The 57,671-nt window shown below is 69.8% G+C and carries 47 protein-coding genes and 2 pseudogenes (1 of these 49 running past the window's edge); 19 read left to right on the top strand and 30 right to left on the bottom strand.

Annotated elements, in window-relative coordinates:
- A protein-coding gene (locus AB0903_RS25245; protein WP_366706444.1) for an ECF subfamily RNA polymerase sigma factor, BldN family crosses the window boundary here: on the bottom strand, positions 1-844 show its 5' portion. Its footprint begins 2 nt before the window's first position; only the first 844 of its 846 coding nucleotides appear in the window; its start codon is at positions 842-844; its stop codon straddles the left edge of the window (only 1 of its three bases is visible, at position 1).
- Between the two features lie 426 nt (positions 845-1,270).
- Positions 1,271-2,212 (bottom strand): HAD-IB family hydrolase, encoded by a 942-nt coding sequence (locus AB0903_RS25240; protein WP_366706442.1) that lies wholly within the window; start codon positions 2,210-2,212, stop codon positions 1,271-1,273.
- Positions 2,213-2,484: 272 nt separating this feature from the next.
- On the opposite strand from AB0903_RS25240, the gene AB0903_RS25235 reads away from it, so the two are divergent.
- The 7 genes from AB0903_RS25235 (at position 2,485) to hemB (ending at position 10,779) form a co-directional block, all read left to right on the top strand.
- The gene (locus AB0903_RS25235) at positions 2,485-2,769 is read left to right on the top strand and encodes a glutaredoxin family protein (RefSeq protein ID WP_366706440.1); all 285 of its coding nucleotides are present in this window, start codon (positions 2,485-2,487) and stop codon (positions 2,767-2,769) included.
- 310 nt (positions 2,770-3,079) lie between these two features.
- Positions 3,080-3,805, top strand: a complete 726-nt coding sequence (locus AB0903_RS25230; RefSeq protein WP_366706438.1) for a redox-sensing transcriptional repressor Rex — start codon at positions 3,080-3,082, stop codon at positions 3,803-3,805.
- Positions 3,802-5,601 carry a glutamyl-tRNA reductase gene (locus AB0903_RS25225; protein WP_366706436.1) on the top strand — a complete coding sequence of 600 codons (1,800 nt, stop codon included), beginning with the start codon at positions 3,802-3,804 and terminating at the stop codon, positions 5,599-5,601. Before AB0903_RS25230 ends, AB0903_RS25225 begins: the two co-directional genes overlap by 4 nt.
- Complete coding sequence (hemC, locus tag AB0903_RS25220; RefSeq protein ID WP_366706435.1) at positions 5,598-6,557, top strand: hydroxymethylbilane synthase; 960 nt, start codon at positions 5,598-5,600, stop codon at positions 6,555-6,557. The genes AB0903_RS25225 and hemC overlap by 4 nt, the downstream gene beginning before the upstream one ends.
- Positions 6,554-8,221: a uroporphyrinogen-III synthase gene (locus AB0903_RS25215; RefSeq protein WP_366706433.1), complete on the top strand. Its 1,668-nt coding sequence runs from the start codon at positions 6,554-6,556 to the stop codon at positions 8,219-8,221. Before hemC ends, AB0903_RS25215 begins: the two co-directional genes overlap by 4 nt.
- 626 nt (positions 8,222-8,847) lie before the next feature.
- A complete protein-coding gene (locus AB0903_RS25210; protein ID WP_366706431.1) occupies positions 8,848-9,702 on the top strand; it encodes a class I SAM-dependent methyltransferase in 855 nt (284 codons plus the stop codon).
- A 75-nt stretch (positions 9,703-9,777) separates the two neighbouring features.
- A complete protein-coding gene (gene hemB / locus AB0903_RS25205) occupies positions 9,778-10,779 on the top strand; it encodes a porphobilinogen synthase (RefSeq protein WP_366706429.1) in 1,002 nt (333 codons plus the stop codon).
- On the opposite strand, the gene AB0903_RS25200 is transcribed toward hemB, so the two are convergent.
- Both AB0903_RS25200 and AB0903_RS25195 read right to left on the bottom strand, forming a co-directional pair.
- Positions 10,763-10,999 (bottom strand): DUF397 domain-containing protein, encoded by a 237-nt coding sequence (locus AB0903_RS25200; protein ID WP_366706427.1) that lies wholly within the window; start codon positions 10,997-10,999, stop codon positions 10,763-10,765. The genes hemB and AB0903_RS25200 overlap by 17 nt on opposite strands.
- Positions 10,996-11,820 (bottom strand): helix-turn-helix transcriptional regulator, encoded by an 825-nt coding sequence (locus AB0903_RS25195; RefSeq protein WP_366706425.1) that lies wholly within the window; start codon positions 11,818-11,820, stop codon positions 10,996-10,998. Before AB0903_RS25195 ends, AB0903_RS25200 begins: the two co-directional genes overlap by 4 nt.
- 113 nt (positions 11,821-11,933) lie before the next feature.
- On the opposite strand from AB0903_RS25195, the gene AB0903_RS25190 reads away from it, so the two are divergent.
- A complete protein-coding gene (locus tag AB0903_RS25190) occupies positions 11,934-12,335 on the top strand; it encodes an ATP-binding protein (protein ID WP_366706423.1) in 402 nt (133 codons plus the stop codon).
- A 10-nt stretch (positions 12,336-12,345) separates the two neighbouring features.
- Here AB0903_RS25190 and AB0903_RS25185 read toward each other — a convergent pair whose 3' ends face one another.
- Together AB0903_RS25185 and AB0903_RS25180 are read right to left on the bottom strand one after the other, a co-directional pair.
- A complete protein-coding gene (locus tag AB0903_RS25185; RefSeq protein ID WP_366706421.1) occupies positions 12,346-15,132 on the bottom strand; it encodes a hypothetical protein in 2,787 nt (928 codons plus the stop codon).
- 236 nt (positions 15,133-15,368) lie between these two features.
- Positions 15,369-16,259, bottom strand: a complete 891-nt coding sequence (locus AB0903_RS25180) for a glycoside hydrolase family 19 protein (protein ID WP_366706460.1) — start codon at positions 16,257-16,259, stop codon at positions 15,369-15,371.
- A gap of 497 nt (positions 16,260-16,756) precedes the next feature.
- Between AB0903_RS25180 and AB0903_RS25175 the strand changes: the two genes are divergently transcribed.
- On the top strand, positions 16,757-17,029 hold the full coding sequence (locus tag AB0903_RS25175) for a DUF1876 domain-containing protein (protein ID WP_366706419.1): 273 nt from the start codon (positions 16,757-16,759) through the stop codon (positions 17,027-17,029).
- Positions 17,030-17,170: 141 nt separating this feature from the next.
- On the opposite strand, the gene argS is transcribed toward AB0903_RS25175, so the two are convergent.
- Positions 17,171-18,949: an arginine--tRNA ligase gene (gene argS / locus AB0903_RS25170; RefSeq protein ID WP_366706417.1), complete on the bottom strand. Its 1,779-nt coding sequence runs from the start codon at positions 18,947-18,949 to the stop codon at positions 17,171-17,173.
- Between the two features lie 172 nt (positions 18,950-19,121).
- Here argS and lysS point away from each other — a divergent pair, with 172 nt between their 5' ends.
- Positions 19,122-20,855: a lysine--tRNA ligase gene (gene lysS, locus AB0903_RS25165; protein ID WP_366706415.1), complete on the top strand. Its 1,734-nt coding sequence runs from the start codon at positions 19,122-19,124 to the stop codon at positions 20,853-20,855.
- Positions 20,856-21,331: 476 nt separating this feature from the next.
- On the opposite strand, the gene AB0903_RS25160 is transcribed toward lysS, so the two are convergent.
- From AB0903_RS25160 to AB0903_RS25150, 3 genes are all read right to left on the bottom strand, one after another.
- Complete coding sequence (locus AB0903_RS25160) at positions 21,332-22,801, bottom strand: DUF2637 domain-containing protein (protein WP_366706413.1); 1,470 nt, start codon at positions 22,799-22,801, stop codon at positions 21,332-21,334.
- A gap of 176 nt (positions 22,802-22,977) precedes the next feature.
- A complete protein-coding gene (locus tag AB0903_RS25155) occupies positions 22,978-23,694 on the bottom strand; it encodes a DUF3558 domain-containing protein (protein WP_366706411.1) in 717 nt (238 codons plus the stop codon).
- Between the two features lie 227 nt (positions 23,695-23,921).
- Positions 23,922-24,809, bottom strand: coding sequence for a DUF3558 domain-containing protein (locus AB0903_RS25150; RefSeq protein WP_366706409.1), 888 nt, complete (start codon positions 24,807-24,809; stop codon positions 23,922-23,924).
- Positions 24,810-24,993: 184 nt separating this feature from the next.
- Between AB0903_RS25150 and AB0903_RS25145 the strand changes: the two genes are divergently transcribed.
- Positions 24,994-26,187: an RtcB family protein gene (locus AB0903_RS25145; protein WP_366706407.1), complete on the top strand. Its 1,194-nt coding sequence runs from the start codon at positions 24,994-24,996 to the stop codon at positions 26,185-26,187.
- Between the two features lie 158 nt (positions 26,188-26,345).
- Here the strand turns inward: AB0903_RS25145 and AB0903_RS25140 are convergent, their stop codons facing one another.
- From AB0903_RS25140 to AB0903_RS25085, 12 genes are all read right to left on the bottom strand, one after another.
- Entirely contained in the window at positions 26,346-26,585 is a 240-nt protein-coding gene (locus AB0903_RS25140) for a hypothetical protein (RefSeq protein WP_366706405.1), read from the bottom strand.
- A gap of 42 nt (positions 26,586-26,627) precedes the next feature.
- Positions 26,628-27,206, bottom strand: a complete 579-nt coding sequence (locus AB0903_RS25135; RefSeq protein WP_366706403.1) for a suppressor of fused domain protein — start codon at positions 27,204-27,206, stop codon at positions 26,628-26,630.
- 307 nt (positions 27,207-27,513) lie between these two features.
- The gene (locus tag AB0903_RS25130; protein WP_366706401.1) at positions 27,514-27,663 is read right to left on the bottom strand and encodes a hypothetical protein; all 150 of its coding nucleotides are present in this window, start codon (positions 27,661-27,663) and stop codon (positions 27,514-27,516) included.
- A 432-nt stretch (positions 27,664-28,095) separates the two neighbouring features.
- Positions 28,096-28,401, bottom strand: a complete 306-nt coding sequence (locus tag AB0903_RS25125) for a NucA/NucB deoxyribonuclease domain-containing protein (RefSeq protein WP_366706399.1) — start codon at positions 28,399-28,401, stop codon at positions 28,096-28,098.
- A 272-nt stretch (positions 28,402-28,673) separates the two neighbouring features.
- Entirely contained in the window at positions 28,674-29,186 is a 513-nt protein-coding gene (locus AB0903_RS25120) for a DUF4265 domain-containing protein (protein ID WP_366706397.1), read from the bottom strand.
- Between the two features lie 150 nt (positions 29,187-29,336).
- Complete coding sequence (locus AB0903_RS25115; RefSeq protein ID WP_366706395.1) at positions 29,337-29,765, bottom strand: SUKH-3 domain-containing protein; 429 nt, start codon at positions 29,763-29,765, stop codon at positions 29,337-29,339.
- Positions 29,762-30,409: a hypothetical protein gene (locus tag AB0903_RS25110; protein ID WP_366706393.1), complete on the bottom strand. Its 648-nt coding sequence runs from the start codon at positions 30,407-30,409 to the stop codon at positions 29,762-29,764. Before AB0903_RS25110 ends, AB0903_RS25115 begins: the two co-directional genes overlap by 4 nt.
- A 1,177-nt stretch (positions 30,410-31,586) precedes the next feature.
- On the bottom strand, positions 31,587-32,033 hold the full coding sequence (locus AB0903_RS25105) for a hypothetical protein (protein ID WP_366706391.1): 447 nt from the start codon (positions 32,031-32,033) through the stop codon (positions 31,587-31,589).
- Between the two features lie 56 nt (positions 32,034-32,089).
- Positions 32,090-42,634 carry a LamG-like jellyroll fold domain-containing protein gene (locus AB0903_RS25100; RefSeq protein WP_366706389.1) on the bottom strand — a complete coding sequence of 3,515 codons (10,545 nt, stop codon included), beginning with the start codon at positions 42,632-42,634 and terminating at the stop codon, positions 32,090-32,092.
- Positions 42,635-42,924: 290 nt separating this feature from the next.
- On the bottom strand, positions 42,925-43,413 hold the full coding sequence (locus tag AB0903_RS25095; RefSeq protein WP_366706387.1) for a BMP family ABC transporter substrate-binding protein: 489 nt from the start codon (positions 43,411-43,413) through the stop codon (positions 42,925-42,927).
- A 125-nt stretch (positions 43,414-43,538) separates the two neighbouring features.
- A complete protein-coding gene (locus AB0903_RS25090) occupies positions 43,539-43,919 on the bottom strand; it encodes a hypothetical protein (RefSeq protein ID WP_366706385.1) in 381 nt (126 codons plus the stop codon).
- A 388-nt stretch (positions 43,920-44,307) separates the two neighbouring features.
- Positions 44,308-44,562 (bottom strand): helix-turn-helix domain-containing protein, encoded by a 255-nt coding sequence (locus tag AB0903_RS25085; protein ID WP_366706383.1) that lies wholly within the window; start codon positions 44,560-44,562, stop codon positions 44,308-44,310.
- A gap of 219 nt (positions 44,563-44,781) precedes the next feature.
- On the opposite strand from AB0903_RS25085, the gene AB0903_RS25080 reads away from it, so the two are divergent.
- Together AB0903_RS25080 and AB0903_RS25075 are read left to right on the top strand one after the other, a co-directional pair.
- Positions 44,782-45,108 (top strand): hypothetical protein, encoded by a 327-nt coding sequence (locus AB0903_RS25080; RefSeq protein ID WP_366706381.1) that lies wholly within the window; start codon positions 44,782-44,784, stop codon positions 45,106-45,108.
- A gap of 106 nt (positions 45,109-45,214) precedes the next feature.
- Positions 45,215-45,541, top strand: a complete 327-nt coding sequence (locus AB0903_RS25075) for a hypothetical protein (RefSeq protein ID WP_366706379.1) — start codon at positions 45,215-45,217, stop codon at positions 45,539-45,541.
- Positions 45,542-45,603: 62 nt separating this feature from the next.
- On the opposite strand, the gene AB0903_RS25070 is transcribed toward AB0903_RS25075, so the two are convergent.
- Both AB0903_RS25070 and AB0903_RS25065 read right to left on the bottom strand, forming a co-directional pair.
- A complete protein-coding gene (locus AB0903_RS25070) occupies positions 45,604-46,152 on the bottom strand; it encodes a GNAT family N-acetyltransferase (RefSeq protein WP_366706377.1) in 549 nt (182 codons plus the stop codon).
- A complete protein-coding gene (locus AB0903_RS25065; RefSeq protein ID WP_366706376.1) occupies positions 46,152-46,934 on the bottom strand; it encodes an SDR family NAD(P)-dependent oxidoreductase in 783 nt (260 codons plus the stop codon). Before AB0903_RS25065 ends, AB0903_RS25070 begins: the two co-directional genes overlap by 1 nt.
- Before the next feature lie 121 nt (positions 46,935-47,055).
- On the opposite strand from AB0903_RS25065, the gene AB0903_RS25060 reads away from it, so the two are divergent.
- The gene (locus AB0903_RS25060) at positions 47,056-47,538 is read left to right on the top strand and encodes a hypothetical protein (RefSeq protein ID WP_366706374.1); all 483 of its coding nucleotides are present in this window, start codon (positions 47,056-47,058) and stop codon (positions 47,536-47,538) included.
- Positions 47,539-47,620: 82 nt separating this feature from the next.
- Here AB0903_RS25060 and AB0903_RS25055 read toward each other — a convergent pair whose 3' ends face one another.
- On the bottom strand, positions 47,621-49,093 hold the full coding sequence (locus AB0903_RS25055) for an FAD-dependent monooxygenase (RefSeq protein WP_366706372.1): 1,473 nt from the start codon (positions 49,091-49,093) through the stop codon (positions 47,621-47,623).
- Positions 49,094-49,233: 140 nt separating this feature from the next.
- Between AB0903_RS25055 and AB0903_RS25050 the strand changes: the two genes are divergently transcribed.
- On the top strand, positions 49,234-49,827 hold the full coding sequence (locus tag AB0903_RS25050) for a TetR family transcriptional regulator (RefSeq protein ID WP_366706370.1): 594 nt from the start codon (positions 49,234-49,236) through the stop codon (positions 49,825-49,827).
- A gap of 283 nt (positions 49,828-50,110) precedes the next feature.
- Here AB0903_RS25050 and AB0903_RS25045 read toward each other — a convergent pair whose 3' ends face one another.
- The 4 genes and pseudogenes from AB0903_RS25045 to AB0903_RS25030 all read right to left on the bottom strand — a co-directional run.
- The gene (locus AB0903_RS25045; RefSeq protein ID WP_366706368.1) at positions 50,111-50,836 is read right to left on the bottom strand and encodes a Mut7-C RNAse domain-containing protein; all 726 of its coding nucleotides are present in this window, start codon (positions 50,834-50,836) and stop codon (positions 50,111-50,113) included.
- 605 nt (positions 50,837-51,441) lie between these two features.
- The gene (locus AB0903_RS25040) at positions 51,442-51,993 is read right to left on the bottom strand and encodes a GNAT family N-acetyltransferase (RefSeq protein WP_366706366.1); all 552 of its coding nucleotides are present in this window, start codon (positions 51,991-51,993) and stop codon (positions 51,442-51,444) included.
- A 45-nt stretch (positions 51,994-52,038) separates the two neighbouring features.
- A pseudogene (locus AB0903_RS25035) lies at positions 52,039-52,326 on the bottom strand (helix-turn-helix domain-containing protein); the annotation flags it as partial.
- 59 nt (positions 52,327-52,385) lie between these two features.
- A pseudogene (locus tag AB0903_RS25030) lies at positions 52,386-52,766 on the bottom strand (transposase); the annotation flags it as partial.
- A gap of 262 nt (positions 52,767-53,028) precedes the next feature.
- On the opposite strand from AB0903_RS25030, the gene AB0903_RS25025 reads away from it, so the two are divergent.
- The 3 genes from AB0903_RS25025 to AB0903_RS25015 all read left to right on the top strand — a co-directional run bounded on the left by AB0903_RS25025 (position 53,029) and on the right by AB0903_RS25015 (position 55,317).
- Positions 53,029-53,193 (top strand): hypothetical protein, encoded by a 165-nt coding sequence (locus tag AB0903_RS25025; protein ID WP_366706364.1) that lies wholly within the window; start codon positions 53,029-53,031, stop codon positions 53,191-53,193.
- Between the two features lie 298 nt (positions 53,194-53,491).
- Positions 53,492-54,367: a glycosyltransferase family 2 protein gene (locus AB0903_RS25020; protein WP_366706362.1), complete on the top strand. Its 876-nt coding sequence runs from the start codon at positions 53,492-53,494 to the stop codon at positions 54,365-54,367.
- A gap of 353 nt (positions 54,368-54,720) precedes the next feature.
- Entirely contained in the window at positions 54,721-55,317 is a 597-nt protein-coding gene (locus tag AB0903_RS25015) for a DM13 domain-containing protein (protein ID WP_366706360.1), read from the top strand.
- A 281-nt stretch (positions 55,318-55,598) separates the two neighbouring features.
- Here AB0903_RS25015 and AB0903_RS25010 read toward each other — a convergent pair whose 3' ends face one another.
- Positions 55,599-56,153, bottom strand: a complete 555-nt coding sequence (locus AB0903_RS25010; protein ID WP_182327717.1) for a hypothetical protein — start codon at positions 56,151-56,153, stop codon at positions 55,599-55,601.
- Positions 56,154-56,270: 117 nt separating this feature from the next.
- Here AB0903_RS25010 and hemL point away from each other — a divergent pair, with 117 nt between their 5' ends.
- Positions 56,271-57,587 carry a glutamate-1-semialdehyde 2,1-aminomutase gene (hemL, locus tag AB0903_RS25005; RefSeq protein WP_366706358.1) on the top strand — a complete coding sequence of 439 codons (1,317 nt, stop codon included), beginning with the start codon at positions 56,271-56,273 and terminating at the stop codon, positions 57,585-57,587.
- Positions 57,588-57,671: the final 84 nt, after the last annotated feature.

Below are 57,671 nucleotides of genomic sequence, written 5' to 3'. Positions count from 1 at the left end.
AGCGTGCGTCGTCCGGGAGCAGCCGGGCGAGGGTGCGCACGGCCCGGTACTGCAGGGTCTTGATGGCGCCTTCGTTCTTCCCCATCGCCCTGGCGGTCTCGGCGACCGACAGGCCCTGGAGGAAGCGCAGGGTGACGCACTCCTGCTGCTGGGGATTGAGTTTGCGGACGGCCTCGAGCAGCGCGGCGTTGGAGAGGGACTCCAGGACGGAGTCCTCGGGGCTGCGCTCCACCTCGTTGGCGTCGAGCATCTCTCCGGTGGTCACTTCCAGCCGGAAGCGGCTCGACTTGAAGTGGTCGGCGACCAGGTTGCGGGCGATCGTCACCAGCCAGGCGCCGAAGTCGCGGCCCTGCCAGGTGAAGGTGGAGATGCGGCGCAGTGCGCGCAGGAAGGTCTCACTGGTGAGGTCCTCCGCCGTCGCCTTCCCGCCGACGCGGTAGTAGATGTAGCGGTAGACGGTGTCGCTGTACTGGTCGTAGAGGCGGCCGAAGGCATCGGCCTCGCCCGCTTGCGCGCGCTCGACCAGGTCCATCATGCGGGCGCTGTCGCTGTCGGCGGTGGGTCGGCGGGTGGCGGCCTGGGCGCCGGAGCCGCGGGCGGCTCTTCTGCCGGCGGTCCGTCCTTCGGCCGGCCGTTGCCCCTCGTCGACCGCGCTGCGCGTCGGCCCCTTGTGCAGGCCGTCGGTCAGGGCGTAGCAGGGTGCGGCCGGGCCGTCGGCGGCAAGGCGGGGCATGGCGAAGGCGGGCACGGCGTACGCGGCGGGGACAAGGCCGCGCAAGTGGTCGAGGACCGCTGCGCGCAGCGTAGCCAGGCCCGAGGTGTCAACCCCGACGTGTGGGTACACGGGACTCCCAGAGGCAGAGCTTCCATCACGAGCAGTGCGGGACCGTTCACCCGTCGTGGGGACTGGTGGGGTCCGTCATGCGTCTGAGGAGAATAACGCTTCGTACAGGCAGTGCTACACCCAGTTGCTCAAATCGCCGTTTCCGACACTTCTGTTGCGTCTACGCGATGGTTCTGGTCGCACATCGTGAGCAGTTGTTGATCGATTTTGGTCATCATCTGTCGTCCCGGGCGGTGCCTTCTGGCCGGGACGGGACAAGAGGACTGGCCGGGGGCCTACCCGTACAACGCCGGGGATTGGCCGACGACACGCGGGGGAGCGCATGTTCGGGAGCGGAGGGCCGGGAGCGGGCGGGGAGCCCGTCCGCCGGGCGTGCCGGGGCGGGGTGGAGCCCGGGCCGGCGGTGGTCCGGGGTGGGGCCGCGGTTCAGCGGCGGCGCCGGTGGAGGGCGACCGCGGCGGCGGTGCCGCCCGCCAGCGCGCCCACGCCGGCCGCGGCCGGGATGCCCACCTTGGCCGCCTTGCGGCCGGTCCGGTAGTCGCGCAGCCGCCAGTCCCGCTGCCGCGCGTGCTTGCGCAGCTTGGTGTCCGGGTTGACCGCGTACGGGTGTCCGACGAGCGAGAGCATCGGGATGTCGTTGTGGCTGTCGCTGTACGCGGCGCAGCGGGAGAGGTCCAGGCCCTCGGCGGCCGCCAGGGCGCGTACCGCCTCCGCCTTGGCCGGGCCGTGGAGCGGTTCGCCGACCAGCTTGCCCGTGTAGACGCCGTCGACGGACTCGGCGACGGTGCCGAGCGCGCCGGTCAGGCCGAGGCGGCGGGCGATGATCGTCGCGGTCTCGACGGGGGCGGCGGTCACCAGCCAGACCTTCTGGCCGGCGTCGAGGTGAGCCTGCGCCAGGGCGCGGGTGCCGGGCCAGATGCGGTCGGCCATGTACTCGTCGTAGATCTCCTCGCCGATGCTCATCAGCTCGGAGACGCGGTGGCCCCGGACGATGGACAGAGCGCTCTCGCGGGCGTCCTGCATGTGCTCCGGGTCCTCGACCCCGGCGAGCCTGAACCACGCCTGCTGCCAGGCGAACCGGGCCAGCTCGCGGCGCTGGAAGAATTTCCGCTTGTAGAGGCCCCGGCCGAAGTGGAAGATCGCGGCGCCCTGCATGACCGTGTTGTCGAGGTCGAAGAAGGCGGCGGCGCGTTCGTCTCCGGCGACGGGGAACTCGGGTTCGGTGGGAGGGGCGGTGACCTGCTGCGCCTCGAGTGCCTCGATCGTCTGCGAGGACTTCCGTGCTGCCTCTGCTGCGGCTTCGCCCGCGAGTACGCTGCGTGCCGTGGCGGAGCGCCTACGCGGAGTGAGCCATCCCGGTGCGGCCATGTCGTGAGCATAGCCAGTCTGTTCGGCACTTCCCGACCCGCCCGGGATGCGGCGGCGTGAACTCTCCGCGCCCCCGCCGTTACGTCGTATCCGCCGCTGCTCCGTCCGCGGCGGGTGGTGGGCCGGAATCGGCGGCAGCTCGCCGGTGTTCTCGTACGCGCAGAGCGTCTCGATGCGGCCGCTGTTTCGCCCTTGCCGTTGACCTCTCCTTGTCGCTGATCCTCTTGCTGTTGATCCGGTCCTCGCCGGGCGGACCGGCGAGAATGGAACGTATGAGCTTTCTGCTGCGGCGCAAGAAGAAGCACTCCTCCGAGCATGTGGTCACCCTGGTCGGCAAGCCCGGCTGTCATCTCTGTGACGAGGCGCGCGCGGTCGTCCGGACGGTGTGCGCCGAGGCGGGCGCCACCTGGGAGGAGAAGGACATCAACAAGGACGAGGAGCTGCACCGCGCCTACTGGGAGCAGATCCCGGTGGTGCTGATCGACGGGGAGCAGCACACCTTCTGGAAGGTGGACGCCGACCGGCTCCGGCGGGCGCTCGGGGTCCCGGCGGTCTGAGCGGTCCGGCTCCTGCCCGTCGTGGCTCTATCGGGAGGCGGACGCGACAGGGCACAGTGGACGGGATCAGCGGGTCTCGGGGGCGTGCGCGAGAGGAGTGTGTCCGGCTTTGCGCCCTTCGGTGCCCCAACGGTCACGGACGGTTTGCGGTTCCGTAATTCGCCCGTCGAATCGCGTGACCCCGATCACTTTGGACGGACAAAGCGGACACCATCTTTGTGCACGCGTTCACAAAGACATAGCCTGCTGTCGACGGGGCGGTCCTGCGACACACGGCCGCCTGCAGCCTCGCTCATCCCCCAGGAGCACCGTGGCAACTGGCCGAAATCACCGACCGGCGACCCGTAGCCGAGGAATCCCCGAGGCCACCGTCGCCCGACTCCCGCTGTACCTGCGGGCTCTGACCGCGCTGTCCGAGCGGTCCGTCCCCACGGTCTCCTCCGAGGAACTCGCGGCGGCGGCAGGCGTCAACTCCGCGAAGCTGCGCAAGGACTTCTCCTACCTCGGCTCCTACGGGACCCGTGGCGTCGGCTACGACGTGGAGTATCTCGTCTACCAGATCTCCCGTGAACTGGGTCTGACCCAGGACTGGCCGGTTGTGATCGTAGGAATCGGTAATCTCGGTGCCGCGCTCGCCAACTACGGCGGCTTCGCGTCCCGTGGTTTCCGGGTGGCCGCACTGATCGACGCCGACCCGGCAATGGCCGGAAAGCCCGTCGCCGGTATCCCGGTCCAGCACACGGACGAGCTCGAGAAGATCATCAGCGACAACGGGGTCTCCATCGGCGTCATCTCCACGCCCGCCGGTGCCGCGCAGCAGGTGTGCGAGCGCCTGATCGCCGCCGGCGTCACCTCGATCCTGAACTTCGCGCCGACCGTCCTGTCCGTGCCCGACGGGGTCGACGTACGCAAGGTCGATCTCTCGATCGAGCTCCAGATCCTCGCCTTCCACGAGCAGCGCAAGGCCGGTGAAGAGGCCGAGGGCGCGAACCGCAGGGGCCCCGACGGCGGCATGACCGCGGTGATGCCGGCATGAGCATCCTGGTCGTAGGGCTGAGCCACCGCAGTGCGCCCGTGAGCGTGCTGGAGCGGGCGTCGCTGCCCGCCGACGCCCGGAGCAAGCTGCTCCAGGACACCCTCGCCGCCGAACCCGCCACCGAGGCGACCGTGCTGGCCACGTGCAACCGCATCGAGCTGTACGCGGACGTGGACAAGTTCCACGCCGGCGTCGCCGAGCTGTCGACGCTGCTCGCCCAGCACAGCGGGGTCGGCCTCGAAGAACTCACTCCTTATCTCTATGTGCACTACGAGGACCGGGCCGTCCACCACCTCTTCTCGGTGGCCTGCGGTCTGGACTCGATGGTCGTCGGCGAGGGCCAGATCCTCGGGCAGATCAAGGACGCGCTGGCGCTCGGGCAGGAACGGCACACCGCCGGACGGCTGATCAACGACCTCTTCCAGCAGGCGCTGCGGGTCGGCAAGCGCGCCCACAGCGAGACCGGGATCGACCGGGCCGGGCAGTCGCTCGTCACCTTCGGCCTCGAGCAGCTCGCCGACGGCGTGCCGGTCGAGAAGTGGGCCGAGGGCAAGCGGGCGCTGGTCATCGGCGCCGGTTCGATGTCCTCGCTCGCCGCCACGACCCTGGCACGCCTCGGCGTGCGGGAACTCGTCGTCGCCAACCGGACCACGGAGCGCGCGGAGCGACTGGCCGCGGTGCTCTCCGAGCCGGGCACGGTCGAGGCCCGCGCCGCCGGCATGTCCGACGTGCCCGCCGAACTGGCGCTGGCCGACGTGGTCGTGTCGTGCACCGGTGCGACCGGGCTCGTACTGACCGCGGAGGCGGTCGCGGCGGCGCTCACCGAGCACGTCGTACCCGAGGCGCCCGCCCCGGCGGACCTGCGCGCCCCCGAGGGCAGCGTCGTCGCCCGCCTGGCCGCGCTCGCGGCCCGGGCCGGCCGCGTGACCGAACTTCCCGGCGGCGCCGACGACCTGGCGGGCCTGCCGGGCGTGGACCGGGCCGGCGGCCCGGGTGCGCCGGACGCGGACCCGACGGGACCGGCCGCGGAGGCCGCCTTCGTCGGCGACGCCGCGACACGGCCCGCTTCCGCGGATGCCCCCGGCGGGGACGCGACGAGGCCGGCTGCCGGTTCCGCGGGTGCGAACGCCGCCTCGACGAGGCCGGCCGCCGCGCCCGCCGACGGGTGCCCCGTCGGCCTCGACGACTCCCTGGCGCAGCACGGCGCCTGGGTCGACAACGGCTCGCGCGCCCGCGACGCCCACGCCGGCGCGGTCACCGCGCATGGCACCGGCACCGGGCCCGTGCGCCTCGCGCTGCTCGACCTGGCCATGCCCCGTGACATCGACGCCGCCGTCCACCGCCTCGCGGGCGTACGGCTCGTCGACATCGAGTCCCTCGCGGAGGCTTCGGCCGACGCGCCGATGGCGGCCGATGTGGACCAGGTCCGCTCGATCGTCTCCGACGAGGTCGCCGCGTTCGGCGCCGCCCAGCGGGCCGCGCACATCACCCCGACCGTGGTCGCGCTGCGCACCATGGCCGCCGATGTGGTCGCCGGGGAAATGGCGCGCCTCGAGGGCCGGTTGACCGGACTCGACGAGAAGCAGCGCGCCGAGATCACCCAGACGGTGCGCCGCGTGGTGGACAAGCTCCTGCACGCGCCCACCGTGCGGGTCAAGCAGCTGGCCGGAGAACCCGGCGGCGCCGGGTACGCGGACGCGCTGCGGACCCTCTTCGACCTCGACCCGGAGACGGTCGCCTCCGTCAGCCGGGCCGACCTGAATGACGCAGACGTCAAGAACCGAGGGCGAGTATGACCGAGAGGGCACTGAGGCTCGGAACCCGGCGGAGCAAGCTGGCCATGGCCCAGTCCGGGCAAGTGGCAGAGGCGGTGCGCCGACTCACCGGCCGCGACGTCGAGCTCGTCGAGATCACCACGTACGGAGACGTGTCCCGCGAGCATCTCGCGCAGATCGGCGGCACGGGTGTGTTCGTCGCCGCGCTCCGTGAGGCGCTGGCGCGCGGGGAGGTCGACTTCGCCGTTCACTCGCTGAAGGACCTGCCGACGACACAGCCCGACGAGCTGGCGCTCGCGGCCGTGCCGAAGCGCGAGGACCCGCGGGACGTGCTGATCGCACGCGACGGTCTGACCTTCGAGCAGTTGCCGAACGGCGCGCGGATCGGGACCGGTTCGCCGCGCCGGATGGCGCAGCTGAACGCGTACGCCCGCACCCACGGCCTGACCGTGGAGACGGTGCCGATCCGCGGCAACGTCGACACCCGCATCGGATTTGTACGGAACGGGGAGCTCGACGCCGTCGTGCTCGCCGCGGCCGGACTCAACCGCATCGGCAGGACCGACGAGGTCACCGACTTCCTGTCGGTGGACTTCGTCCTGCCCGCCCCCGGCCAGGGGGCACTGGCGATCGAGTGTTCCGCGTCCGACGCGGACCTCGCCGCCGCGCTCGCCGAGCTCGACGACCCGCGCACGCGGGCCGCCGTGACCGCCGAGCGTGCCCTGCTCGCCGCCCTGGAGGCCGGCTGCTCCGCACCCGTGGGTGCGCTGGCCGACCTGTTGGGCGACGGCCAGGCCGTCACCGAAATGCGCCTGCGCGGCGTCGTCGGCACGACCGACGGCTCCTCGCTGGTGCAGCTGTCCACCACCGGTCCCGTACCCACGTCGCACGACGACGCGGCGGCGCTCGGACGCGAACTCGCGGACGAGATGCTCGCCAAGGGTGCGGCCGGTCTTATGGGGGAGCGAGCACTTTGAGCCCCACCACCTCGAACCGTCCACCCCTTCCGGCACACGGACACGGGCACGTCACCTTCCTGGGCGCCGGTCCCGGCGATCCCGGTCTGCTGACTCTGCGCGCAGTCGACGCGCTGGCCGCCGCCGACGTGCTGATCGCCGAGCCGCAAGTGCTCGAGGTCGTTCGCGGCCATGCGCGGGCGAGCGTAAGCACGCCTGAGCTGACGGTTGTTGACGGCGCGTCAACAACCGCCGGAGTCCCCGTACTCAGGGGTGCGGCCAATCTTGTCATGGAGGCCGCGCGGGGCGGCAAGCGGGTCGTCCGTGCGGTGACAGGCGACCCCGGTCTGGACACCGACGCAGGTCAGGAGATGCTCGCCTGCGCCGCGGAAGGCATTCCCTTCGAGGTCGTGCCCGGCGTGGCCGCCGCGGTGGGCGTGCCCGCGTACGCGGGTGTCCCGCTCCGCGACGAGCACGGCACCGACGTCCGGTTCGTCGACGCGCGGACGGCCTCCGACCGGTGCTGGACCGAGGTCGGCACGAGCGACGGCACGGTCGTCGTCTCCACCACCCTCGAGACGGTGGCCGCGGCGGCCGGCGAGCTGGTCGCGGCCGGCCGCAAGCCCGACACCCCGCTGACCGTCACCGTGGCCGGTACGACCACCCGGCAGCGGACGTGGACGGCGACGCTCGGCACGATCGCGCAGATCCTGAAGCAGGCGAAGGTGCTGCCCTCCTCCGAGGGACACCAACCGGTCATAGCCGTGGTCGGTGAGCGCAGCGCAGCCGCCCAGCGCGATCAGCTCGCGTGGTTCGAGTCCAAGCCGCTGTTCGGCTGGAAGGTGCTCGTACCGCGTACGAAGGAGCAGGCCGCCTCGCTCTCCGACCAGCTCCGCTCCTACGGCGCGGTGCCGCACGAGGTCCCGACCATCGCCGTGGAACCGCCGCGCACGCCGCAGCAGATGGAGCGGGCGGTCAAGGGCCTCGTCACCGGCCGCTACGAGTGGATCGCCTTCACGTCGGTCAACGCGGTGAAGGCGGTGCGCGAGAAGTTCGAGGAGTACGGGCTCGACGCGCGCGCGTTCGCCGGGATCAAGGTCGCGGCGGTCGGCGAGCAGACCGCGGCCGCGCTCGTGGACTTCGGCGTCAAGCCGGACCTGGTTCCGAGCGGCGAGCAGTCCGCGGCCGGCCTCCTGGAGGACTGGCCGCCGTACGACCCGGTCTTCGACCCGATCGACCGCGTCTTCCTGCCGCGTGCCGACATCGCGACCGAGACGCTGGTCGCCGGGCTCATCGAGCTGGGCTGGGAGGTCGACGACGTCACGGCCTACCGGACCGTACGGGCGTCGCCGCCGCCGGCGGAGACGCGCGAGGCGATCAAGGGCGGCGGGTTCGACGCGGTGCTGTTCACCTCGTCGTCGACGGTGCGGAACCTGGTCGGTATCGCGGGCAAGCCGCACAACGTGACCGTGATCGCGTGCATCGGTCCGGCGACCGCGAAGACCGCGGAGGAGCACGGGCTGCGCGTGGACGTCCTCTCCCCGGAGCCGTCCGTCCACCGCCTGACCGAGGCCCTCGCCGACTTCGGCGCGGCACGCCGCGCGGCGGCGGTCGAGGCGGGCGAGCACGTGACGCGCCCCTCGGAACGGCGTCCCGGCGGACGGCGGCGTCGTACGACGACGTGACGGCGCGCTGACGCGTGGCGGGGCGGGTGGGGTTTCCCCCACCCGCCCCTTCCCGTATCCGGGGGCTCCGCCCCCGGATACGGTCCAGGCTTCGCCCCGGGACCCGTTCCCCCCGGGCAGGGCCCGGGCCCGTAGCGGAGTCGGGTCCTGCCCCGGCCCCGACCGGGCTCCGCCCCGGCCCGGTACCGCGCTTCGCGCGGTGGCCTCAATCTCCCCCTACGGCCTGGCGGCCGTGGGAGGTGCCCCCAGGCCGGGCTGGATGCGCCCGGCCACTCCAGCTTCGCCGGACGCCCTCACCGGCCGGGCCGGACGTGCCGGGAACACCCGGCCTCGGCGGTGTTCGAGGGGCGGGGTTCGGGGCGGAGCGCCGACATGATGGGCGGGCCCGGCCTCGGCGGTGTTCGAGGCGCGGGGGCCCGGGGGCCCGGGGGCGGAGCCTCGACATGGCCGGTCGACCCGGCCCCGCCGGCGTTTGAGGGGCGGGTCTGGGCGGAGCCCGGTTTCGGGAAGGGGCGGGGTGGGGGAACGGCCCCGCGCAGCGGCCACCCGGCCCGCGAACGTTGGCGGGCGCGCAGCCCGAGGCGTACACCGGAAACAGAGCCGCGCGAACGGAACGGGTGACCGCCATGACCTCCAAGACACTTCACATCGACCCGTCCAACGCCGAGCAGGCCCGCGCCTGGGACGGTGACGAGGGCTCGTACTGGGCGGAGCACGCCGACCGGTTCGACCGGGCGGTCCACGCCTACCAGGGGCCGTTCCTCGACGCCGCCGCCCTCCACCGCGGCGAGCGTGTGCTCGACATCGGCTGCGGCAACGGGCTGGAGTCGCGCGCAGCCGCCCGGCTGACCGTCGGCGGGCCCGTGCTCGGTGTCGACCTGTCGGGGCCGATGCTCCGCGTCGCCCGGCGGGAGGCCCAGCGCGAGGGGCTCGACAGCATCCGCTACGAGCAGGCGGACGCCCAGACGTACCCGTTCCCCGAGGCGTCCTTCGACGCCGCCATCAGCCGCACCGGCGCCATGTTCTTCGCCGAGCCGGTGACCGCGTTCCGCAACATCGCCCGCGCGCTGCGGCCCGGCGGCCGCCTGGTGCTGCTGGTGTGGCAGGACATGACTCGCAACGAGTGGTTCCGGTCCTTCACGACCGCCCTCGCGGCGGGCCGCGACCTCCCCGTCCCCCCGCCCGGCGCGCCCGGCCCGTTCGCCATGGCCGACCCGGAGGTCGTACGGAGCACGCTCACCGCCGCCGGATTCGAGGAGCCGGAGCTGACCGGCCTGGAGCGGCCCATGTACTTCGGCCGGACCGCCGACCACGCCTTCGACTTCGTCTCCGGGATGCTGGCCTGGTTGATCGAGGACCTGGACGAAGCCGGCCGTGCGCATGCCCTCGGCGACCTGCGCGCGGACATCGAGGCGCACACGACGGACGGCGGAGTGTTCTACGAGTCGGCGACCTGGATCGTCAAGACCGCCCGCCCGTAGAGGGCGCCCCGTGACGTCCTGCCGCCGACGCGGTGTCGGTAATCGGGGGGGCCGGGCGGGCGTAGCGTGGCAGGTATGACTGCGTACGGATCCTTCCCCGGTGCCCGCCCCCGGCGGCTCCGGACCACTCCCGCCATGCGGCGCATGGTCGCCGAGACCCGGCTGCACCCGGCCGATCTGATCCTGCCCGCCTTCGTGCGCGAGGGGATCGGCGAGCCCGTCCCGATCCGGGCCATGCCGGGCGTCGTGCAGCACACCCGCGACACGCTCCGGAAGGCCGCCGTCGAGGCGCGCGAGGCCGGGGTCGCCGGGATCATGCTCTTCGGCGTGCCCGAGGACGCCAAGAAGGACGCGGCCGGTACGGCGGGCACGGACCCGGACGGGATCCTCCAGGTCGCCATCCGGGACGTGAAGGCGGAGGTCGGCGACGAGCTCGTCATCATGTCGGACCTGTGCCTCGACGAGTACACGGACCACGGCCACTGCGGCGTCCTGACGGCGGACGGCCGCGTCGACAACGACGCCACGCTGGAACGTTACGCCGAGATGGCCCAGGTCCAGGCCGACGCCGGCGTCCACGTCGTCGGCCCCAGCGGCATGATGGACGGCCAGGTCGGTGTCGTCCGTGACGCGCTCGACACCATCGGCAAGGAGGACGTGTCGATCCTCGCGTACACCGCGAAGTACTCCTCCGCCTTCTACGGCCCCTTCCGCGAGGCCGTCGGCTCGTCGCTCAAGGGCGACCGCAAGACCTACCAGCAGGACCCGGCGAATGTGCGGGAGTCCATGCGGGAGCTGGCGCTCGACCTCGCCGAGGGCGCCGACATGGTCATGGTCAAGCCTGCGGGCCCGTACCTCGACATCCTGGCGCGCGTCGCCGCCGAGGTGGACGTGCCGGTCGCCGCGTACCAGATCAGCGGCGAGTACGCGATGGTCGAGGCCGCCGCGGAGAAGGGCTGGATCGACCGGGACAAGGCGATCGCCGAGACGCTGCTCGGCATCAAGCGGGCAGGCGCGAGCATGATCCTGACGTACTGGGCGACGGAGGTTGCCCAGAACCTCAGCTCAGGTCGCTGACGAAGGCCGTCCAGGCGGCCGGTGCGAGGCTGAGCACCGGGCCGCCGACGTCCTTGGAGTCGCGGACGTGGATCGCGGCGGGGTGGGTGGCGACCTCGACGCAGTTGCCGCCTTCGCTGCCGCTGTGGGTCGACTTGCGCCAGTCGTAGGCCACTTCGAGGCACTGGCCGCCCTCGCTGCCGCTGTAGCTGGACTTGAACCACTTCAGTGCGGTGCTCATTGCTCTCCCAGCAGCCGGTCCAACAGGCCCGTGCTGTCCTCGGGGTTGAGGGCCTGTGCCCGCAGCATCGCATACTTCCGCGCAAGGATGCTGACCTCGTCGGGGTCGGTGAGCAGCTGGCTGCCGCGCTGTCCTTCGGTGTAGCCGAGGAGCTGATGGTCCGGGGTCTCCAGCAGCGTGAACGGACCGTCCAGCCCCGCATGGCTGGTGCGGCCGAACGGCATCACCTGGAGCGACACGCCCGGCAGCTCGGCGCAGGCGCGCAGGTGGCGCACCTGTTCCTCGTACACCTCGTCGCCGCCGATGCGGTCCATGAGGATGGCCTCCCACATCACGAAGCTGATCGTCGGCGGGCGACTGCGCGCCAGGATCTCCTGGCGGGCCACGCGAGCGGCGACCTGCGCCTCGATCTCGTCCGCGTTGAACGCGGGCACGCGGCTGCGGAAGACCCCGCGTGCGTACCGCTCCGTCTGGAGCAGACCGGGCACGACCTGGTTGTCGTACCAGGACAGTGCGATCGCATCCCGCTCCAGGTCCATGTACTCCTCCGCCCACGCCGGGATCAGGTCCACCTCCGGCATGTACTCCAGCGCCACCGACAGCGCGCCCTTCGTGTCGAGGCGGTCGTCGAATCTCTGCGCGAGGTCCGGCTTCAAGGGGCGGCGGCCCTGTTCGATCGACGCGACGGTCTCCTCGCCGAGGACGAACTCGGCCGCGAGTTCGCGTTGGGTGAGGCCCGCGGCCTCGCGGAAGCGGGCGAGCTGGCGGCCGACCATCCGCATCGCCGACGCGTTCTTCCGGTGGCGTCTCCTGGGGTGCATGCCTGACCAACTGCCCGGACCGGGACGTACGTTACGCCTCCACCGCCCGTACAAAAGAAATGTACGGGTTGACGGAGTGCTGTCTTCCGGTCACGCGCCGCGACTCTCGTCCCGTGGACAAGACGATGCAACACGAGGACCTGCGCGAGCTGTTCTGCCGCCGCGAGCGGCGATCCGTCGCGGTGGCACGGGAGTTCGCCCGTACGGCGCTCGCAGCATGGGCGTGGGACGCACGGGCCGACGACGTCACGCTCTGCGTGAGCGAGCTGGCGACGAACGCGCTGGTGCACGGCGTACCGCCGGGGCGCGGCTATCTGCTGCGGATGTGGTTGTGCGAGCGGGGTACGGCGCTGCGCGTCGAGGTGCACGACAGCGGCGACGGGAAGCCGTGCCTGCGCGACCCGGAGGGCGAGTCGGGGCGCGGCCTGCTGCTGGTGGACGCTCTGGCCGACAGGTGGGGCGTGGGGCCGCGCGAACCCGGCAAGGTGGTGTGGTGCGAGTTCGCGCGGCCGTGATGGGTGACGCCTACGGCGCGTCGAGCACCGTGCCGGTCATGACCGGGCCGTGCGGCTCTCCCATGTCGTCGACGGCCTGGAGGCCGACGTACTCGGCCGGTTCGGCCGACTCGTCGCGGACCGTGGGTACGGTCATCTCCGCGCCGGTGGTCCCGGCCGGTACGGAGGCCCACAGGTAGGCGTACTCCAGCTGGGACAGCGGGACGTCACCGTCGGGGACCTCGCCGATCATGTCGAGCAGCCACTGCCGGTCGACGTCCTTGGTGGACAGCTCGGGGCGGCCCGGGACGCCGACGAACTGCAGCGTCGACGACAGGTCCACGTCGGCGGGCGCGGAGAGAGCGACCCGCCACGTCAGCGGCTGCCCCTCCGTCACCTTGTCGGCGACCGGCTTCACGGTGATCTCGGGCATCGGGTCGTCGTTCTCCGCGGTGACCCCGCCGGAGTACGCGCCGACGACGGTCCCGCGGACCGCCTTCACGAGCACGTCGTGGGACATGTCCCAGGCGTACCGCTTGTTGCCCTTCACCGTGACCGGTACGTCGATGCCGCTGCTGCCGGGCCGGACCGTCACCAGGCGGCCTTTCGCCCGGCCGGTGCCCGGGTCCATGACGTACAGCCGGACCGTGCCGCCGCCCTTGCCGGAGACGCGGACCGGCACCCGGTACGTGCGGACGCCGGAGTCACCCTCCTTGACCGTCAGCCGGCCGAGGTCGACACGGGTCAGCGGGGCTTCCCGTACGGCGGGCGTGCCGGGGCTCCACGCCCAGGCGTCCATCAGCCACGCCTGTCCGGAGCGGGTGCGCGGGGTCAGCTCCAGGGAAACGATCCTGCGCAGGTCGAGACCGGCGCGGGCGGCGGCGGCGAGCGGTACGCGGACCTCACGCGCCCAGTAGGACGTGGTGCGGTCGCTGCCGGGCAGGCCGTCGACCCGGACGCGGCCGAGCTTCGCCCGCTTGCCGGAGGCGTCGGTGACGGACACGTCGAGCTGTGTCCCGGTGGTGTTCGGCGGGACGAAGACGCGCAGGGCGAGGGCCTTGGCGCCCCGCACGGAGAGCGGCTTCTCGGGGCGCACCTTCACCGCCGAGCCCGGAGCGGACCAGCGCAGTGCCACGGCGCGGCGGCCACTCTCGCGTTCCGGCTGCCAGTATGCGAAGTGCGGCGAGCCGCCGCCGGTCTCCGGGTTGAGGCATGCCTTGCGCGGATCGGGGTCGATCGCTGAGCACAGCCGTCCGCCGGTCACCTTCACGGAGCCGTCCGGCAGGAAACCGGCGCGGCGGTTCGCGCCGACGGCGTGGGACAGCACCCGCGCCGGGTCGGCGGAGGGGGCCCGGCGGCCGGTGCCGTCGAGCAGTTCACGCGCACGGTCGTCGCCGGCGACGAACAGCCGGGCGGCGGAGGCGATGTAGGTGGCGCCGGCCCGGTGCTGCTGGTCGGCGGTCAGGCGGGTCGCGGCGGAGGGGGAGCAGAGCGGGTCGGGCTGCTCGGGGTCGTGCCAGAAGTCGTCGTGGGCGGGGGCCTGCGCCTGGCCGGGAGTCCACTCGCTGTTGAAGTAGTTGTGGTTCGCGCCGACCATGTAGACCGCGCTGTGCAGGGCCTTGCCCCTGCTGACGCCACGTGTGCCGTCGGCGTACACCTGGCCCTGGAGGTCGGAGACGTCGCCGTCGCAGCCCGGCAGGATCGTCAGCGACGGGACGTCCGCCACCGGGTTCTGGCCGAAGATCGTCGGGCCGATGAGCACGGTGCCGCGGATGCGCCAGCGCACCTTGCCGCGGTAGCCGTCCTGCCCGGCCGGGGGCGCGTACAGGCTGTCCATGGCGGCACGGTTGACGCCCTCGCCGCCGCGCGAGTGCCCCACGAGCAGAACGCGGGAGAGGTCGGTCCTCGGCGCCTTGCGTACGGCCGTCGGTGCCGTGGCCGGCTTGGCGGCCCAGTCGGCCCAGCGGGCCAGGTGCTGACGTACGAGCGAGGAGCGTGCCTGCGCGCCGCCGTCCTCGATGCCGCCGTCCTGGCCGTTGACGCCGTTGGCCGAGATCGAGACGGTCACATAGCCCTGGGAGGCCAGCAGCCGCTGGTCGCGCAGGTAGCCCCGGTGGCTCGGAATGGGCTTCGCGCCCTTGGCACACGGCCAGTCGATGGTGACCTCGTCGTCACCCTTGCCGGGGACGTAGCAGGTGGCGTGCCGCCCGTGCAGGAACAGCGCGACCGGGCGCTTGCCCGTGGCGCCCTTCGGCGCGACGACGACGCCGCGCATCTCGACGGGTGCGGCGAGGCCGGGCAGGCGGACCGGGGCGAGCGCGTACTCACCGGTGACCGTGCGGAACGGACCCGGCTTTCCCGGGTCCACCGAGGCCGCCGGCAGCTTGGGGAGGGCCGGCACGGCCCGCCGTTCACGGGCACCGGACGCGCCGTCCGTCTTCTCGTCCAGGCGTCGGCCGGCCGCCAGGACCTGGAGGTCGGCCAGGTCCGTGGTGCGTGCATTCGCCAGCGGCAGCCGGAAGGTCCGGCCGTCGTTCTCCGGCTCCGGTACGCCGACCAGCTTGCCGTCGGCGTGGAACTCCACCCGCGCGTCACCGGCCGGCACTCGCTCCGGGGAGCGCCACTCCAGGGCGTTCTCCCCGCCCGTGTTCGTGATGCGCCAGCCGGGCGGCAGCCCGTCCGTGGTGTCGTCGGCCGCCGCCGAGGCGGGCCGGGCACCGGGTGGCTGCGGCTGGGCCTGCGCCACCGCGGGAGCCACCACCCCCGCCACGGTGAGCACCGCTGTCGCGGTGACCCATATCTTCCGTGCACGTATCAACTTCTGCTCCTCAACCCCGTTTCGCGGGCGCCTGGTTCAGGTCCAGGTGCCTCTCGGACTCGGAGGACGGGGAGAAGGTGCCGCGGGTTGCCTGCGGGCGCGCGACCTGGAGCGGCCGTGGCCGGGGGACGATGTCTCCCCGGCCACGGCCCGTTCAGCGGCGGCGCGGCTCCAGCGGCCTCAGCAGAGCCTTGGGGCCTCAGCGGCTTCAGCAGAGCCTTGGGGCCTCAGCAGCCTCAGCAGTAGAGGTTTCCGCCGGTCGGTACGCCCAGGATCTGCGTGAACTGCTGGTACTTGCTCACCCGGCTCTGGACCTGCGCCGGGTTCTTGCCGTCGCACTCCAGCGAACCGTTGATCGAGCGGATGGTGTGGCCGAAACCGGCCTGGTTGACCATGGCGTTGTGGCCGGTCATCGTGCCGGGGCCGGACTGGGTGTTCCAGTACCAGAGGCCCGTCTTCCAGGCAACGGCGGCGTTGTTCTGGACGAGCCACGGGTTGTTCAGCAGGTCGATGCCGAGCTCGTCACCAGCGGCCTTGTAGTTGAAGTTCCAGCTGAGCTGGATGGGGCCCTTGCCGTAGTACGCGGCCTGGCCGGCCGGGCAGCCGTACGGCCTGCTCCAGTCGCAGTAGTGCGGGTAGTTGGCGGTGTTCTGCTCGACGATGTGGACGAGGCCGCCGGTCTCGTGGCTGACGTTCGCGAGGAAGGCCGCGGCCTCCTGCTTCTTCACCGTGTCGCTGCCGGTGGCGGCGAAGCCCGGGTAGGCGCTGAGGGCCGCCGTCAGACCACTGTAGGTGTAGAACGAATTCCGGTTCGGGAACATCTGGTTGAACTGTGACTCGCTGACCACGAAGCCCGACGGGGAGGGTGTTCCCCCGCCGTCGTCGCAGGTGTACGGGTCCCAGTACCAGGTGCTGATGGTGGGGCTGTAGCCCGGGTTGTCGTGCTCGGCCACGTAGAACGAGCCGTTGTACCTGACAACGTTGCCAGCCGTGTACCAGGCGCCCTGCTGCCAGTTCGGAGCGGTGTCGCAGAGGGAAGCCGCGGAAGCGGTGGACGCCGCCGACGCGGAGGGCGTCAGAATCCCGGCGAGACCGGTGGTGGCGAGGATCGCCACCAGCAGGGCCATGAGGCGTGTTCTCAGCACTCGATCACTCCTTTACGCGCAACGGCCCTACCCGGAGGGGAAGTCGCTCTCCGGGTACGGCCGCGGTGGGGGGCGGTGACCACACTCAAGCGCGATTGACGTGATCGAGTCAAGGTATAGACCAATGGGAACTGTCGGTAACCTCGGAGACTTGTCCAGGAAGCCGGCCTGTGGTCCGTCTCGGAGTGAGCCCGGAAGGGGCATGAGGTTACGGAGCCGGCCGTGGCCGTGGCAGCCTGGCCGCCCCCGTCCCGGAGGGTGCGCTTCCTGCGCCTCTGCGCTGAGGGCGGTGCCCATGAGGACTCTGAGCCTCGTGAGGCCAGTCCGCCATGAGGACAGTCCCTCATGGGGGCAGTGCTCTTGAGGCCAGTCCCTCATGAGGGCAGCCCCGGACGACCGATCCGCGGCACCTTCCCCGGGTTCGCGATCAGCGGCCGCGCGGCGCACCCTTGAAGGGGTATCGCTGGAGGTGATCTGCCATGCAGACACTCGTCGGATGGCACATCGAGATGGAGTTCAAGGAAGAGGGCGACCGGACAAGGGCGGCCGCCATGGTGAGACTCGGTGACGGCACGGAGTACCGCGGTCACGGAAACGCGAACCGGCACCGGTCCGACGAGCCGCAGTTGCTCGTCGGCGAGGAGATCGCGGGCGCTCGCGCCCTGATGGACCTCGCCTCCCAACTGCTGCAGAAGGCCCACACGGAGATCGACGACGCGGCGGGCAGGCCCTCGCGTGACATCACCCGGTGACGGTGACCGGTCACGACGATCACCGGCCGGACGGGACCGGGTTGCCCCGCCCCCGTCCGGCCGGTGTGCCGTCCGTCTGATGCGCCGCCGGAATGAGGCGCCGCGCGAGTGACGGGCCCGGGTGACGGGCCCGGCGGGTGATCAGAGACGCTCGGGCGTCCGGATGCCCAGCAGCGCCATGCCCTGGTGGAGGGTGCGCCCCGTGAGGTCGACGAGGAAGAGGCGGTTCTCCACGACCTCGGGCGCGTTGTCGGCGCTGAGCACGTGGCACTGGTCGTAGAACGTGGTCAGGTGCGACGCCAGCTGGTACAGATACGCGGCCAGCTTGTGCGGCTCGTACGTCGAGGCCACCTCGGCCAGCACCTCTCCGAACCGGTCGACGTGCAGACCGAGCGCCCGCTCGGCAGGCGCGAGCGGCAGCTCGGGGTGCGCGACGGGACGCCGGTCGCCGGCATTGCGCTTGATCGACTGGATCCGGGCGTACGCGTACTGGAGGTAGACCGACGTGTCGCCGTTCAGCGACACCATCTGGTCCAGGTCGAACTTGTAGTCGCGCACCGCGGACGTCGACAGGTCGGCGTACTTCACCGCGCCGATGCCCACGTAACGGCCGTTCTCGACGATCTCCTGCTCGGTCAGGCCCACCTTCTCGGCCTTCTCGCGCACCACGGCCGTCGCCCGGTCGATCGCCTCGTCCAGCAGATCCACCAGCCGCACCGTCTCGCCCTCACGGGTCTTGAACGGCTTGCCGTCCTTGCCCAGGACCGTGCCGAAGGCCAGCTGGTGCGCCTTGACCTCGTCGTTCAGCCAGCCGGCCCGGCGTGCCGTCTCGAAGACCATCCTGAAGTGCAGGGACTGGCGGGCGTCCACGACGTACAGCAGGGTGTCCGCGTCGAGGCCCTGCACCCGGTTGCGGATCGCCGAGAGGTCCGTGGCGGCGTAGCCGTAGCCGCCGTTGGACTTCTTCACGATCAGCGGCACCGGGTTGCCGTCCGGGCCCTTCACGTCGTCGAAAAAGACGCACAGCGCGCCCTCGGAGCGCACGGCGACGCCGGACTCCTCGAGGATGCGGCACGTCTCGTCGAGCATGTCGTTGTAGCCGGACTCGCCGACGATGTCTGCGTCGCGGATCTCCATGTCGAGCTTCTCGAAGACCGAGTAGAAGTAGATCTTCGATTCGTCGACGAACCGCTGCCACAGTGCGAGGGTCTCCTCGTCGCCGGACTGGAGGTCCACCACCCGGCGCCTGGCCCGTTCCTTGAACTCCTCGTCGGAGTCGAACACGGCACGCGAAGTCTTGTAGAGCCGGTTCAGGTTGGACATCGCCTCTTCGCCGGAGACCTCCGGCGCCGCGTCGCCCGCCTTGTGGTCCAGCTCGTGCGGGTGCTCGATCAAGTACTGGATGAGCATGCCGAACTGGGTGCCCCAGTCGCCGATGTGGTGGCGGCGGACCACCTTCTCGCCCGCGAACTCCAGGATCTGCACCATGGCATCGCCGATCACCGCCGACCGCAGATGGCCGACGTGCATCTCCTTCGCCACGTTCGGCTGGGCGTAGTCGATCACCGTGGTGCCGGCGTCCTCGGCGAACGGCACGCCGAGACGGTCGTCCGCCGCACGGGCGGCCAGGGTCTCGACGATCGCCCTGTCGGTGACCGTGACGTTCAGGAACCCGGGGCCGGAGACCTCGATGTCCTTGAGCACGTCGTCAGAGCCGAGGGCGTCGACGACCTTGGCCGCCAGCTCACGCGGGTTGCCCTTGAGCTTCTTCGCGAGCGCCAGGATGCCGTTGGCCTGGAAGTCGGCCCGGTCGCTTCGTCGCAGCAGGGGGTCGGCGGAGCCGGCCTCCGGCAGGGCTGCCGAGAGGGCGTCCGCGAGGCGCTGCTGCACGGTCGAAGCGAGGGAAGGGACCGAGGCCATGAGCTTCCGTTCCGGTTGAGGTGCGCTGTCACTGAATGTTGCGGTGGTCAAGTATCCCATGGAGGGGCAAGTCGTTTCCCGACCGACCGGGCGGCGCACGGGCGCGCCGGAGGAACGCCCTCCGTCTGGGAGAATGGCCGGGAGCTCAATCCAGCTTTCGAGAAAGAAGGACGTGCCGACCGTGGCTCAGAGCAGCACCGAGACCGACTGGGTCTCCCGTTTCGCGGACGAGGTCATTGCCGAGTCGGAGCGACGTGCGCCTGGCAAACCGGTCGTCGTCGCCTCCGGCCTGTCCCCGTCCGGCCCCATCCACCTGGGCAACCTCCGCGAGGTCATGACCCCGCACCTGGTCGCCGACGAGATCCGGCGGCGCGGGCACGAGGTCCGCCATCTCATCTCGTGGGACGACTACGACCGCTACCGCAAGGTGCCGGCCGGTATCGAGGGCGTCGACGACTCGTGGGGCGAGCACATCGGCAAGCCGCTGACCTCGGTCCCCGCGCCGGCCGGCTCGACCCACCCGAACTGGGCCGAGCACTTCAAGGCCGCGATGACCGCTGCCCTGGACGAGCTGGGCGTCGAGTACGACGGCATCAGCCAGACCGAGCAGTACACGTCCGGTGCCTACCGCGAGCAGATCCTGCACGCGATGAGGCACCGCGCGGACATCGACGCGATCCTCGACCAGTACCGGACCAAGAAGGACCCCTCGAAGAAGTCGCAGAAGCCGGTCGACGCGGCCGAGCTCGAAGCGGCCGAGGGCTCCGGCGCGGCCGCCGAGGACGACGGCAGCGGCGGCGCGGGCGGGTACTACCCGTACAAGCCCTACTGCGGGCAGTGCGAGAAGGACCTGACCACCGTCACCTCGTACGACGACGGGACGACCGAGCTGGGTTACGTCTGCACGGCGTGCGGCTTCGGCGAGACCGTCCGGCTCAGCGAGTTCAACCGCGGCAAGCTGGTCTGGAAGGTCGACTGGCCGATGCGCTGGGCCTACGAGGGCGTGATCTTCGAGCCGAGCGGTGTCGACCACTCCTCCCCGGGCTCGTCCTTCGTCGTCGGCGGGCAGATCGTGCGCGGGGTCTTCGACGGCGTCCAGCCGATCGGCCCCATGTACGCATTCGTCGGCATCAGCGGCATGGCCAAGATGTCGTCGTCGCGAGGCGGCGTGCCCACCCCGGCCGACGCCCTGAAGATCATGGAGGCGCCGCTGCTGCGCTGGCTGTACGCGCGCCGCAAGCCCAACCAGTCCTTCAAGATCGCCTTCGACCAGGAGATCCAGCGGCTCTACGACGAGTGGGACAAGCTCGCCGGCAAGGTCGAGGACGGCACCGCCCTGCCGGCCGACGCCGCCGCGTACTCCCGCGCCGTCCGCACCGCCGCCGGCGAACTGCCGCGCACGCCGCGCCCGCTGCCGTACCGGACGCTCGCCTCGGTCGTCGACGTCACCGCCGGCCACGACGAGCAGACGATCCGTATCCTCAGCGACCTCGACCCGGCGAACCCGCTGACCTCGCTCGACGAGGTCCGCCCGCGGCTCGACCGCGCCGAGAACTGGATCACCACCCAGGTCCCGGCCGACGCCCGCACCGTCGTCCGCGCAGAGCCCGACACCGAGCTGCTCGCCTCGCTCGACGACCAGGGACGCGAGTCGCTGCGCCTGCTCCTGGAGGGACTGGACACGCACTGGTCGCTCGACGGCCTGACCACGCTCGTCTACGGCGTGCCCAAGGTGCTGGCCGGTCTCGAGCCGGACGCCAAGCCGACGCCGGAGCTGAAGGTCGCCCAGCGGTCGTTCTTCGCCCTGCTCTACCGCCTGCTGGTCAGTCGTGAGACCGGCCCGCGGCTGCCGACGCTGCTGCTGGCGGTCGGCGCGGACCGGGTGCGCAAGCTGCTCGGCGCCTGACGGCCGGCTGCGCTTCGCAGCGTCTTCGGAGGGCTCTCACCCACTGGGCGGTCTCCAGGGGTGGGGGCCCTCCGTCCGTCCCGTCCGTTCCACTCGCTCCAGCCGTTTCGCCTGGTCCGTTCCTCCGCCCGTCTCTGCATCCTTCGGCCTACCCGGGGTTCGGTCGTGCGCACGACGCGCCGGGCACCGCATCGGGGGACGGTGGAAACATGAAGGAAATCGCGGCAGTCATCGGCTGGGTGGTCGGCGTCCAGGGCGTGTTGGGAGTGGCCGGCCGGACCTTCAAGGACGAACCGTGGGGGCTGATCCACCGGTGGTGGGAGATCCCGAGGCCGGATACGTCGTCATCGCCGTGGCGGGTGTGGCGCTCGCGCTCTGGGCGGAGGCCGCGAAGGAACGGGCCTGACCGCCGTCGGCGCCGGGGACCGCGGATGACCGGGCCGGCCTCGGGGCCGCGGGCCGGCGGGCCGTTCGCGTCACGCGATGTGTTCGGCCTCCAGGTCGGCCTGGTGACGGTTCTTGAACTCGGGCAGCAGGCGGCGCAGCAGCGCCGCGCTGCGCGGGTGACGTACGCCATGGCGGTCGGCGAGGAGTATGTCGAGGTGGTCGGCCTTCGGCCAGTCGTTGTTCTCCTCGACGTACGAACGGAACACCGGGTACGCGAGCTCCGCGAACTCCTTGTCCTCCGCCGTGTAGTCGGGGAGCGGCTCGGCCACGGGCTCCTCGTACTGCGCCGGAACCCGCGCGTACCCATCGGCGAACTGCTCGTCGTACGGGCGTTCCTGCATGTGGGGCTGCGTCTGCGTCTGGTTCTGGGGCTGCAGGGGCTCGTCCTCGTACTGGTACGGCTGCTGTGGCTGCTGCGGCTCGGGGGAGGGTCCGGATCCGAGCGGGCGGGTGCGGCCCGGGCCCGAGGGGACGGGCACCGGATGGGGTTCCAGGCCCTCGGCGTACGTCGGGTCGTACGAGCCCTGGTATGCCTCCTGGGCGGCCTGCGAGGCCGCGAACCACGGGCTCTCGTAGCCGGCCGAGCCGGTCTCTTTGTGAGCCAGGGGCTGGTCCTGGTGGTCCTGGTGCGGGCCCGCAGGCCGGCCCTGGATGCCATCCACGACCGGGTCCCGCCGGCCCTGGGCCGGCTCCGGGTCCAAGGGGGCGCTCGCCCGCGCCACCCCGTGCTCCTCGGCCCGTTCCGCTCCCGCCGTCAGCTCCGTGGTGCGCGTCAGCTCCGGCTGCACCGGGGCCGGCGGCAGCAGCACTGGCTCGATCCCCGCGGCGGCCAGACCGGCCGGGGCCGTCTCCGCCAGCGGCACACCGAACTTCGCGAGCCTCAGGGGCATCAGCGCCTCCACCGGGGCCTTGCGCCGCCAGGACCGCCCGAAACGGGCCTGCAGACGGGCCTGGTAGATCAGCCGGTCCTGCTCGAGCTTGATCACCTGCTCGTAGCTGCGCAGCTCCCACAGCTTCATCCGCCGCCACAGTTTGAACGTCGGCACGGGCGAGAGCAGCCAGCGGGTGAGGCGCACGCCCTCCATGTGCTTGTCGGCCGTGATGTCGGCGATCCGGCCCACCGCGTGCCGGGCGGCCTCGACGGCGACCACGAACAGGATCGGGATCACGGCGTGCATACCGACGCCGAGCGGGTCGGGCCAGGCCGCGGCACCGTTGAACGCGATCGTCGCGATCGTCAGCAGCCAGGCCGTCTGACGCAGCAGCGGAAACGGTATGCGCATCCACGTCAGCAGCAGGTCAAGTGCCAGCAGGACGCAGATGCCCGCGTCGATGCCGATGGGGAAGACGAGCGAGAACCGGCCGAAACCTTTCTGCTCGGCGAGTTCGCGCACGGCGGCGTACGACCCCGCGAAGCCGATCGCGGCGATGACGAGCGCACCCGCGACCACCACGCCGATGAGTATTCGGTGCGTCCGTGTCAGCTGCATCGCGGCCACCCGCGACCCTCCCCAATTCCTGAACCGGGTCCTGCACCGGGTTCTGAACCGGATCCCGACGCAATCCCGAAGCGGAACCCGGGCCGGATTCCCGAACCGGCGGGCACAGCCTGGCACATGCCACCGGAGCCGGACCCTCCGGGCTCGAGGCGTTACGTACTTGTGTGCTACCCGTACTACTTGTTGGCGGTCGCGACCGAGGCCACGGCCTCCTTCGCGGCCTTGGCGGCGCCCTTCGTGATGTCGGACGTCGACGGGTTCTTCGCGCCGGCGTATCCCGTGCCGTTGTAGGTGAGCGTGACCACACCGTTCTCGGTGCGGGCCACGACCGTCGCGTACGTGAAGTCCTCGCCGGTCTTGCGCAGTTTGTAGGTGACCGTCGTCGCCTCGTCACCGATGCCGGCGGCGGGCGAGGTCTTGACCTCCTTGGCTCCCTCGGTGGCCTCGGCCTTCGCGATCTCCTTGCCGTACGACTCCTCGGCGCGCTGCTGGGCGCTCACCGCGAGGGACACGTCGGACTCGTAGCGGAGGAACGAGACGTCGAGCCAGCGGTACTGCGAGCCCTTCACACCGTTGTCGTCCAGGCCGTTCCAGGAGCAGCTGCCGCGCCGCGAGATGTCCGACGACTTGCCCTCCGTGCCGCCCTTGGACTTCGTGCCGGGAACCAGGTCCTCGATCGTCTTCTTGCCGATCGAGGAGCACGGCTCCGGCAGCTTGCCGAACCTGGCGGGAGCGACGGTCGGGGACTTCTTCGCCTCTGGGGTGGGAGAGGCGGACGCCGCGGAGTCCTCGGACTTGCCGTCGGAGTCCGACGAGCAGCCTGCGACGACGAGCATCACCGGGACGGCGGCGCAGGCGAGTATGCGGGTGAGTCGCGAGGCTGAACGGTGCATGGTTCCTTCAGTCGGTCGTTCGGTCGTTCGGTCGTTCGGTCGTTCGGTCGGGCAGTGGGCAGTGGGCAGTGGGCTGTCGGTGATCGGCAGTCGGTAGCCCCGGTCCCGGGGCCGGTCCGGCCGCCACTTCAACGGTCGGCTCGGCGAGGCCACCGTACGCGGACGCGCCGCCGCGGTGGGCCGGACCGCCGAACGCGGACCGGACGTGCGGGCGGCCGCGAAGCCGTTCACTCGTCGAACTGCTCCGCCAGCTTCCCGGCCAGACTCTGCGCCTTTTCCTGCAGTTCCTTGCTGTCGGGCACCTCGGTCGACAGGGCCGGCTGCTCGCCGTAGACCACGGTGACGATCACATTCGATGTGCGGAACACCACGCTCACGGTGCGGCGCTGCGCCGTGGAACCGGCACGGCCGAGCACGTCGTCGATGAACGCGGCGTCGCCCAGCCCCTCCAGCACCCGCGGCTCGAGGCCCGTCGCGGAGGCGGCACCGGAGGACGGGCCGCCGGGCGTGGACGACGTGTCGGAACCGGCTGCCGTGTCCGTCGAGGTGCCGGGTTGTGCGGTGTCGCCCGTCTCCCCGCCACCCACCGGACTCATAGTGGCCGACGGCAGACCGTCGTCCTCGTCGGACGCCTGAGCCCCCCCGTCGGAGGGCTCTTCGGGGAGCGCGGGCGCGATCGGGACGGACGCGGAGGACTGCTTCTTCGCGAAGACCTCCTGCGCCCGGGCGTCGTCGCTGACAGCCGGGTCGTAGGAGACGACCCGCTCGAAGTCGACCCGGAGCTTGTGCGAGGCGTTCGGGGAGTCGCCCTGCCAGCTGCAGGCGACCCGCCGGTCCGTGTCGTAGGTGACGCCCGCGGTACCGCGCAGTGCGTTCTGCTGCTGGTCCTCGGACAGCGTCGCCGAGCCCGGCAGCAGGTCCCTGAGGGTGGCACGCTCGACGGACCCGCACGGCTCGAGGAGCGTGCGGTACCTGCCGGGGGCCGCCGCGGGGGACGCCGCCCCGTTGGTCTTGGCGTCGATGTCGGAGCCCTCGGCACCGTTGCCGGCGGTGCAGCCGGTGACGAGCGCCGTGAGCAGCGCCGCCACGCAGGGGACGTACGCCTTCCGTTGCACGCTCGGGCTCCTTCCTGTGTCTGCTCCGTGCTGTTGTCGGGGCGAAAACTGATTGTCGCCCGCCGGAGGCCGATGGACACAATGTCTATCGCACACGCTGCCGTTGCCGCCGGTCTGTTGGGCCTTTCGCGGTCGTTGATGGCGTCATTTGCGTTTCATTTCACTTCGGGGGAATCGAGTAGTTATGTCTTATGTGGAGATGCAGGGCGCCAAGGTCCCGATCCGTATGTGGGCCGACCCGACGACGGTCGAGGACGTCGCGATGCGGCAGCTGCGGAATGTGGCCACCCTGCCGTGGATCAAGGGCCTCGCCGTCATGCCGGACGTGCACTACGGCAAGGGGGCCACCGTCGGCTCGGTCATCGCCATGCACGGCGCGGTCTGCCCGGCGGCCGTCGGTGTGGACATCGGCTGCGGCATGTCCGCGGTGAAGACGTCACTGACCGCGAACGACCTCCCGGGCGACCTCTCCCGGCTCCGGTCCAGGATCGAGCAGGCCATCCCGGTGGGGCGTGGCATGCACGACGAGATGGTGGACCCGGGGCAGGTGTTCGGCCTCTCGGCGGGAGGCTGGGACGACCTCTGGGACCGCTTCGACACGGTCGCGGACGCGGTCAAGTTCCGCAGGGAGCGGGCGACGAAGCAGATGGGGTCGCTGGGCGGCGGAAACCATTTCGTGGAGGTGTGCGTCGACGCGTCGGACTCTGTCTGGCTCATGCTGCACTCCGGTTCGCGGAACATCGGCAAGGAACTCGCCGAGTACCACATCGGTGAGGCGCAGAAGCTGCCGCACAACCAGGGCCTTGTCGACCGGGACCTCGCGGTGTTCGTCTCCGAGACCCCGCAGATGGCCGCCTACCGCAACGATCTCTTCTGGGCACAGGAGTACGCCAAGTACAACCGCGCCGTCATGATGGGGCTCCTCAAGGAAGTGGTCCGCAAGGAGTTCAGGAAGGCCAAGGTCACCTTCGAGCAGGAGATCAGCTGCCACCACAACTACGTGGCGCAGGAGCGGTACGAGGGCATGGACCTGCTGGTCACCCGCAAGGGAGCGATCCGTGCCGGCAGCGGCGACTTCGGGATCATCCCCGGCTCGATGGGCACCGGCTCCTACATCGTGAAGGGCCTTGGAAACGAGGCGTCCTTCAACTCCGCGTCGCACGGAGCGGGCCGCAAGATGAGCCGCAACGCGGCGAAGCGGCGCTTCACCGCGCGGGACCTGGAGGAGCAGACGCGGGGTGTGGAGTGCCGGAAGGACTCCGGTGTCGTGGATGAGATTCCCGGTGCGTACAAGCCGATCGAGCAGGTCATCGACCAGCAGCGCGACCTGGTCGAGGTGGTCGCGAAGCTGAAGCAGGTCGTCTGCGTCAAGGGCTGAGGTCCCGTGCCCGTTACCCGGGGGGTCGCAGATTCTCTCTGTCCTGCCCGGCGCCTCGGTGGCACCGGCGGTGCCGGCGTGATGCAACAGGGGTGCGGTCCTCCCATGCCTGCCGGCGACGGCGGTCCGGGGCGCCCTCCATGTCGGCAGGCCCTCTTTCATTCGCCGAGCGAGGCGGCTGCGTTGCCCTTGCGTTCCAATGGCAGGCAGCCCGGGTAGTAGAGGTCGGCGCCGAGGCGTTGAGCCGCTTCCTTGGTCCAGAGGATGCTGTAGATCCCGTCGCGGGTGTTGCGCTTGATGATCCGCTGAGCCCCCGGGACTTTGAACCGGTGGCCGGGACGGCCGTCCCGGCAGCCAGCCGTACTCTCACGGCCGGTCCAACACAGATGCCCTGACACCGAACAAACCGGCAGCGGGGCATCTGAGGGGCCACCTGGCAATCAGTGGAGAATCATCGACTCGCGTGACAGGTCGAGCAAATCGGGATCCTGGCGCACGAGTTCACTCTCGAAGGCCTGCCAACCCTTTGTCTCGACGAAACCACGTTCGGCATCGCTGATGGGGACCAGCCACACAATCGAGACGTCCGTCTTGTTCTCCAGCGCAACGGATGCGAAATCGTCGTCGAAGTAGACCGGCACCGCGGCATACAGCGCTGTCAATGATCCCTCCGGTGTAAGCGGCCGGGGCAACGGGATCACTTCACCGCGCAGCACGGCTTCTTCGCTGACAACGAGGTGCTCCGCCACGAACTCCAGCACGCCGGGGAAGGGGCCGTACTTCTCACCCGGAACGGGGCGGTTGCAGCCGAGCAACTCCAGATGCTGGGCGCGACTGGACGTCCTGGGCGTCAGGTGCCTGTTGTGCAGCCCGATGGTGGCGTAGGACTGCACACCCTCCAGGGCGCCGCCGGCGAAGTAGCCGACCTGCGGGCTGCCCTCAGGGGACTGCTCGCTGGCCGACCACGCCCCGATGAGGCGGCCCAGACGCGATTCAAAGTGGTCGACCAGCGCAGCCATGACGTTAGCTAACCGTCCTCTCGGTTTCCTGCTCCTCGGTTGCACACAAAACACTCGAGTCGCACGTCGGTTTGGTAGTTATCGACGACTTGTTCTCTGGTCGCATTCGGATCGAAGGTGCGATTGGTCCAGGATACTGGGCTGCGGCCGTGACGCAGAGTCGGCCGAGGAGCAGGCGCTCGGCCCCCGCTCGGTGGTCCATCAGCCAGCCATCAGAGGGCGCGTGCGCTGTCGCCATGCAGGAACGTAGAAGACCCGGCCGAGACAATCCCCGGCCGGGCCTTCATGGCGTCACCGCATCAGACACTCATGCACTGTCCGGGCGGGACCCCGTCTCGGTCGCGATCCACTGATCGTCGTCCGCGTCCAGGGTGCCGTCTGCGGCAACAAAGAACACTCGGGACCGATAGAAGTCCCGGAATGCGTTGACCATCTCCTCGATACTCTCATAGGCCATTCTCGAGTCCTCGCCGATCATGACGCTGACTACATGGGGCGATGTAGACGACGCGTCTTGAACAGCCGCGTAGAAATCGCCACCGCCTGTACCGAGGAGTGGGAACCACTTGTCCCCCAGAAGGGGGTCGCCGCCTCCGTAAGACGCCTTGACAGCGACGGAATCCCGTACGGAGAGCGGTTCGTACCCCGGAATCAAGGCGGCATCGTCCTGCTTCTGGTTAGGGCGCCAATCGACGCCGTTGCACCAGCTGAATCATTCCACAACGTCGCTGGGGACCGGCCCACCGAAGGCGTTAACCACCTCCTCGGGGCTGACACCCGGGGCGCGGAGCGAGACAACAGGGCGGTTCAGCCGCTCTGCCTCCTGCCAGAGACCTTCGATCGATTCCGAAAGCACGAGTGCACCTTCCTTCCTGTTTGCTGGATTCTATTACTTGACTCGCACGACGTACTTGTCGCCGTCCTTGAGTTTGTTCTGCCGGTAGAACTCCTTCAGGGAGTTGCCGTGGCTGGAATTGATTGTCCCCGGCGCCAGAGTGAGCGTCGCTCCCGCCCCGCCTTCGTAGGACGAGGCGAAGGGATACTCCTCCCAGGTTGCGTTGGAGGCGAACTGGCGAGGCCGAGGTGCATGAGCCTGAGCATGACGCCTGTTCCTCCGGTGATTTGGCTCTCCCGTTCGCCGGGTGAGGATCGCCGGTGCTCCAGCCTGAACTGCCCTCTGCTGGGTGGCTGCCATAGACCCGTGCACAGCCGACTCGATCTCGTGGACGGAGCCTCGTGGCCTTGGCCGACCTCCGACCGCTGTCGGCGCTCGGCCTCCTGTGATCAACCCGGACAGATCCCAATCATGCAACGACCCTGCTTGGTGAACCCCGACGACACAGGTTCATCATCGGTTCCCGCACCGCCAGACCATTCGGGTACCGGGTAAAACCGAAGGGCCGCGCCCCTGACCGGGAATCGCAGCCCTCCACTGTTTCCTGAAATCCAAGCCTCACGGATTCCTTGTCATTGCGGCAGGCTTCCGTCGAGAGTCCGCGCATCGGACCACTCCCAAAATGCCGCACCCCGCCGAACCATGGGCTCCACAGCGTCGAACACCGGAGACATCACCACCGATGAATCCGTCACATCGACCGCCACATGCCTGTCACCGTTCCACTCGCTCATGAGTTCGTGTGAAATCAGCATATCCCGAAGCATGCTACACAATTGTGACACCTCGGGTGATTCGGTGAACATAACCCGCAATGCGCGGCGACCTGATCGTCCATGAACGCTGGTGACAAACCTTCCGTCGCGAAGTATTACTGTGTCTCCAAGGGCCAGACCGTACGCAAAGAACGGAATGCACGAAACAACATAGGATTCACCATCGGTGGGCCTCAGCCAGAGCTGCTCCAAGGAGTTCGCCATTCCGAACGGCACCAGGTCCACCATTCCCATGTAATTCTCTTCGCTACGCCACACGGGGTCTTCGTGGGTCACATAGGTAGTTCCATCGATCAAGTGAGATGCCATGAAGATCTCCGTTTCGTACTGATGGCCAACGGCGGGCGCCACATGGGCGCCCGCCGCTCCTCTTAACCTCGATCTTTCGTGACGGCCCGCCGGACAAGCCGACGGACCGTCACGAAAGATCGAGGTCAGCCACGTGCTGAATCAGCGGGATCAGGAGAAGGTCTTGTCCCAGTCATCCGAGATCAGGGCCTTCACGGCTTCTTCGAAGCCGTTCGCCACCCGCTGTGTTCCGGCGTCACCGTCGAACAGGATGTCGCCGTTCTCGGCCAGGAGCATGACCACGTCCGTGTCGAATGCCCACCCCACGGGTAGCACGTCCATTCCCACCTTCCGGGCGCAGTGCCGGACGTTGAGCGGGAACACGTCGAGGGCTTCTTCCAGGTCGACGGCGATGGTCACCTCACGGCCGGTCTTGGCATAGACCCAGGTGATTTCCAGCTCGCCGTAGTTCTCCAGGAACTCACGATGCCGGTCGGTGATCTCGTATCCGGCATCCCGGTACGCGGAGACCGCCCGGTCGACGTCCACCTCATCCTCGCGCAGTCTCCCGTCACTCGGCGGGACCGAGACGCCGCTCATCCCTGGAAGCTGAACCGTGCGGGATGGTCCGCGTTCTCGGGGCAGACGAAGACGTTCATGGAGCCCCAGCGGCCGACGGTGACTTCCGTGGGGATGTTGGCGCCCATGGCGTCCGCCGTCGCCAGGTCTTCCAGCGGGATCCAGCTCTGGCTTCCGTTGTCCCACTCCTTGCTCGCAACGGTGAGGAGCAGGATCATCTCCCGCCCGCAGTCGCACACCACCGGGGCCGGGTCGGTCGCATGCCAGGAGGCGAATCCGCCGGCTTTCCACCCCGGCGCGATCGAGAGGTCGGACTGGTAGAGAACGGAGTCCTCGTCCAGCTCCTCCTCGTCACCCTCCCATTCTTCGATGCGCTCCTGCAGGTCCTCCGGCAGCAGGCCGATGTCCTGGTACTCGATCACCCGCTCCGGGTCCAGCGCACACGGTGTGGGCACATAGCCCTCCGAACCCACCACCTCGGGCTCGGGCTGGTCGGTCAGAGTCTCACCGACCTCGTCGGAGTGGCGCCAGCGCAGTTCCACCGCCGGCTCGTGATGGCCGCCATGCGCGTCGAACGGGCACCAGAGCACCTGGAGCAGATCGTGATCCGCAGGACCCGCGAGATCGGGGACATCTTTTCGGTACAGCTGTGCCACGGCAAGCATGGGGGTGGGGTCCGTGTTCTGGAGCCAGGGAGCGTGCCGTCCCCGCTTGAGGGACCTCAGTACATCGCCTTCCTCGTCCGTCGGCCCCGGCCGCTGTCCGGGAAGCTGTGGACGACTCCAGGCCTCTGTCAGGATCTGCCGTCGCAACCGCACATCCGCCGGGCGGTCCCCGTAGCGGCGCCGGTGCGTCTCCGTGCACATCGGCCAGGCTTCACCGGCAGGCCAGAGCAGTGGCCCGCCCACCGAGCTGTCCTCGGCGCCTGGGGCGCCGGGCCTGGGGTGGAGACGGGTCGCGGTGCGACGGTACGCGCTCAGTTCGGGGAAAACCGCCTCGACATCGACCGGGCGAGGAGGGGTGGCGCGCGTCATATCTCTCCTCCGAAACGGCCTGGGCGCAACAGGTTAATACCTGCTGCGCCCAGACTCTTACTCGGCTGTTCCTCTACTCCTCAGCTACGGCATCCTTCCCGTACGCACTCCGGAAGCCGGGTTGTCCAGATATCCGCTGAGTTGGAATCCTCTATTGCCGTGGGCCAAGAATTCCAGCCGGATGGGGATGGGGTTGGTTCCCGCATGGACCTGGGCGTCGACTCCGCTGGGACGGCCAAGTTCGTCCAGCCGCGGTACAGCACTGGGAAGGACGTGCCATAACTCGATCCTCTCAAACGATCGAGTCCCTACCGAACCCGGAACGATTCACCTTCCTGTTTGCTGGATTCTATTTCGCAATTTGAACGACGTACTTGTCGTCGTCCTTGAGTCCATTTGCCGGTAGAACTCCTTCAGGGAGATTCCGTGACCGGGCACGATGGAGGGCCGCGACCCGTTGTCCGAGGCCCTCCGCACTGTGCCGAATCAGCGGGATCAGTCCGTCCGCCCGGAGATTGCCCAGGTCGTCGACGTCCCGGACGTCACGCACCTGCGGCGCCAAGTGCCTCTCTAGGAGTCAGCCATGGGAGACAGAGCTTGCGGACGCGTCGACGGTCAGCAGTGGCTCCAGGGCACGGCAAAGGGCAAGTGGGCCCCGCCGGGTCGGCGGGGCCCACTGTCTACAGGCTGCTGATCAGAGACTCATCGGGCTCACTCGACGAGGACGCGGCCGACGTGCGGGCCACCGAAGGAGCGATGTACCCGCACGTCGCCGGTCGCCTCTTCCCTTGGCGACGATCCGACTGGCCTACTCGACGTATCCGAGTGAGCGCAGGATCTGCCACCACTCATCCGACTCCGGGACACCGGTCACCCGCAGGTACCCCGGGCCGAGTCCGTACTTCATGACGAACTCGGCAAGGCCGTCCGCCACCTTTTCGAAGTCCCGGCTCGCCCACCAGGAACTCCGCAGGTCGGGGTAGGTCCAGACCGAACCGTCCTGACGGTTGATGAGTACGGGATTCTCGTTGATCTTCCCGACGACGAACCATCCGTTCGGCTCTTCAGGGACTTCGACCATGCCCGGCGAGATCAGTCCCTGGGCCCGCTCGACGAACCTCCTCCCGAGGATCACCACCGAGCCCATGATGGCCCCGTCGGCAGCCGTCAGGAAGTCGACGTACTCCTCCGGAGCGTCCAACTCCGGACGCCGGGAAAGGCCCTCGTCTATGGAGTTGCAGATGCTCCATTCCATGTCGGATTCGATGGCTTCGCGGACCCTCGAGAGGGTCTGCCTGAATTCATCGGTGATCACTTAGGCCCCTGGATGGTGATGGATATCGGTGTGTGGTCCGGCAGAGTTCTGATCTGTTGCCTGATCTGCCGGCCGATCGCTTGATTGGTGAAGGCGTCGAGCATGTGGAGATTGCCCACGACGTCAGGCCCGCCCAACTGGAGTTCCCACACGTGGTCAGGGTTCATGTTACCGAAGATTCGCTGGCGAGCTCGTTTGACGAACTCCGGGTTCACGTCGTTGAACTGCTTGTGGACCTTCTTGAAGAACTCCTGCTTGTATCCCTTCTCGATGCCGGCTCGCGGCGGAAGAGGGTTCGGAGCCTTGACGAGGACCCCTTGGTCACTCAGTTGCTTGAGTGCATCTGCCTTGAGCTTGAATTGGGACTTGGGCATGCCCGTCTCATGACTGATGGTGATGTTCGCCGGGCACGCCTGGCCGGCGCCGTTGTCATTATGTACGAGCACCGGAACGGTGCCCGCCAGTACGTGGTATGTGTGCAGCCCGTCGACGCTCAGGTCGTAGGTGACACGCTGCGCCTCGTACGACTTGACCTTGACGATCGTCGCCGCGCCGCCCGCGCCGTCCTGGAGCTTCTGGCCCGCCTTGAGATCGCCGGCCTGGGTCCAGGAGTTGCGGGTGCTCTCGTAGAACTGGTGGTGCTTGGTGGTCTGGATCGTCTTCGGACCGGCCTTCGTCGCTACGACGACATCGACGTAGTGACGGTCGGTCTTGGTGACGATCACCTTCTTGACCTTGTGCTTCTCCTTCTCCTTCTTGCCGGGCTCGGCCGTCAGGACGTAGTCCCCGACCTTGACCTCGGAGATCGGCTTGGTCGTGGCGTTGGCCATCAGCACACCGGTCAGACCGGTGAAGCTGTGCGGGGTGCAGCCCTTGCGGCCGAACCTGCTGGCCGCCGCTCCGAAGACGCCACCGGTGACCGCGCCCACGGCCGTGGCCTGGGCAGCGCCACCGACGCTGCATCCCTCACCGCTGCTGACGCAGGAGACGCCGTATCCGACCGCGCCTTCCGCGGCACCGCCTGCGGCGCCCATGGCCGCGCCGGTCGCCGTCCTGCCGCCGACACCGGCGAGCAGACGGCCCACCGCGCCTGCGGCAGCGCCGCCGGCCGCGCCGCCGAGGGCTCCGGTGACCGCGCCGACGGCGACCGAGCCGAGGAAGCCGCCGACCGACTTGGGGCCGTCGCTCATCAGGTAGCCGACGCCGTTGGCCGCCGCGCCCGCGAGGGCAGCGCAGCCGATGACACCGGCACCGGCTGTGAGGGCCGTGCAGCCGGCGAAGACCGCGACGCCCACAGCGACTGAAACGATGGTCGAGGCGTGTTGCTTGACGAACTTGGCGGTGGCCTTGGCTGCCTTCTTGACGGCCTTGCCGACCTTTTTGGCGGCCTTCACCACCTTCTTCGCCACGCTCTTTACGGCCTTGGCGACCTTTCTTACCTTCTTCTTGACGTGCTTGACGACCTTATGGGCGACACGTTTGACCTTCGTATAGGTCCGTTTGACGTATCTTTTTACCTTCTTGACGCTGTCGTTCACATAACGCACGGTCTTCCGCACCGCGCGCTTGGCTGACCTGACGACCTTCTTGGCGACCTTCTTTACCTTCTTGGCCGCCTTCTTGACGACCTTCGCGACCTTCTTGACCGTCTTCTTGGCGACCTTCGCGACCTTCTTGACGGCCTTGTTGGCCTTCTTCTTGAGGCTCTTCCAGGCGCCCCCGATCGACCAGTGGCCGGTCGGGTCGGTCATCGTCATCGGGTTCTGGTCCGCGTAGGCGTACCGGTTGCTCTTCACCGACGACGGCAGCGGGCTCAGGCCCACCGTGTCGCGGCTGTTGAACTGGCCGGTCTCCGGGGAGTACCAGCGGGCGGCCATGTTGACCTTGGCCGTCTGCGGGTCGGTCCAGCCGGACTGATAGCCGAGGTGACCGAGCATGTCGGCCGACTCGACGACCTTGCCGAACGGGGTGTACGTCGCCGAACCCGACAGCACCTCACCGGCGTCGGTGAACTGAGCCACCGCGTCCGTGTGCATGTCCGTCAGGTACAGCGCCGCCGACACGGGGGTCTTCACACCGAGCAGCGAGCCGTCGACGTTGCGGCTGTAGACGGCCGAGCCGTCCGACGCCACATCGTTGCCCATACCGCTGTACTGGAAGTTGTGCAGCGGGCCCGAGGTCGCGTCGTTCGCCGTGAGCAGACGGTCGAGACCGTCGTAGGCGTAGGTCCGGTCGCCCTCGCTGATGACACGGTTGAAGGCGTCCGCCTTGATGGACGTCTGGATCCCGGCCTCGTCCGTGACGAAACTCATCGTGCCGCGCGCGGTGTACCCGTACGTGCTGTGTCCGTCCGACGTGAGCCGGTTGCGGGCGTCGTACGTGTAGGTGTCACCCGCGACACGCGTCCGGTTGCCCGACGCGTCGTAGCCGTAGACCTCCGTCGTGGTCCCGTTGTTCCAGGAGGTCAGACGGTTCGCCCAGTCGTACGTGTACGTGTTGGTGGACGCACCCACGACACCGCTCGTCGTCTTCGACGTCTCGTTGTCGTTCGCGTCGTACCCGTAGGTGATCTGGGAGAGCACCTTCCCGGTCGGCGAGGTCAGCTTGTCGCTGGTCAGACGCTGGAGAGCGTCGTATCCGAACGTCCGCTTGGACTTGCCCGAGCCGTAGTCGATCGACGTCACGCTGCTGTTGACGTCGTACCCGAAGGTCATCGCAGAGCCGGTGGCGCTGTCGTTGACCGTCTTCAGCCGGCCGGCCGTGTCGTACCCGTAGGTCGACGTGCCGGAGGCGTCCGTACGGGAGGTCATCGCGCCGTCGCCGTTGTAGGCGAAGGACGAGGCACCCGACGGGCCCGACGTGGACAGGAGCAGACCGCGGTCGTCGTAGGCGAAGGTGTTGAGGTCCTCACCGATGCCCGCGGCCGAGACCAGCTGGTCGTCGGCGTCGTAGCTGTAGGTGTGGTCGACCGTCTCCGCTTCGGCGCCCGTTCCCGTCTGGCGGACCAGGCGGCTCTTCGCGTCGTAGTGGTTGGCGATGACCACGCCGCCCGGGGAACGCTGTTCCGCGACCCGGCCACCTGCGTCGTACACCGTGGTGAAGGTGCGGTCCGCCAGGTCCGGGTGGGCCGGGGTGGACGGTTCGATGGTCGACTCCGGCATCCCCCAGCTGTTGTAGGTGGTCAGGAACGGGTTGCCTCGACCGTCGGTGAAGCGTGTGCGGTTGCCCGCCACGTCGTAGCCGAAGGTCGTGGTGATCGACTCGGTCGCCGAGACCGGCTGCACCGCCTTCGTCACCAGGCCCGTCGGGTCCAGGGTGAGGGTGGTGGTCTTGCCTCGGTAGTCGGTCACCGAGACCGGGGTGCCCGCGCGGTCGTACTTCGTGCCGGCGGTGCGTATCACCGTTCCGTCGGCCGCCAGGTCGCTGGTGGAGACCAGCTCGCCGAAGCCGTTGTAGGTGTTCTTGGTGCTCGTGCCGTCCGGCTCGGTCGCGGTGAGGACCTCGCCGTCCATGTTGTAGGTGTACTTGCTGACGCTGCCGGCGGCGTCGGTCACCTCGGTGACCTCACCGACCCCGTTGTACGTGTACGACTCGGCGACGCCGTTCGGGCTCACCGTCCGGGACAGCTCGCCGCCCGGAGCGTCGTACTCGTTGATCGCCGTGTACGCGCGCTGTGTCGGCTGCCGCACGATGTCCGTGCTGGTGAGCGGCCGTCCCAGGTAGTCCCAGGTCATCTCCTGGCGGGCGCCGTTCGGCCGGGTGGCCGAGAGCTGCTCGCCGTTGACCGAGTAGGTGTACCGAGTGGTACCGCCGCCCGGCTCGGTGACCGAGGCCAGGGCACCCAGCTGCGTGTACGTGTACGTGGTGCGGTTGCCCAGCGGGTCCACCTCGGCTGTCACCTGGCCGAGCTTGTTGTACTCGTTCCAGGCCGTGGCCGTGATCGGAGTGGTGGAACCCGGCGGGGTGTAGTTCGGCATCGTCGTCGAGGACTCCTGGCCCTCGGCGTCGTAGGCCGTGACCACGACGTTGCCGAGCGGGTCGGAGGACTCGGTGGGCTCGCCGAAGGTGTTGTACCCGGTCATCGACACGGGGCGGACGGAGACCGGGGTCCCGCCGTTCTGCTCCGCGTTGACGGCCGGCTCGGTGACCGTGGTCTGCTGACCGGCCTCGTCATAGCCGTAGTCGGTCGTCACCCCGTTGGGGTCGGTCATCGACAGCGGCAGACCGCGCTGGTCCAGCTTCCAGGTCGTGTTGCGGACGGAACTGCCCGCTGCCGGCAGCGTGCCGCCCTTGACGGACGACACCTGCGCCGCGGTCAGCGCTTCGCTGTAGACCTGGACGTCGTCGAGACCGCCCTTGTGGTTGCCGCCGTAGGGGCCGAACTTGTGGCGGCCCAGCTGCAACGGACCGTTCGCGTCCCACGGGCTGGCGAACGGGGTCTCCTGGACCAGGGTGCCATCGACGTACAGGCGGATCTTCGCCGCCTCGGCGTCGTAGACACCGACGAGATGGGTCCAGGTGTTGGCGGTCACCGCGGCCGTGCCGGAAGCGGCACGCACCAGGCCGGCCGATGTGCTGTCCGCGGTCCGGCGGCCGAAGGACCAGCCGATTCCCGTGGAGTAGTACAGGACGAAGCCGTAGATCTGCTCGCCGTCCTGCGTGATCATCGACTGGTTCACCGACGTGTCGGTGATCTTCGCCCACGTGGAGACGGAGAAGCTGCCGGTGGTGTTGACCACCGGGCCGTCCGTCTGCGCGTACGACTCGGCGTTGCCGTCGAAGACCGCGCTGCCGCCCCGGTCGGTGTTCCAGTGCATTCCGGTGCCGTGGGTACCGGTGTGGTTGGCGCCCGAGGAGTCGCCCACGGAGTACCCCGTGGTCTCGTCCAGCTTGTAGCGGGCCACCGGTGCGGTGGTGCCGTCGTGGACGGTGGCGCCGGTGAGGTTGCCGAGGCGGTCGTAGAGCCGGTCGACGGTGCTCTTCTCACCGGTGACCGGGTCGCTCTCGGTCTCCGACACGACGTTGTCGTCCGGGTCGTAGGACACCTTCGTCGAGCGGCCGAGACCGCCCGGGTCGAGCACCGCGGTGGTCACGCGGTCGGCCGCGTCCACCGTGAAGGTGTTCGTGGTCCGGCCGTCGTCGGTGACCTGCTTGATCAGGTTCCCGGCGGCGTCATAGGTGTTGACCTGCTCCGTGAACGACTTGCCGTTCTGCGGGTCCTGTCGGGTGACCGTGGACAGCAGGCCGTCGTCGGTGTAGGTGTACGCCATCACCCAGCCCATGGCGTCCGTGATCGACGCCAGTCGGCCCGCCGGGTCGTACGCCCGGGACTCCTGCACCAGGGTGGTGGGAGCCGACGGGTTGTGCGGGTCGCCGGTGTAGTTGAGCAGGTTGGTGGTGAGAGGTCTGCCCTCGCCGTCGAACGTGTACGTGTTGACGGTTCCGTCCGGGTCGGTCTCCTTGACCTTGTTGCCGTACACGTCGTACTCGAACGACACGGTCTCGCCGCCCGGGTCGGTACGGGTCGCCATGCGGCCGTACGCGTCGTACGTCATGGTCGTCGTACGCGGGGCGTCGCCGCCGGTGAGGTCGGACACGGTCTGCGACAGGACGTTGCCGTCGGCGTCGAACTCCGTGGTCGACTTCGCCTGGTGCACCGCGCCCGTGACGCGGTTGGTGACCGCCGGGCCGGTGTCGCTGACCACCTGGTCGTTCTTGTCGTACGCCTGGGTGGTCGTCTGCCCACTGGGGTGGGCGTCGGATATCTCGGTCCTGGCGGTCTCCCGGCCCAGGTTGTCGTACGTGTACTTCACCTTGGCGCCGTTGGCGTCGACGACCTCGGCGAGGTCACCGTTGGCGTAGTAGACGTGCTTCGTCTTGCCGCCGCCCGGGGTCGTGACCTCGTTGAGCAGGCCGGCCGGTGCGACCGCCGTGCCGCCCTCGGCCGCCGGCGTGGTCGACGTGGTGTACGTCGTCGTGGCCGTGCGTCCGTTGGGGTGGCCCGGGACGGGCGGGGTGGTCACCGAGGTGAGGTTGCCGCCGGTGTCGTAGGTGTAGCTGGTCAGGTACGTGTTGTCCGTGGGGCCCGAGGAACGGCCGTCCCGCTCGGTGAGCAGCAGGTCGTTGCGCAGGTCCAACGGCGGGAAGGCCGTGGTCGCGTCCGGGAAGTACGTGTAGTACTCGGTGGAACACTTGTTGGCGGCCGTGTCCTGGCAGGTGGTCGTGGAGACCGTGTTGCCGCGCACGTCGTGACCGTTGATGGAGCGGTTGCCGTTGGCGTCGGTCACGGTGTGCAGGAAGCCACCCGTGTCGTAGCCGTACGTCGTCCGCTTGCCGTTGGTGTCGATCGCGGCGAGCTGACGGTTGCCCATCTCCGCGTCGTACACGTACGTCAGCGTCTTGTCGGTGGGGTCGGTGAGCTTCACCGTCCGCACCGGGGCGACACCGGAGGACGCCTTGTAGGCCTTCCAGTGCGCTTCGACGTCGTCCGCCTTCAGCGGGTGGGCGTAGGTGGCGACCTCGGCGATGGAGCCCTTGAAGAAGCTCACGTCACCGGGGGAGCTGTACCAGTACTTGCCGAAGCCCGCGCCGATGAAGGTGCGGGTGTTGGACTGGTCCTTCGCCGCGCCGCTGTAGTCGGCCTGCTTGACGCCGTCGACGTACAGGGTCTGCGTGTCGCCGGACGCCGAGAGGACCGCGTGGTGCCACTTGTTGTCATTGACGGCGCCCGTCGACCCGAAGGCGGTGCTTCCGGATCCGGAGACGCTCCACCAGTGGCCGTGCAGCTTGCCGTCGGCGCCCACGTACAGCAACGGGTTCCAGGTGCCGGACGGGGTCGCCTCGGTCGGCGGCTTCGACTGGTCGGACAGGATCACACCCGGCGTGCTGGTCTTGAACCAGAGCTCGACGGCGCGCTCGCCCGATCCGTGCCACGGGTTGAAGGGGATCTCCGCGTACGACGACGTGCCGTTGAAGCTCGCCGCGGTCGCGTCGCCCGTGCCGAACGGTCCCGCCACGCCCTGCGTGACGGTGTTGTACGTGCCGAAGCCGGTGTTGACCTCGTTCGCGGCCTGCGGCGCGCCGAGCGTGTCGTCGAGGCGCCAGTAGCCGGCCGGGGCGGAGCCCATGACCGAGGACCGGTAGACCTGCGAGGAGCCGGTGATGGTGGGCGGGTTGAGCTTCCAGGTGCCGCCTTCGCCGTCGGTGGCCTGGAGGACCTGGTCGTCGGTCGTGCCGTAGACGACGTCCGCCTGGACCTTGCCCTCCGGCGTGGTGATCTTGTTGAGCAACCCGGCGGACTTCTTCGCCGCCTGGTACTGGGCCGTGATCACCGCGGGGGTGAGGGGCTCGGAGTAGATCGACACCTCGGCCATGGAGCCGGTGTAGTGCCCGAGCTTGTCGTTCGGGTTCATGGCGGGCCAGCCGTCGTGGTTCACGCCGGCGCCGAGGGAGATGTAGGGCTGGTCCCAGTCGTTGATGGTGCCGGAGAGGGAGCCCTGGGACACACCGTCGAGGTACAGCGTCTGGCTGTTGGCCACACCGGTGAGCACGGCCTGGTGCCACTGCCCGTCGGTGACCGTGGCGGCCGAGGTGATGGTGGTCATGCAGCCCGGGGACATCGCCAGGCAGCCGCGCAGCTTGCCGTCGGTGCCGACGTACACCGCCGGGGTGTTCTTGGTGGTGTTGGCGACCGGGTCCGGGTCGCTCAGCGGCTTGTCACCGTAGTAGAAGAGCACACCGCCGGCCGTGGTCGTCTTGAACCACAGCGACACCGTCATGTACGACGGCGTGGCGCCCGGGGCGCTCGGCATCTCGACGTACGAGGAGGTGCCGTTGAAGCCGGCGGACTTCTGGGTGGAACCGGCCAGCGGACCGGCGCCGCCCAGGGTCACGTTGTGGAACAGACCGTTGTACTTGCCCTGGTTGAGGGCGACGGTGTCCTTGGCGACCGTCTCGCCGGGCGCCTCGCCGAGCCGCCAGTAGGCGAACGGGTCGGCGTCGAGGACGGTCGTGCGGTAGTGGTTGCCGGTGGCGTAGCCGTACGTCGTGCACTTGACCGTGCCGGCCGGCGGGCAGACCGTAGTGAGCTGGTCGGCGGCGTAGCCGTACGTCCACTTCTGCGCGGTCGTCGCGTCGCCCGCGGTGGACGGGTCGGTGGTGACCGTCGCGACGTGCGCGGCGGTGGCACCGGCCGGGGTCGACCAGGTGAGCGTCAGGGACCGCTCGGACGTCACATTGGTGATCTTCGTCAGCTTGCCGGACGTGTAGGTGAACGTCTCGGTGCGGCCCGCGTAGTCCTTGATCTTGGTGATCGCGTACGTTCCGGCCTTCGCGGTCGCCGTGGTGAAGGCGTACTCCGTGAAGTCCTTGTCCGTCAGCGCGTAGCCGCCGGTGACGGTCTGGAGCCGGGCGTACCGGCCGAGCGGGGGCACGAACGTGCCGTCGGGGTTGCGGCCGAAGGCGACCTGCTCACCGCCGGGGTAGGTGATCTCCACGCTGGTGACCGTGCCGGCCGGGTCCTTGTGCTCGGCGGCCTTCATGTCGGCGACCGTCGACCAGCCCGCGCCGAACGCGTTGTCGAGACGCGGGTCGAGGCTGTTGTACGAGCGGTCGATCTCCAGCGAGGGGCCGACGACCGAGACCTGGGCGTCGGTGGCCTCGGTGGTGTAGTTGCCGTCGGACGGGTCGAACTCGTGGCCCGCTGTGTTCTGGGCCAGCCCCGAGGTGACCGGCGGCTGCGGGACGGCGGTGGTGAAGCGGCTGGAGTGGGTGATCTCCGTATAGCCGTCGGAGACCCCGACGTACCAGACGTAGTTCTTGCTCCACTTCAGCTTGCCGGCGGGTATCTTCCAGCTCCCTCGGCTGAGGGCGGTGGAGTAGGCGACCGGCGTGGTGCTGGTGCTGTCCGCGTCGTACACCTCGAAGGTGTACGACAGCGCCTGGGGCCACTTGTCGGCGTCGCTCGCGTAGACGAGCAGCTCCGGCTGGAGGGTGTTGGCCTGGAAGTTCTCCGGCGGGTACTGGGCGTTGACCTGCGGCTTGGTGTTGGCCGTGTAGGTCAGCTCCAGCGCCGGGCGCCAGGAGGAGGTCGCCGAGTTGTCGGAGTGGAACCTCTTCCAGTGCAGGTTGTCGTTGACCGGCGCGGTCATCGCGAGGCCGTAGTTGGCGCCGCCGGTGGCCACCTGGTCGAACCACGAGGTCGACAACGTGACCGGCATCTTCACGCCGACGCTGGTGCTGCCGGTGGTGTTGGTGCAGGAGGCGCCGGGGTCCAGCTTGGCGGAACCGATGGAGGAACCGTACGACGGGCCCGGGTAGGTGGTGGTCGTCGTCGGGGACCAGGACTGGGTCACCGGGTGGACGTAGAACGGCGTCGCGGTGCAGGTCGAGGACCAGATCGCGTACACGTTCAGCTTGGCGGAGGTGACGCGCTGGCCCTTGAGCGTGGTGCCCAGCGAGGAGAACTGGAGGAACGAGTTCGCCTTGTTGGTGCCCGAGTCGTACGAGCCGACCTTGATCTGGCTCTCGGTCGAGCGGTCGGCGCTGTAGTTGCTCTGGACGTACGTCGTGTTGCTGGCGGTGATCGTCGGGTCGACGGTGACCGGGTAGACCCGCTCGGGGTCGTTCAGCCACGACGAGTCGGCGGTCATGCGGAGCGCCGGCTTGCCGCCGACCTCCGTCAGCTCGTAGTCGACGGCGTACGAACGGGTGGGCTCACCCGACCGCGGGTGGATCTTCGCGTCCTCCATGAAGGCATGCGGGATCGTCGCCGTGACCTTGCCGGACGCGTCGGTGAACTCGACGGAGCCGTCGTCGGTGAGACGCGGGGTGAGTCCCTTCAGCTCCAGCGGGAAGACCCAGGAGTGCGCGGCGTCCGGCGAGCGCAGGACGATGTTCTCCTTGAAGCCCTCCGCGAGCGGCACCAGCTGCAGGTCCGTCTCGGGCAGGACGCCCGCGTAGGTGACGGTGCCCTGGTCGTCCACGCTGGGCGTGGCCTTCGCGGTGCCGCGCAGCGCGTAGGCGAGGGTGCGTCCTTCGCCGAAGTCGACGGAGGCGAGCTGCCGGTCGGCGGCGTCCGCGGCGAACTCGATGTCGAGCGTGTTGGCGCGCTGCTGGAGCCTGCCGTCGGTGTCCTTGACGAGCGTGGTGTCGATCGGCTTCCAGGTGCCGTCGTCCGCCTTGAAGTTGGAGACACCCGAGAAGTGACGGATCGTGGTGGATCCGTCGGTGTTGACGTAGAAGTCCGATGTGGCCGTGGACTTCTTGGCGTCGCGCTTGCTGGTCTTCGGGTCGAAGCTGTCGGCGTCGCCGGGCGCCTTGCCGGTGGTGGTGGCCTTGGGCCGGTCCACGGGACGCTGGAAGGCGTCCAGTTCACCCTTGCCCTTGCCGGGCTTGCGGCCCACGCCTCCGTCGGCGCTGGTGGCGGAGGCGGACGCGGTGTGGCTCTTACCGCGAGCCGTGCCGCCCTGCTGGTCGGGGGTGTCCAGTCCAGGGGACTTGTTCATCCACGTCCACAGGCCGGACAGGGACATCTGAGGCATGCTCAGCGCCGGAAGCGTGACCCCTTGGGCCACCGCCGTCTCGGTGCTGAGCATGAGGGAGAAGGAAGCGAGTGTGGCGACGGCGGTCGCCCTCGCTCTGCGCCGGCCAGATTTGCCTGGCGGGAACAAGCGAGGGGCGCGCGCCCAATGTCTGCGCATGGGTAGGCCCTTAACTTATGCGATGCTTACAAGAGCTTCGCGAGCCTGCCCGATGAGGGCACATCAGTTCCACTTCAGGTTGATCACTTTATCGGATCTTTACCTGTGGAGAGGAACCACCTACCTCGGCGTCACACGCCGGACGCCTCGACGACGTTCCGGATGGCGTCGGCCACCGTGCCCTTGAGCCCGTCGCCGGACTTCGCGAGCGTGACGTTCCCAGCATTCTTCGCGCCGTCGACGACCACGAACGAGATCTTCTGGTGCTTGGCCGCCTGCGCCTCGGCGACCTCCACCTGCGGCGCGCCGACCGCCAGGACGACGGAGCACTGCCGCTGGAGCAGGCTGTTGAGGAACGGCAGTGCGTTCGCCGCCGTCTGCTCGCCCGTCACCGGCACGTAGTTCACCCGCACCCGGGTGTCGCCGGACGCCTCCTGCATGCCCTGCCACACGGTCGCGGCGGTCGTGCCCGCCATGACGCCCTTGTCGTCGGTCAGCAGGCAGGCGTTGAAGTTCTTGTACTGCCGCGCCCTCGGGTCCGGCGGCGTCGGCTTCTGGTCGCCGACGAACAGCCAGACCCCGACCAGCCCGAGCACGAGCACGGCGACGCTCCCGGCCACCCAGGCCCACCGCCCGCGAAACGCCCCGCCATCGGTCAGCAGTCGGGCCGCGCCGGCCACGATCGGGCCCCGAGACCCGGTGGACTTGGCGGAGTTCGGGGCTTTTCGCCAGGTACGCCGGGTCTTCACGTCACCTCACCGGCCTTCGTCAGGTCCACGGGCCGCGACCCGGGCTCCCTGTCGGGGGCGGACCGGGCGAGCAGGCAGTGGACCGCCGCACCGACCGTGCAGGCCAGCAGCAGCACGAGGTCCGCCGCGAACTGCACCCCGTGGGTCTCGTCCGGCGTCCGCTCGACCTGCACCAACCAGGCGGCGGCGAGGGCCGTGAACCCCGCGAACACCAGCCAGGCGCTCGCCGTACGCCGCCGCACCGCGATGACCAGGGCGGGCACGGGGCTCAGCAGCCCGAGAGTGGCGACCGGCACGAGGGCCAGCAGCACGCGGGGAACCATCGCTCTGGACGGCGGGCCCACTTGGCCGGCCGACAAGGCCACGGCTGGCTTCACGATCTGATTCCTCTCGGGACGTACACGCACACCTGCTCGGGTCGCCGTACGGTACATTCCGCCCCGCCCCCGGTCGTCGCCGGGGGCCCTTTCGGCGCGCAGGGAGGCCGGGTCAGGCTGCGGCATGCCCTGAAGGCGCGCGGCATCGGCTATGTGCCGGCCGTCGCCTGTTCCGCCCGTTCGCTGATCGACCGCGGCCGCACCCTTGTCCGCGCGGACACCGTCGTCGGCCGTCTGCCACGGCCTGGCAGCGGCGCAGCGCCGGCGACAGCGCGCATGCCCGCGCCACTACGACAGGGCCCGGGGCCACCTCGGCACCGACGACCACCGCCACCTGCTGATCCGCCGCAACCGCACCACCGGCGAAGCCGCCTTCCACCTCTGCTGGTCACCCACCGCGGTGACGCCGGCCGAACCGGTCCGCATCGGCACCACCCGGCCCGTGGCAGCGAGCCGATCGCTTGACCGTCCCGGACCGCAGAGCACGCGGACCGCCCGCGTCCCACATCTGCCGCCACCGCCGCAGCGGGCGGACGCTGACCCGCAGATCCTCGGCGGTCACCGAGCTCGTCTCGCCCCGGGCGAACCGCTCGGCAGCCTGGAGCCGCAACTCCTCGCGGAACTGCTGCCGTTCGACAGCCAATCCGCCCCCTTGTGGATTCCGCATGCATCGGTGATGCCGCACGGGCGACGAACGGTCAGCCCCTACGACACCACGAGTCCAATCTCAGACGTCGGTTCGTCAGTTGACGTCCGTTTCTGGCGGCTAGTCCATCAGGGGTCGGTGGCGGGCGATTTCTCTGCGCGCGGTGGAGTCGGCCGACTCGGGAACTGCGAGATGGGCTGTGGCGTCCGAGCTGTCGTGAAGGAAGAAATCAAGGGTCTTGCTGGTTTCCTTGTCGCCGGTCTGGGTGCCTCAGTGGCGCTGCTGGCCTGGGCACCGCTGGCGAGGGTCAATGTGGAGGGCGGATTCGACGGGCGTCACCAGGACCTCAGCGTGCTCTACGTGGACCTGCCGCTCGTCGCCGCGGGGGGTGCCCTGGTGGCGCTCGCCTTCTGGTCGCTCGCCTTGCGCCGGTTCCATCGCCCGTGGCTCGCCGCCCTGGTCTCGGTCACCGCGATCGCCCTGGGGATCTGGGGTCTGACGAGCTGGTGGGCTCCCTATCAGGCACCTGAGTTCGCCAACTGAGGCCGTGATTCATTTCCCTTGGTGTCTATTTGACGTCGCCTGATGGTGTGGGTTCGGGCGGATTCTGCCGGTCCGCAGCTGATGGTCTGCTGGTGTGACGGGGTGAGTGAACGCACGCCGTACCCGAGCGCCCCGACTGCGGGAGGCCGAGACCCACCTCGAACACCTCGCGATCACGCGGAAGACCGTCACAGCCCTCGCCGACCGGCTCCCGGCCGTCCCACCGGACCTGCCCGAGCACCCGGACTACCCCCGCATCCTCGGTGTCTTCAACGATGCGACCGGACCGCTACGAGCCCGGGACGTCTGCGAAGCCCTCGACCACGAACTGCTGCCGAAGAACATCGGGAGCACTCGCGCCAAGCTGAAACGCCTGGGCAAAGTCGGCATCCTCACCGAGCTAGACGTTGGCAGCTTCACCAGGAAGCAGTAGCCGTCCAGCACCACGGCCAGCAGCCTCGCCGGGAAACGGTCAACAGCTCACGAACCGCCCTCTCAGCAGTTCATCCGGGTGGCAGTGCTCAGCGTCTTGTGGAAGAACGTGGTCGGACGGAGGGTGCCCGAGGGGTCGGCGGCGTAGTCGGGGACGGTGCCGAGCGGGGTCCAGCCCGTGGTGCGGTAGAGGTGCTCGGCGGCGCCGCCGGTCTGGGTGTCCAGCATCAGCAGGGTGCGGCCGCCGGCGCGGGCGGACTCCTCGGCCGTGGTCAGGAGCCGGCGGGCGGTGCCGCGGCCCCGGGCGGCGCGATGGACCAGGAGCTTGGCGATCTCGGCGCGGTGGCGGCCGTTGGGCGAGGTCTCGCATCTGAGCTGGACGGTGCCTATGAGGTGGTCGCCGTCGTGGGCGGTCCAGAGGATCACGCCTTCGTCGGCGAGGTGGGGCGCCAGGGACGTCCACCAGGCGGCGGCCTGCGCGGAGGTGAGGGACGCGGTGAAGCCCACGGACGCCCCGTCGTCCACGGCGTCGAGGAGGAGCGCGGCGAGGCCGGGGGCCGCGGCGGGCAGGTCTTCGGGCGTGAGGCGGGTGACGGTGAGGTCGTCGGTCATCACAGCTCCCTGTGCACCTTCGAGTTGGACGCCTGAGCCCGGGGGCGGACGACGAGGAGGTCGATGTTGACGTGGGGCGGGCGGGTGACGGCCCAGGTGATGGTGTCGGCCACGTCGTCGGCGGTGAGGGGATCGGTCACGCCGGCGTAGACCTTGGTGGCCTTGTCGGTGTCGCCCCGGAAGCGGGTGGTGGCGAATTCGTCCGTCTTGACCATGCCGGGGGCGACCTCGATCACGCGGACCGGAGTGCCCACGATCTCCAGGCGAAGGGTCTCCGCGAGGACGTGCTCGCCGTGCTTGGCGGCGACGTAACCGCCGCCGCCTTCGTAGGTGCTGAGACCGGCGGTGGAGGAGAGAATCACGACGGTGCCGTCCCCGCTCGCGGTGAGGGCGGGGAGCAGCGCCTGGGTGATGTTGAGCGTGCCGATGACGTTGACCTCGTACATGCGGCGCCAGTCGGCGGGGTCGCCGCTGGCGACCGGATCGGCGCCGAGGGCGCCGCCCGCGTTGTTCACGAGGACGTCGCAGCGGTCGAGGGATGCGGCGAAGGAGTCGACGGCCGGGCGGTCGGTCACGTCGAGCGCGTACGCCGTGGCCCGGTGGCCGGCGGCGGTGAGTTCCGCGGCCAGGGCTTCGATGCGGTCCTTGCGGCGGGCGGTGAGGACGACGTGATGACCGGCGGCGGCCAGCTGACGCCCGGTGGCCGCGCCGATGCCGCTGCTTGCTCCGGTGACGACGGCGACGGGGGTGACGGGGGTGGCGGGGGGCCCAGCGGTGCTCATGCCTCAGCTCCTTGCACGTGTGATCGATGGTGATCGACGTGACGCCAGAATAGATCGAGGGGACGCGCCGGAACTGGCCGACAATCGCACTTAATTCCGGGCGTATGGATATCTTCTGCCTATGTCTGTGATGCGTAGGGCGTTGTCGGCCGGAGCCGCAGCGGTGTTGTTGTTGACCGGATCGGGCGCCGCGAGCGCTGGTGGTGGCGGGGCTGTCCCGCCGGAGTCGGACGTGGCGCACCACGGCCATGTCACGCTGAGCGACGGGCGGCTCAGGATCTCGCTGACCACCCGGAACCACGGGCCGGACGACCTCCAGGACGTGACCGTACGGCTCTCGCTGTCGGCGAACCCGGCCGGTGCTCCCCGACTGCCGCGCGAATGTCTGCGCGTCGGCGAGCGGGACGTGCTCTGTGCCATGGGGCCGCTGCGGGCGGACGGCCTCGGCAGCAGAGTCCGCCTGGACCTGCGGGTGGCCGGTCTTCCGCACGAAGTCGTCGTACGGGTCGGCACGGTGTGGAACGGCGGTGCGAGCGACCGGAACTCTGAGAACAACGAGCACCGGGTCCTGGCGCCGGCCACCGGCGACCAGTACGTGTTCTGACGCCCGTTCGCCCTGTCTCGTCTCGTCTCGCCCCGGCCCTGCCCCGTGTCGCCCGGCCCCGCCTCGCTGCGGGCTGTGCCGGTCACCACGCCGTCCGGTGGCCGGCGGCCCAGGCGATGTAGCCGTCGGGGCGGACGAGGAGTGCGGTGCGCCGGTCCGTCGTCCAGTGGGCCCGGACGACGGGCCCGGGGGCGGCCGGGGTGTCGGGCGCCGGACCGGAGGGGCCCACGAGCACGAAGGTGCCCTCGCGGAGGAGTTCGTAGAGCCGACCCTCCGCGAGTCGCAGGTCGGGAGCGCGCCGGCCGGTGAGGCGGTGGGAGCCGCGCGGCCCGCCGTACGAGATGCCGATACCCGAGATCATGCCCATCGCCTTGGTGGCGGCGGGCCGGACCGAGTTCAGGAAGAGGGCGGCGAGTGAGCGGACCGCGCGCTGGAGCGGATTGTGTGCCATGGCCAGGCGCACCAGGGCGCCGCTGCTGCGCAGGACCGCCGCGCCGACCGGATGGCGCTCCGACTCGTAGGTGTCGAGCAGGGTTTCGGGGTCAGGTGTGTGGCCACGGATCACGGAGGCGAGCTTCCAGGAGAGGTTCGCCGCGTCCTGCAGGCCGGTGTTCATGCCCTGGCCGCCCGCGGGTGAGTGCGCATGCGCGGCGTCACCGGCGAGGAAGACGCGGCCCTTGCGGTAGGCGGGAGCCTGGCGCTCATCGCTGTGGAAGCGGGAGATCCAGCGGGCGTCGTGCATGCCGAAGTCGGTGCCGAGGGCGCGGCGGGCGATCTCGCGTACTTCGTCGAGGTCGACGGGCTCGCTGTCGGACGCCTGGCGGCGGCGGTTCCAGCCCATGACCCGGTACCAGCCGTCGCCGAAGGGGGCGATGAAGGCGAAGGTGTCACCCGCGCCGTTGACCGTGAGGAGGTCTGCGGGCTCTTCGGCGAGCTTCACATCCGCGAGCACGATGGACTTGATCACGGACACGCCGGGGAAGGGCAGTCCGATCGCCTTGCGCACGGTGCTGTGTACGCCGTCGGTGCCGACCGCGTATCGCGCGCGGAGGGTGGTGTGCGCGCCGGTCGCGTCCTGGACCCGGGCGGTGACGGAGGCGCCCGACTGGTCCAGGCCCGTGAGCTCCGTCCCGTAGCGAAAGGTGACGCCGGCGGCCAGGGCGCGGCGCTCCAGAAGCTTCTCCACCTCGTACTGAGGGGTGATGAGAAGGAACGGGAAGCGGGAGGGCAGCCTCGACAGGTCGAGGGACAGGCGCCGGAACAGTCTCAGGCCGGTGATCGCGGTACCGGTCGCCACCAGTTCGTCGGCCAGATCGCGGGCGTCCAGGAGCTCCAGGGTGCGGGCGTGCACGCCGAAGGCGCGGGTGATGTTGCTCGTCTCGTGCGGTCGGCGCTCCAGGACCGTGACGGCGATGCCCGCGGAAGCGAGATCGCCCGCGAGCAGCATGCCGGTGGGGCCCGCGCCGACGACGATCACGTCGGTGTCGAAGGCCGGTTCCGGCGCCGGGCGGGGGAGGCCGGGGGCCGTGCTTCCGGTGCGGGGCGTGCCGATCATGACTGCCTCCTTGATCCGGGCGCTCGAAAGCCACGCCGCTGGTCGATGGCTTTGGTCAACGCTTGTTGGTCAACGCTTGTTGGCAAATGTAGACCCGGTGACTCTGGCGTGTCAACGGTTGTTGGCATACAGTTGTTGGCATGACGACGGAAGCACCGATGGGACCACGTCGCTCCGATGCCACGCGGGCCGCGATCCTCGAAGCCGCCCGCGAGCGCTTCGCGGCCGACGGGTACGAGCGCGCCACGATCCGCGCCATCGCGCGGGACGCGGGGATCGATCCCTCGATGGTCATGCGCTACTACGGGAACAAGGAGGGTCTCTTCGCCGCCGCTTCCGAGTTCGACCTGAGGCTTCCGGAGTTCGGCGCCCTCCCCGCCCGGCACGCCGGTGCCGTCCTCGTCTCCCATTTCCTCGACCGCTGGGAGCAGGACGATGTGCTGATGGCGCTGCTGCGCGCGGCCGTCACCCACAACGCGGCCGCGGAGCGCGCTCGCACGATCTTCCGCGACCAGCTGGGGCCCATAGCCATGGCCCTGTGCCCCGATCCGGCGGAGGCACCGCGGCGGGCCGCGCTCATCGCCTCACAGATACTCGGCATGGCGCTGGCGCGATATGTGCTGCGCCTTCCGCCGGCCGTCGAGATGACCCGTGAGGAGGTCGTCGGCTGGCTCGCTCCGACGGTGCAGCGCTATCTGACGGAGGAATCGCCCAGAAGCCCGGTGGGGGAGTAGCCCTCGGGCAAGTCCGAGCCGGCTCTGCCGTCAGATATGTCCGAGGCACGGCTCAGCCATGTCGGGCGGTCTCATGTCCGGCGGTCTACGGATCGCGCTCCTGCGGCGGCCGATGGTGTAGGCGGGCGGCGGGAGGCGGGCGCCTGTGCCCGTCCCCGCGGTCGTATCGCCGCGGTGGGCGAGGCGCTGCTGTCGCCTGTCGCGAGGCTCAGGTTGTCGGGGGCGGGTCGCGGAACCGGCCGGGGAGCGGTGCTGACGCGGTGTCGCCGGCCGCGCCGCGGCGTCACGCTCCGCCGGTGCGGAGGGCGTCGGCGACGATGGCCTCCAGACGGGAGTGGTGCGCACCGCGCCAGTAGACGCGGCCGCACGCCGTGCACTGCGCGAAGACGTCATAGGTCCGCTGCGTGCCCTGGTGCAGCTGCTCCTGGACGGTGTCCTTGTCCGCGTCCTTCAGTGGCCCGTTGCAGGCGGTGCAGCGGGTCCACGGGGCGAGCGCCGGTGCGAACCGCTCGAGCACGTCCTGCAGTTGGTCGTCCGGCCGGTCGCTGTAGACGTACGCGCCCGCCCAGATCTCACGGCGCCGCAGCAGCCCGCGGTCACGGGACAGCAGCACCCGACGCTCCTTCGCGGAGAGCGTGGCGAGCGCGGGATCACCGATGTCCTCGTTCTCGTACGCCGCGTCGACGCCGAGCAGGCGGAGCCGCCGGGCGAGCGTGCCGAGGTGGACGTCGAGGAGGAAGCGGAGCGGAGCGCCGGGGACCTGCTGAGGGCGGTCCACGCCGCAGACCTCGACATGCTCCCCGTGGGCCGGAATGTGCGAGACCGGGACCTGGCGGCCGTCGACCAGCAGCCGGCCCGCCTCGGTCAGCGGCACGCCCAGCGATTCCACGACGTGGCCGAGGGTCGAGGAGCCGTCGGTGGCCAGGGCCCGGGGCCCCGGGCGGTAGTCCGACGGGATGAAAAGCCGCAGCTCGGGGGCGACCTCAATGGTGATCTCCGGTCTGTTCACATCGCCCAGCATGTCATCGGGCGTGCGGGACCGGCCAACGCTTTCGGCGCTGTGGTCTGGGCCCGTTGGCGCCGTCGGCACGGTGTGATCCTGTCGGCCACGGCGTGCACGCCCCGCCCGCCCCTCCTTGCCGCCGTTCCCCGGCCGACGCCTGCGCGGGCTTCCCCCACCCCGCCCCACTCGCCCCACTCGCCCCTTCCCGGAACCGGGCCTCCGCCCCGGACCCCCCGCGCCTCAAACGCCGACGAGGCTTCAGAGGACCGGGTGCCGGCACCTGGCGCCGCCCGCCACGCGGCGGAGCCGCACATCGGTACAACGGGAAGGGGGCGGGGTCGGAACGGCCCCGCCAGCGGCCGCTCGTCCCGTGCCGCTGCAACCGCAGCGGCTCCCGCTCGTCCCGTGCCGCAGCCATCGCAGCGCCCGTCCGCACCCGCAGTCCGGCGCCGTCGGGGAGGTCTGCGCCGCCCCGCCGCCCGGCGCCGTCGGGGAGGTCTCCGCCGCCCCGCCGTCCTGTGCCGCAGCCATCGCAGCGCCCGTCCGCACCCGCAGTCCGGCACCGCCGGGAACGTCTGCGCCGCCCCGCCGCCCCGTTGCGCGGGCTGCGTTCAGGCCGGCGCCGGCCCCAGGGGTACCAGGTCGAGGCACCAGTCGTTGGAGCGCAGGAGGTTGCCCGGCGGGTACTCGAAGTCGCATTCGCCGACGAGGACGAACCCCACCTTCCTGCACACCGCGTTCGAGGGCCCGTTGGCCACGGAGGGGAAGGCGTGCAGAAAGCGGTGCTTGCGCTCGGCCTTTGCCGCCTCGACCACCGCCCGCGTCCCGGCTGTCGCGATCCCCCGGCCCTGGAAGCCCGGCAGAACGCTCCAGCCCGTCTCGTAGACCTGCTCGTCCTCCCAGGTCTGCTCCCAGAAGCCGACGGTCCCGGCGGGCTCGCCGCCCTCCCCGTCCCCGGTGTCCACGACGATGCGGAACATCCGGCCGCGTCCTGTGCGGTCGGCGCTCATCTCGACGTACCGGCGATGGCGGGTGAAGAGCTGATCCTCCGTCTCCGGGCCGCCGAGGTGGTTCATCAGCGCCGGCGCGTTCGCCGCGCGGAGCAGTCCCAGGTCCTCCTCCGACCAGGGCACGATCCGTACCGGTGTCGTCTTGCCGTCCATGTCCGCACTGTAGGGCGAGGGTCCGACAGCGGGCCCGGCCGCCGCCTACCGTTCGGCCCTGGTGTACGCCGACGGGGGGACTCCCACCATGGCGGTGAAGTCCCTTACGAGATGCGCCTGGTCGCTGTAGCCCAGCTCGTCGGCGAGCGCTGCCCAGTCGGGGCCGCCGGCCGGTCCACCGGACTTCTCCGCGCGCTCCAGCGCCTCATGGATGCGGTAGCGCAGGACGACCCACTTGGGTCCCACGCCGACGTACGACGCGAACAGGCGTTGCAGGGAGCGGACCGACAGGCCCTCCGCGGCGGCGAGTTCGGTGACGCGCCGCACGGAGCGGCCTGGGTGCGGGCCTTGACCGCGCTGCGGCGCGCGACCCTTAGGACGCGGACCGCCTCGACGACGCCGTCCCGGCTCTTGGGGATCCCGGTGGCCCGACCGGACAGCACGGCCGTCGCGGCAGCGTAGGCATCGATCGGGTCGGACTTGCCCTTCATCCGCCGTGTCTTGCGGTCCGGCCGGTCGACGTCGATAACCGTGACCCCGGCGGCGGTCAGCACCCGCGCGAGTTCGGCGCCGTAGGCGCCGGTGCCCTCCACCCCGACCGCGACCGGCGTGCCGTGCGTGCGCATCCAGTCCAGCAGGTCCCGATAGCCGCGGATGGTGGCGGGGAACTCCCGGTCGGCCAGGTGCCGGCTGATCTGATCGATCACGGCCGCGTGGTGGGTCAGGCCGTGGGTGTCGACTCCGCCGGTGATCTGCGGGCCGTCGTGCGTCATGCTGGTCATGTCCGTCCTTGTGGCGTGTCCGTTCCGAGGGCGGCACGCGCCGGTCGGGCGGGTGGACAAGACAGTGACGGGGCTTCTGGACCAAGCTCCTATAAAGTCACAAACGCCCGTCCGGCCGCGTGCGTGGTGACGCCCGGCGAGCCGACAAATCCCAAACAGGACAGTCGAGACGTCAGTCAGTCGGAGGGTCAGACCCACCAGCAACGTCACCACGTCACATCCTCACTGTCAGTCGTACACGCCCGACCCGGTCGTGGTCGGCGACGTGCTCGGTGCCTTCGGGAAGCTCGCTCCCACGGGGCGGCAGATGGGCGTTTTCGGTGCGGAGTTCCCGCTGCCGGACGGCGGCGCGGGGGCGTCCGAGTTCGATCGTCTGCTGGCTCTGACCGGCCGCGACCCGGGATGGCGGCGGCCGTAGTCCATGCCGCTGCCGGGCGGCGGTCACGGCACGGTCGACGGCCGCTGTTCGCTCCGAATGGTCCGTGGGATCCGGACGGCCGCCTTCCTCAGCGGCGCGCCGGGGCCGGTCCCGCGGGGACGTGGACGGCCACCTGTGGGTGGTCGCGTTCACCGTGGACTGCGGCCGGACCATGGCCGGACCACCGGCATCGGCGTCGCACACGGCCGCCCGAGCCCGTCTCCGTACACCCTCCCGACGCGTCCCGTTGAGCTCACGGCTCACCACCGGTGGGCGGACGACGGACGGAGACGTGGACGTGGCACGAGCGCGTGTGGGTGTGGCCGTACTGACCATGGGCACGCGCCCCGCGGAACTGCGGGCGCTGCTCGACTCGGTGGCCGCGCAGGACCTGCCGGCGACTCGCGTGGTCGTCGTCTCCAACGGCGCGCCCCTGCCGGAACTCCCGTCCGGCGTCACCGGTGTCGAACTTCCCGAGAACCTGGGCGTGTCCGGCGGCCGCAACGTCGCCATGGAACGGCTGCGGGACTTCGGGGACGTCGACGTCCTCGTCGACCTGGACGACGACGGACTGCTCATCGAGCGGGACGTGTTCAGCCGGATCGCGGCCATGTACGACGCGGACGACGCGCTGGGCGTCGTCAGTTTCCGTATCGCCGACGAGACCGGGTTCACTCAGCAGCGGCACGTCCCCCGCATCGGCAGGACCGATCCGTTGCGCGGCGGGCAGGTGACCACCTTCCTCGGCGGCGGGCATGCCCTGTCGATGCGGATGCTGGAGCGGGTCGGCGGCTGGCCGGAGGACTTCTTCTTCACCCACGAGGAGACCGACCTCGCCTGGCGTGCCCTCGACGACGGCTGGAAGATCCTCTACGCCCCCGAGCTGGTGCTCCAGCATCCCCGGACCGCGCCCACCCGGCACGGCGTCTACTACCGGATGACCGCCCGCAATCGTGTCTGGCTGGCGAAGCGGAACCTTCCGGCGGTCCTGGTGCCGCTCTATCTGGGCGCCTGGACGGCCCTCACCTTGGCCCGCACTCGGTCGGCACCGGGGCTGCGGGCGTGGTTCGGGGGGTTCGCGGAAGGGGTTCGCAAGCCCTGCGGGGCGCGTCGGCCGATGCGCTGGAGCACGGTCTGGCTGATGGCCCGGCTGGGCCGCCCTCCGGTGATCTGACCGTCGGCGAACCGACGGGTGGTGAACCCGACGGGGGGTGACCTGGCCGGCGGTGTACGGACCGGCGGTGACCTGACCGGTGGCGCATCGAACAGCGGTGACCTGACCGGTGGCGCACCGGCCAGCGGCAAACCGAACGGCGGCAAACCGAACGGCGGCAAAACCGAACGGCGGCAAACCGGACGGCGATGATCCGGCCGCAAGTGATCCGACCGGCTACCGAAGGTGACCAGACCGGCTGGGGAGCGGCGCCGTAAGGGAACCGTCATGTCCTACGGCGCCCGCGGGCGCTCGCCAGGGCCTTGAATGGAGATCCGGCAGAGATACTTTCGGATTCGTTCGAGGAGGCGGGGATGGGGCGCGTACGCAGGGCTCTGAGCAGACCGGTGGGTGTGGTGGCGCTGGTGCTGATGGTTGTGGTGGCGGCCGCGGGGCTGTACTGGTTCCAGCCGTGGAAGATCTGGCAGGACGAGACCGTGGAGGAGGCGCTGCCGGGGATCGTCGAGGCTCCTGCAGCGTCGCCCACGACCGGGTCCGCCGAGAGCCCGCCGCCGTCAACGCCGCCGTCCACCGCGCCGTCCGCGCCGCCGACGGGTCCAAAGACGCTCGCGGACGGCGAGCTGATCAGTCACGAGCACACGACGACCGGTTCCGTGCGGCTGCTGCGCCTGCCCGACGGCTCGCACACGCTGCGGCTGGAGAACCTGGACACGAGCAACGGCCCCGACCTGCGCGTCTGGTTGACCGACGCTCCCGTCAAGGAGGGCCGGGCCGGCTGGCACGTCTTCGACGACGGGGCGTACGTCAGTCTCGGCAAGCTCAAGGGGAACAAGGGCGACCAGAACTACGTCCTGCCCGCCGATGTCGACCCCGCCGACTTCACCAGCGTCAGCATCTGGTGCGACCGGTTCAACGTGTCCTTCGGCGCGGCGGAACTCACCCGCACCTGAGCGGCGGCGTATACCCCCGGTCCGCGACGCGAACCGCCCCCGGGCGGGGCGCGCCGCGTCAGGCGCGCCTGACGCGGCGTGGACGCCCCCGGGCCGCTGGAAGCGTCTGACGGGCGGCGCGGACACGCAGAGTGAGGGATGGGCGAGCACATGAACGTGCGGCCGGGGCAAGCTCACTCAGGCCACGCATGCCACCGGCGCCGGTGGCATACCCGAACGCCGGCGGGGACGTACGGCGCGGTGGCGCTGGGAGCGCCGAGGACGTGGGAGTCGCGGCGGGCTCAGGGCCAGACCAGGCAGTACGGCTGATGCCCCGCCTCATGCAACCGATGGCTGAAGTCCTGCCATTCGTGCAGCAGTTGATAGACGTTGAACGCGTCCCGCGGGCCCCCGCGGTCCGGGACCGTCGACCATATGAACGCCGCCGCGCCCACCGACTCCTCGCCGATGCCGCGCAGCGGGTCGACCACGGTCATCGGCAGCTTCACCACCGCGTAGTCGGGGTGCAGCACCACCAGCTCCAGCGGGGGCACCTTGTTCAGCGGCATGCCCTGGATACCGGTCAGCACCATTGCCGCTATGGTCTCCGGCTTGATCTTGGTGAACATCCCGCCCATGCCGAGCTCGTCACCGCCGAGTTCCTCGGGGCGCATCGAGATCGGCACCCGCGCGGCAGTGGCCCCGTCGGGCGCGCCGAAATACTTGTAGGTCACCCCCACTCGGCCGCTCCTGCCTCCCGCGGGCTCATCCCCTTCGCCTCGCCGGTGCTTTCCGCGCCGGGCAGGCTCAGGACCCAGGTCGTCGGTCCCCTCGCCCAGTCCGCCACCGCGATGCATATCTCCACCCGACCACTCGCAGCCCCCGCCGCGCAACCCGATCATCGTGACAGTGACCTCCCCCACGAACGTGCGGTGAAACACCTGTCCACCAGATCCGTCCGAGCCTCTGAGACCATGGATTCCGTGAGCTTTCCCTATGACGCCCCAGTTTCGCAGACGCTTTTCGACCGCGCGTCCCTCGTGACGCCCGGCGGCGTGAACTCTCCTGTCCGTGCTTTCCGTGCTGTGGGCGGTACGCCCCGGTTCATGGTGTCCGGTACCGGTCCGTACCTCACCGATGCCGACGGGCGAGAGTACGTCGACCTCGTGTGCTCGTGGGGACCGATGATCCTCGGCCATTCCCATCCGGCCGTCATCGAGGCGGTGCAGGCCGCGGTGGCGCGCGGCACCTCGTTCGGTACGCCCGGCGAGGGCGAGGTCGCCCTCGCCGAGGAGATCGTGGCGCGTGTCGCGCCGGTCGAGCAGGTTCGGCTGGTTTCGAGCGGTACGGAAGCGACGATGTCCGCCATCCGTCTGGCCCGCGGCTTCACCGGGCGGTCCAAGGTCATCAAGTTCGCCGGCTGCTACCACGGACACGTGGACGCCCTGCTGGCCGCGGCCGGGTCCGGTGTGGCGACGTTCGGCCTGCCCGACACGCCCGGGGTGACGGGCGCGCAGGCCGGCGACACGATCGTGCTGCCGTACAACGACCTCGAGGCGGTGCACGCCGCGTTCCACGCCAACGCCGGCGAGATCGCCTGTGTGATCACCGAGGCGTCGCCCGGCAACATGGGCGTGGTCCCGCCGCGCCCCGGCTTCAACGAGGGCCTCAGGGCCGCCTGTGCGCAGAACGGCGCGCTGTACATCTCCGACGAGGTGATGACCGGTTTCCGCACCTCGAAGGCCGGCTGGTACGGCGTCGACGGTGTCGCACCCGACCTGATGACCTTCGGCAAGGTCATGGGCGGCGGCTTCCCCGCCGCGGCCTTCGGCGGTCGCGAGGACGTCATGGCGCACCTCGCCCCGGCTGGCCCGGTGTACCAGGCGGGCACGCTCTCCGGTAACCCGGTGGCCACCGCCGCGGGTCTCGCGCAGCTCAGGCTCCTCGACGACGCCGCGTACGAGAAGGTGGACGCGGTCTCGCAGGAGATCCGGACCCTGGTGACCGACGCGCTCACCAAGGAAGGCGTCGCCCACCGGCTCCAGACGGCGAGCAACATGTTCTCCGTCTTCTTCACGGCGACCGAGGTCAGGGACTACGAGGACGCGAAGAAGCAGGAGGCGTTCCGCTTCAACGCGTTCTTCCACTCGATGCTGTCCCAGGGCGTCTACCTGCCGCCGTCCGCCTTCGAGTCGTGGTTCGTCTCCACGGCCCACGACGAGCGGGCGATCGAGCGGATCGCCGCCGCGCTGCCCGCGGCCGCGCGCGCCGCCGCGGAGGCCACCTCCTAATGACGTTGTCAACTCGCAGAAGCAGCGGAGAGTCCATGGTCGTAGCACCGTCCGTCACGGATCAGGGCCCACAGGACGTTGACT

Source organism: Streptomyces sp. NPDC048389, from assembly GCF_040706335.1.
Lineage (GTDB): Bacteria > Actinomycetota > Actinomycetes > Streptomycetales > Streptomycetaceae > Streptomyces.
The sequence above is the reverse complement of the archived record's forward strand: the minus strand, read 5'-3'. Positions and strand labels throughout refer to the sequence as shown.

Coding starts and splice junctions, on each gene's coding strand:
- AB0903_RS25240 (WP_366706442.1), bottom strand. CDS start 2,212: ATGGCCGCACCGGGATGGCTCACTCCGCGTAGGCGCTCCGCCACGGCA.
- AB0903_RS25235 (WP_366706440.1), top strand. CDS start 2,485: ATGAGCTTTCTGCTGCGGCGCAAGAAGAAGCACTCCTCCGAGCATGTG.
- AB0903_RS25225 (WP_366706436.1), top strand. CDS start 3,802: ATGAGCATCCTGGTCGTAGGGCTGAGCCACCGCAGTGCGCCCGTGAGC.
- hemC (WP_366706435.1), top strand. CDS start 5,598: ATGACCGAGAGGGCACTGAGGCTCGGAACCCGGCGGAGCAAGCTGGCC.
- AB0903_RS25210 (WP_366706431.1), top strand. CDS start 8,848: ATGACCTCCAAGACACTTCACATCGACCCGTCCAACGCCGAGCAGGCC.
- hemB (WP_366706429.1), top strand. CDS start 9,778: ATGACTGCGTACGGATCCTTCCCCGGTGCCCGCCCCCGGCGGCTCCGG.
- AB0903_RS25200 (WP_366706427.1), bottom strand. CDS start 10,999: ATGAGCACCGCACTGAAGTGGTTCAAGTCCAGCTACAGCGGCAGCGAG.
- AB0903_RS25195 (WP_366706425.1), bottom strand. CDS start 11,820: ATGCACCCCAGGAGACGCCACCGGAAGAACGCGTCGGCGATGCGGATG.
- AB0903_RS25180 (WP_366706460.1), bottom strand. CDS start 16,259: ATGGCCCTGCTGGTGGCGATCCTCGCCACCACCGGTCTCGCCGGGATT.
- AB0903_RS25175 (WP_366706419.1), top strand. CDS start 16,757: ATGCAGACACTCGTCGGATGGCACATCGAGATGGAGTTCAAGGAAGAG.
- argS (WP_366706417.1), bottom strand. CDS start 18,949: ATGGCCTCGGTCCCTTCCCTCGCTTCGACCGTGCAGCAGCGCCTCGCG.
- AB0903_RS25155 (WP_366706411.1), bottom strand. CDS start 23,694: ATGCACCGTTCAGCCTCGCGACTCACCCGCATACTCGCCTGCGCCGCC.
- AB0903_RS25145 (WP_366706407.1), top strand. CDS start 24,994: ATGTCTTATGTGGAGATGCAGGGCGCCAAGGTCCCGATCCGTATGTGG.
- AB0903_RS25135 (WP_366706403.1), bottom strand. CDS start 27,206: ATGGCTGCGCTGGTCGACCACTTTGAATCGCGTCTGGGCCGCCTCATC.
- AB0903_RS25130 (WP_366706401.1), bottom strand. CDS start 27,663: ATGGCCTATGAGAGTATCGAGGAGATGGTCAACGCATTCCGGGACTTC.
- AB0903_RS25125 (WP_366706399.1), bottom strand. CDS start 28,401: ATGGCAGCCACCCAGCAGAGGGCAGTTCAGGCTGGAGCACCGGCGATC.
- AB0903_RS25120 (WP_366706397.1), bottom strand. CDS start 29,186: ATGGCATCTCACTTGATCGATGGAACTACCTATGTGACCCACGAAGAC.
- AB0903_RS25115 (WP_366706395.1), bottom strand. CDS start 29,765: ATGAGCGGCGTCTCGGTCCCGCCGAGTGACGGGAGACTGCGCGAGGAT.
- AB0903_RS25110 (WP_366706393.1), bottom strand. CDS start 30,409: ATGCTTGCCGTGGCACAGCTGTACCGAAAAGATGTCCCCGATCTCGCG.
- AB0903_RS25105 (WP_366706391.1), bottom strand. CDS start 32,033: ATGGAATGGAGCATCTGCAACTCCATAGACGAGGGCCTTTCCCGGCGT.
- AB0903_RS25100 (WP_366706389.1), bottom strand. CDS start 42,634: ATGCCTCAGATGTCCCTGTCCGGCCTGTGGACGTGGATGAACAAGTCC.
- AB0903_RS25070 (WP_366706377.1), bottom strand. CDS start 46,152: ATGACCGACGACCTCACCGTCACCCGCCTCACGCCCGAAGACCTGCCC.
- AB0903_RS25065 (WP_366706376.1), bottom strand. CDS start 46,934: ATGAGCACCGCTGGGCCCCCCGCCACCCCCGTCACCCCCGTCGCCGTC.
- AB0903_RS25060 (WP_366706374.1), top strand. CDS start 47,056: ATGTCTGTGATGCGTAGGGCGTTGTCGGCCGGAGCCGCAGCGGTGTTG.
- AB0903_RS25055 (WP_366706372.1), bottom strand. CDS start 49,093: ATGATCGGCACGCCCCGCACCGGAAGCACGGCCCCCGGCCTCCCCCGC.
- AB0903_RS25050 (WP_366706370.1), top strand. CDS start 49,234: ATGACGACGGAAGCACCGATGGGACCACGTCGCTCCGATGCCACGCGG.
- AB0903_RS25040 (WP_366706366.1), bottom strand. CDS start 51,993: ATGGACGGCAAGACGACACCGGTACGGATCGTGCCCTGGTCGGAGGAG.
- AB0903_RS25015 (WP_366706360.1), top strand. CDS start 54,721: ATGGGGCGCGTACGCAGGGCTCTGAGCAGACCGGTGGGTGTGGTGGCG.
- AB0903_RS25010 (WP_182327717.1), bottom strand. CDS start 56,153: ATGCATCGCGGTGGCGGACTGGGCGAGGGGACCGACGACCTGGGTCCT.
- hemL (WP_366706358.1), top strand. CDS start 56,271: ATGGATTCCGTGAGCTTTCCCTATGACGCCCCAGTTTCGCAGACGCTT.